We start from the raw sequence: 55,705 nt of genomic DNA on the forward strand, positions 1-55,705 counted from the left end.
CGGGTTTATTATCGCGGGCAGCATGCCCTTTATTGCCGGGCAGCTTCATGCGCTCACCGGCGCCTTCTCCAGCGTCTGGCTGCTGCAGGCGGCGGTGACGCTGCTGCTGATTGCGCTGAACCTGCGTTTCCATCCGCGCAGCTATCAGCCCGCCTTTCCGGAGGTGAATCGCTGATTTTGGTCGGACCAATCATGACGATATTTTTCTCTGGTTCACACAACCGGAAAATAGGCGCAACTTCTGTTGCCACAGATTAACAATACATTAACTATCTGTTGCCATAAGCCCCGCAAATGCAGTTTTGGTCTGACCAATCTGCCGGGGCCGGGGCATGCAGCGCCTGCGGCTGCGTTCCACGTCACCTCTCTTCCTCTGGAGATAATGGCATGCAGATCTGGCAACAAAACTACGATCCGCTGGGTAATATCTGGCTCTCAAGCCTGATCGCGCTAATCCCGATTCTCTTTTTCTTCTTTGCGCTGATTAAGCTCAAAATGAAAGGCTACCTGGCCGCCACCACGACCGTGGTGCTGGCGCTGCTGGTGGCCCTGTTTCTCTATCAGATGCCTGCGGCACAGGCGCTGGCCGCCGTGGTCTATGGTTTTCTCTATGGGCTGTGGCCGATTGCCTGGATTATTATCTCCGCAGTCTTCGTCTACAAAATCTCGGTGAAAACCGGCCAGTTCGATATTATCCGCGCCTCTATCCTGTCGATTACGCCCGATCAGCGTCTGCAGATGCTGATTGTTGGCTTCTCGTTTGGGGCCTTTCTGGAAGGGGCGGCAGGCTTTGGTGCGCCGGTGGCGATTACCGCCGCGCTGCTGGTCGGGCTCGGTTTTAACCCGCTCTACGCCGCCGGTCTCTGTCTGATTGTGAACACCGCGCCGGTCGCCTTTGGCGCGATGGGCATCCCGATTATTGTGGCGGGGCAGGTCACCGGGCTGGACAGTTTTGCTATCGGCCAGATGGCCGGACGGCAGCTGCCGCTGCTGACCCTGATTGTGCTGTTCTGGATTATGGCGATTATGGATGGCTGGCGCGGTGTGAAAGAGACGTGGCCTGCGGTGATGGTCGCCGGCGGCTCCTTCGCCATCGCCCAGTTCCTCAGCTCTAACTTCCTCGGCCCGGAACTGCCCGACATTATCTCGTCGCTCGCCTCGCTGATTTCGCTGACGCTGTTCCTGAGGGTCTGGAAGCCGGTGCGCATTTTCCGCTTCGCAGACGCAGAGGCGAAGCCGGATGCGGCTCTGCAGCCGGTGAAGAAGTACCGGCCGGGAGAGGTGATCCGCGCCTGGATGCCGTTCCTGTTTCTGACCGCCACCGTGACGCTCTGGAGCATTCCGCCCTTTAAGGCGCTGTTCGCCAAAGGCGGCGCGCTCTATGACTGGGTGCTGGCGGTGCCGGTGCCGATGCTGAATGAGCTGGTAGCGCGGATGCCGCCGGTCGTCGGCAGCGCCACCCCCTATCCGGCCATCTATAAACTGGATCTGGTTTCCGCCACCGGCACCGCCATCCTGATTGCGGCGGTTATGGCGATGATCTTCCTGCGCATGAAGCCCAGGGCGGCCCTGCAGACTTTCGGCGAGACGCTGAAAGAGCTGGCGCTGCCTGTTTACTCTATTGGCATGGTGCTGGCCTTTGCGTTTATCTCTAACTACTCCGGCCTGTCGGCCACGCTGGCACTGGCGCTGGCGCATACCGGCCACGCCTTTACCTTCTTCTCGCCGTTCCTGGGCTGGCTGGGCGTTTTCCTGACCGGATCGGACACCTCATCGAATGCGCTGTTCGCCGCGCTGCAGGCCACCACGGCGCAGCAGATCGGGGTGCACGATGTGCTGCTGGTGGCGGCCAACACCACCGGTGGCGTGACCGGGAAGATGATCTCGCCGCAGTCCATCGCCATCGCCTGTGCGGCGGTCGGGCTGGTGGGTAAGGAGTCGGACCTGTTCCGCTTCACCGTGAAACACAGCCTGATTTTCACCTGCATGGTCGGGGTGATTACCACGCTGCAGGCCTACGTTTTCCCGTGGATGATCCCATGACCGGCGCCGACACGCTCGTAAAGCGCCTGCGCGCTTACATTACCGAACATCAGCTTGAGCCGGGCATGCGCCTGCCCGCCGAGCGGCAGCTCTCTGCCGAGCTGGGGGTGGCGCGATCCTCGCTGCGGGAAGCGATACAGCAGCTGATCAGCAGCGGGATGCTGGTCAGCCGACGCGGTGGCGGCACCTGGATCCGTCAGCAGCTGACGCCCTGGTCGGAACAGCGCATCGTTGAGCCGATTCGTCAGCTGCTGCAGGACGATCCCGACTACCGCTATGACATTCTGGAGGCGCGCCACGCCATCGAGGCCAGCACCGCCTGGCACGCGGCACTGCGCGCCACTGAAGCGGATAAAGAGAAGCTGCAGTACGCGTTTGACGCCACCCTGAAGCTTAAAGAGAGTGACGATCCCGATCTCGCCGCCCAGGCGGATGTCCGCTTCCATCTGGCGATTGCCGAGGCGTCGCACAATGTGGTGCTGCTGCAGACGATGCGGGGCTTTTTTGAACTGCTGCAGTCGTCGGTGATGCAGAGCCGTCAGCGCATGTATACCCAGCCTGCGATTTTCGCCCGCCTCACGGAGCAGCATCAGGCGCTGCTCGATGCCATCCTCGCGGGCGATGCCGATGCGGCCCGCCAGGCGGCGATGCAGCATCTGGGGTTTGTGCACACCACCCTGAAAAGTCTGCATGAGGATGAAGCACGCCAGGCGCGCATCACCCGCCTGCCCGATAACGATACACGTAATCCAGAGGAATCTGACTGATGATTATCTCCGCTGCCAGTGACTATCGCGCTGCCGCGCAACGTATCCTGCCGCCGTTCCTGTTTCACTATCTGGATGGCGGTGCCTATGCCGAGCATACCCTGCGCCGCAACGTGGAGGATCTTTCGGATGTGGCGCTGCGCCAGCGTATTCTGAAAAACATGTCGGAGCTGAGCCTGGAAACCAGGCTCTTCAACGAAACGCTGTCGATGCCGGTTGCGCTGGCGCCGGTCGGCCTGTGCGGCATGTATGCCCGCCGCGGTGAAGTACAGGCGGCGCGTGCGGCCGATCGCAAAGGCATTCCTTTCACCCTGTCGACGGTTTCGGTCTGCCCGATTGAAGAGGTCGCGCCGCAGATCTCGCGGCCGATGTGGTTTCAGCTCTATGTGCTGCGTGACCGGGGTTTTATGCGCAATGCGCTGGAGCGCGCCAAAGCCGCCGGTTGCTCGACGCTGGTGTTTACCGTCGATATGCCGACGCCGGGCGCGCGTTACCGCGATGCCCACTCCGGGATGAGCGGTCAGCACGCGGCGCTGCGGCGTTACTGGCAGGCGGTGACGCATCCACAGTGGGCGCTGGATGTCGGGCTGCAGGGGCGTCCTCACGATCTGGGGAACATCTCCACTTATCTCGGCAAGCCCACCGGGCTGGAAGATTATATCGGCTGGCTGGCAAACAACTTCGATCCCTCTATCTCCTGGCGCGATCTGGAGTGGATACGCGAGTTCTGGGAGGGCCCGATGGTTATTAAAGGCATTCTCGACCCGGAAGATGCGCGGGATGCGGTGCGATTCGGTGCCGATGGCATTGTGGTTTCGAATCATGGCGGACGCCAGCTGGACGGTGTGCTCTCTTCGGCGCGTGCGCTGCCGGCGATTGCCGACGCGGTCAAAGGTGATATCACGATTCTGGCGGACAGCGGCATCCGCAACGGACTTGATGTGGTGCGGATGATCGCGCTGGGTGCGGACAGCGTGCTGCTGGGGCGGGCCTTTATCTATGCGCTGGCGACCCACGGTCAGCGCGGCGTGGAGAACCTGCTGAACCTGATTGAGAAGGAGATGCGTGTCGCCATGACGCTTACCGGTGCCAAATCGATCGGCGAAATCACCCGCGACTCGCTGGTGCAGGCGGAGGCTTTGCTGAGCCCGCAGCTCGCGCCTTCCCGTCCCCGCGCCGTGAGTTGAGCCTGCGAAAGCGAATGTATTGTCTATACTTACTACCTTAACCAACAGGAGGAATGACATGACCATTCATAAGAAAGGCTCGGCGCATTGGGAAGGCGACATCAAAGGTAAAGGCACGGTCAGCACCGAGAGCGGTGTGCTGAGCCAGCAACCCTATGGTTTCAACACCCGTTTCGAAGGTGGCAAAGGCACCAACCCGGAAGAGCTGATCGGTGCAGCGCATGCGGCCTGCTTCTCAATGGCCCTGTCGCTGATGCTGGGTAATGAAGGCCACACGCCGCAGAGCATCGACACCACGGCTGACGTGTCACTGGATAAGAAAGGCGACGGCTTTGCCATCACTAAAGTGGCGCTGACCAGTACTGTCTCTCTGCCCGGTATTGATGAGTCCGCCTTTGATGAGATCATCAATAAAGCCAAAGCGGGCTGCCCGGTTTCTCAGTTGCTGAACGCGGAAATTACGCTGGATTACACTCTGAACAATTGATGAGTGCCGCGGGTCGCCGCAGGGCGGCCCGGGCGTGATACTCTGCACCTTCGGTCCTGTCGGGACCGGAACCGATGCGCCCTCTGGCGCATTTTTCATTTTCTGACAGTCCGACAGCGAGGAAACCAGGGTGACGGGGAAGCGGGGGGCAGATGAGCACAATAAAAGCGTTTGGCCGGGCCTCTTTTGGGCGTTGCTGCGGCTATGCCGGGCAGCCACTCTCCGGGCCTGAACCATGAAAGGCATGGACCGTCATACGCTGGGGCTGCTACTGATGCTGATTATCGTGCTGGAGGCCGTCCACTTTCTGCTTACGGCCTCGTGGCTGCCGTGGGGATAGCCGGTTACGCCCAGGCATCTTCTCGCCGTCGGGTGCGTACGTCGCTGCGCGCAATCTTATAGGCTTTACGTGGATCGCCCACCACAAACTCAAAGGTTGGCGTATAGTAAAAGGGTAACCAGCCGCCATAGCTGCTCTCCCACTCCCATCGGACGGGGCAGGGCCACAGAATGCCATCATATAAAAGATAATAAACCCAGCGTCCACCAGGACGACGGGGGCGTGATGTTTTCATGGGATTCACAACGGTAGTGGTTCACAACAGCTTATATTTTGTACGCTAAAGCGCCAGCTTGCAACGTTGCCGCCAGCTTTATTGACGCTGGTCCTGAATCAGCGATGAACTTCACCACAGAGCAGGACCACATTGGGTCTGACTTTATGGATACGATTGGCCATCGTTTCGCAGTCAACTTTGGTCGGATAGATGCGCTCCGAGACCGGCAGCGCCTCACAGGCATCGTAACCGCACGCGCTCACTAACAACACAAATCCTATTAACATGGTTCCTCTCCTTAACACGGTCTGGTGGTCCGGACTGTGGCGCTTTTTATCCTTTTTTAACATCCAGTATAGACAAACGTGACGGGGCGGCATGAACAGTGTGGGCGGAAGCCCGCCTGGCCCGGAGACAGCGTGGATGTTCAGGCGCCGCAGAAAAGGGGACGCCAGAGGTTAACCGGCAAAATACCAGGCGGGCAGCAGCGCGATCAGGTTATTCAGCGTGTGCAGGAAAATAGGCAGCGCCAGACTGTTACTCCGCAGCCGGGCATAGCAGAGCAGCAGCGAAAAGAGCGTCAGGGCAAGCAGCGTCTGCCAGTGCACATACTGGGTATGCATCACCGCAAACAGCAGGGAGGTCAGCAGCATACAGGCGAAGCGGCTGCGGGGGGCCCACAGCAGGAAACCCTGCAACAGAAAACCGCGAAACAGGACCTCTTCAAACACCGGGGCCAGCAGCACGGCAGTCAGCAGCAGGATCAGTAGCGAATTACGACCCTGCTGGGCCTGCATCACCAGCCACCCTTCCGGCTGCATGAACTGCATCTGTGCCGCCATCAGAACAAACAGCGCACCCGTAAACAGCAACGTTTGCAGCGTGCAGAGCTCACCCAGCGGCAAATCGGAGCGGCGCTGGCAGTAGAAGCGATAGAGCGGATAGATGACCGCAAATTCAAACAGGCAGAGTACCGGCACCAGCAGGCCGTCATTACGCAGCACGCTGTAGTTGGGGAACAGCGTGATCAGCATGGTAACCAGGTAATAGACCACAAAGCTGCCGACGTAGAACAGCGTCAGGGTCACTCTGTCGGAATTGGTGTTCATAGGCGACTCAGCCAGCGAAGGTTAGCGCATAGTAGCAACGCCCCCGATCGCTGTCGAGTCAGCCGGTAACAATCTTAAAGCGCTAAATTTTAACCGCAGACTAAACACCCGACCAGGCCAGCCGATAACTGAGAAAACTTATTGGTTCAGCAGCCATGTTGTCCTGCAGGCCACCCGTTTCAAACCCTGAATGTGTAGTGAGCACTTTTGATGACTTTTAATCCTCCGGCGCCGCCGTCAGCGCCATTCAGCCATGCTACAGAAGATCGCACTGTCCGCTTTACGCGGCGCAGCCTGCGCACGCTTTCGCTGCTGCTGTTTGGCGTGCTGGTGCTCTCAATGCTGATGGTGCTGACAATTGCGCAGCGGCAGAACAGTGTCTCGGTGGAGCATGACCGGCTGCTGATGCAGCAGGCGTGGAAAACCCGGCAGGAGGCGATGGTCACCGACATCCGGGATTATGCGTTCTGGGGCGAAGCCTGGCGCAATCTGCATGTCAGGGTCAACAAAGTCTGGGCGTATGATGAAGAGAACTTTGGCCCCGGACTCTACGAAGAGTACCACTATGAGGGCGTGTTTGTGGTCGATGGCCAGGGCCGTACCACGTACACCGTGATCGATGGCAGGCTCACCGAGACGCCACTGGAGGCCTGGCTGGGTAAAGAGGCGCAGTCGCTGATTGCGGACAGCCGTCGGCTCAACAACAAGGCGATAACACGGGATGTGCTGGTCAACCACACGCCCGCCATCGTGGTAGCTGCCCCGATCAGCAGTGGCAAAATAGCCAATGTGCCGCCAGTGGCAGGACCGCCATCCGTGATGGTCTTTGTGAATCTGTTCACGCCGGAAAAACTTCAGGCGCTGGGGGCGACGCTGGATGTGCGCGACCTGCGTCTGCCGGCGGGTGAAGAGGATGCGATGCATGAACCCCGTATGGTGCTGACGCCGCCAGGCGGCGAGTCGATTGTGCTGCGCTGGACGTCAAAAATGCCGGGCCTGGGCCTGCTCTGTTTTCTGCTGCCGCTGCTGATACTGATGGCGATCATCATCGGCATTATTACCCGGCGCGTCAGCCGCCACGCGCTCTCCAACGCCATTCTCTCTGACCGGCGCTTTGCGCTGCTGGCGATCAGTCAGCAGGAGCTGGCCAACAGTGAAGCGCGCTTTCGCGACCTCGCTGAAGCGGCATCAGACTGGATCTGGGAAACTGATGAAGAGGGCCGGCTGGTCTATCTCTCGGCGCGCTTTCACACCGTGACCGGCCACGACATCACACACTGGCTGGGACGTCATATCGATCAGCTGCTGACACATCCCAGCCATTCGCTGGTCGCCTGGCTGCGGCGTCAGGAGCAGGACGGGCAGACGATGCCGCTGCGCTGCCAGTTTATGTCTGCGCAGGGGCATCGGCGCATCGGCCAGCTGGTCGCGAAAACGATCTGGCGTGACGCGCAACGCATCGGCTTTCGCGGCACGGTATCGGACATCACCCAGGGCATGGAAGCGGAGGCGCGCATTCAGTTTCTGTCGCGTCACGATGTCTTAACCGGCCTGTCGAACCGCATCCAGCTGCAGGAGTTTCTGGCGCTGCACCTTGAGCAGCCCGAAAACAGGGTGCCGCTGACGCTGATTACCCTGGATCTCGATCAGTTCAGGCCGATCAACGAAACCTGGGGCCACGCGACGGGCGATGAGGTACTGAGTCAGGTCGCGCAGCGCCTGAAGCGTTGTATCGGCCCGCAGGAGCTGGTTGCGCGGTTAAGTGGTGATGAGTTTGTGCTGGTGCTGCGTGACACGAACCGTGAGCGGGTTGACCAGCGGTGCGCGCATCTGGTGCACGAGATCCAGCAGCCGATCAGCACGGGCCAGCATGTTCACTATCTCACCATCAGCATGGGGATCGCCTGCGTTCCGCAGGATGCTACCCATGCCGAAGTGCTGCTGCGCATGGCGGATATCGCACTGAACGAGGCGCGCGAAGCGGGGCGCAATCAGTGGGTCTGGTATGCCAATGAGATGGCCAGCCAGCGGGAAGATAAGCGTGAGATGGCGCGCCGGATTGAAAAGGCGCTGAAGAACAACGAGTTTCGCCTGCACTATCAGCCCCGTTACCAGCTGCTTACCGGACAGCTGGCAGGGGCGGAGGCGCTGATTCGCTGGCAGATTGCCCCGGATCAGTGGATTACGCCCGACCACTTTATTCCGCTGGCGGAAGAGAACGGCCTGATCGCCAGCATCAGCGACTGGGTGCTGATGCGCGCCTGTAAAGACGCACTGGGCTGGGGTGGCGATCGCTACGTTTCCGTCAATATTTCACCGATGGAGTTCCGCACCAGCGATCTGGTGCAGCGGGTCGCGAATGCGCTGGCAAAAAGTGGTCTGCCGGCGACCTGTCTGGAGCTGGAGATCACCGAGAACGTCACCCTGGAGCATCCGCAACATGCGCTGGAGGTGATGCAGGGATTACGCTCACTGGGGGTGAGGCTGACGGTGGATGATTTTGGAACGGGCTATGCGGCGCTGGGCTATCTGAAGACGTTTCCCTTTAACGGTCTGAAGATCGATCGCTCCTGGATGAAAGATTTCCCGGAATCGCAGCAGGCGCAGTCGGTGGTGGCCGGGATTATTGCGCTGGCGCGCGCTTTTGCCCTGACAATTACCGCCGAGGGCATTGAGACAGAAGCGCAGCTGAATCAGCTAAAACAGCTCTCGTGCGAAGAGGGGCAAGGCTACTTCCTCGGTCGGCCGATGCCGCTGGCAGCATTCAGTACGCTTCTGGAAAGGACCGCGCAGAATCCGGCTGAAATCCATTAACGGACTTTGACCGCGACGGCGGTCATCAGCATTGCGCAGACAATAAAGATTACCAGTTCCATCATGACCTCCTTAAGACTAAGAACATTCCTATATAGCCTGGCGCCATCTCACCCCTTTTTTTAGGCACGGCGTGCGATTAATCTTAAAAAATCGCGCTGTGGGCCAGCCGGTTTCACGTGGGCTGTCATAACTTTACCTTCCCGGGCTTCAGACCGGCGGGCACGTTTTGCTACGCTTAGGGGAAAGTTTTACCCGTCCAACAGGAGAATGAACGTGAAATTTTATGGAAAAGGGCTGCTGGTAACTGGCCTGTTTGCACTCACCGCCTGTCAGTCTGCCTCTCAGCCCGACACCGCGCGCGTGGCTCAGGATCCCGAAACGGACCGCTGCGGCGCGTCTCAGTTTCAGAACTACGTTGGCAAACCCTTAACGGCGTTACAGGGGCAGCACTTCGATCAGCAGGTACGTCCTATTCCGTATAACGCGGCGGTCACGATGGACTTCAACCTCAGCCGGCTTAATTTTCTGGCCGACAAAAATGGCACGATCAGCTCGGTTTATTGTGGCTAACGGCAGCGATGTCATAGGGTTGTCATAATGACAGGCGAGGATAGCAGCGCGTCAGAGAGACGTCCTCGTCACACAATAAATAGTGCTCGTCTTGTTTATTCCCGCCCCGGCGGGAATTTTTTTAGCGCCTTCGGGCCGGAACAGGAGCAGAGAAAATGAAACGCATCGTGGCACTCATGCCCGCACTGTTACTCAGCAGCATGCTGGCGCAGGCATCCAGCGCGGAAGCCTGGAAAAAGAGTCATGAAACGATGGTGCAGGCGTGCATTAACGCCAGCCACCTGAGCAAAGTCCGGGTGCTGGGTGACCCCATTGAGTATGACGATACTACCGGCTACAGCGTCCTGCTGCTGGAGGGACGCTATCCGCAGCGCCACATGCAGAACCAGCGGGGGCGGGAGTTGTGCCTGTTTCAGCGCAGCAGCGGGCGGGCCAGCGTCAGCGAAGCGGATAAACTGCGCTGGGTGAAATAGCGGGCGCGTTATTCCTCAGGCTGCGTCCCGATAATCTGAGTCAGCAGGGCGCCGTAGCGTTGCAGCTGCATCTCGTCGCCCTCGACTTTCAGCTTATCAATCACCCGCGCAATAATAGCTTTATTGGTGGCGGGCTCTCCCGCTTCCATTAATTCACGCAGAATCACTGCCAGCAGGTCAGATTCAGGCGGCGTGCGCCAGTTCGGGCTGCTGAAATAGTCTCTGATTGCACGGCTGGCGCTGTCTGGTGCTGTACGCATTCCCCACCTCCGCTAAAACAGTGCCCGTTCTTATGGCGGGCATGCGCATGTCAGTCTATGAAGCTGATTCGCCTCAGCGTCGTCGGACGGTACCGTTTTTTTTGCGGAGGGCGTCGCGCCGATCAGAGAGATCGCCACACCGCCGTGACTGGCGGTTTTTTAAACATAGAAGCACCGCAGAATGTTGTCAGTAACAGAATGACCTATTTTTCCATATTGATGGGGGCGGGCAGAGAAACCGGGCGTCAGGCAGGCAGTGTCAGTCATCTGGCGGAAAAATGGGGTGGCGAATTGCGCGGCATCAACGGCGACCCGGCTTTTTGCCGCTGCTGTTTGTCTCCCTCTCTTTTGTGACCCGTACGACGCAGCCGGGCGAGCTGCGTTTTCTGCCGGGCTTCGCCGATGGCGCGATGATGCCTGCGGTGCGTCGACACAAACACTGGCCGGATCTTCGGTTATCACCCCCTCTTTTATGTTTCCTGGCTACTGCCGGGGGCGGCGGTGTTGGCGGCGGCAGGTTTTCGCCGGGTCTCCTGTCCACCGCCCTGGTGGTGCGGGTTAATGTGATGCGTCTGACGCGTTTTTACCGGCGTCCGGTGACCGCACGACCGGCAGGCGAATCCTCAGCTCAGCCTGCCAGCGCTGCTGGGTCAGCAAAAATTCAGGACTGACGCTGGGACTCCAGGAGTCATCGCCGCCGACGCCCATGTGGCAGGCATCCAGATGCAGCCAGCAGCCCGCTTCCGGGCGCAACAGGTGGCGATGCGAGGTTTCACGCAGCTGCTCCAGGCTGAAGCGACTCAGTGAGAACGCAAAATCGCCGCTGACCTGCCAGCTGCCGCTGTCCAGTTCACGGGTGCCGCCACGCAGCCCGTTCTCGCCCGGGAACACGTAGGGCGTGAAAAGCTGCTCCAGCGGTTGCTGCCAGCGGGAAAACTGCGCGGCCAGCTGACGATCGGGGTAGTTTTCATGCGGCCCCAGACCAAGCCAGCTTACCTGCTCCGGGATCTGCGCCAGCTGACAGCGCACGCCGATGCGCGCGGGCGGCGGCAGGCCGCGCGACTGTTCAACCGCAAGCTGCAGCTGTAACTCGCCCTGGTCGTTGATCAGGTAACGTTTACGGCTGATAAAGGCGAGCCGATCGCAGGCGTACCAGCCATGCTGCGTTTCGATCAGCACCGACTGCGGCAGCGCATGGGCGGTCAGGGCGATCAGGCGGCTGTGCATCCGGTCATAACCGGCGGCTTTCCAGCGTTCGACCCAGGCATGCGGATCGACCCGCTCCGCTTCACTGGTGCCAATATCGTTGTCCAGCGGCGCCCGAATAAAGCAGTCCTGAAGGGGAGAGAGCAGCGTCGGCTGCTCATCCACCATCCACTGCGTCAGTTCACCGCTCTGGCGTGAAAAGTGCCAGCGCTGCTGCGGGTGGCTGACCACGATCTCATCGGCCGCCTCATGCAGAACCGGCGCCTCACCCGCTTCCGGCAGCGGCAGTAGCGCCATCGTCGAGGGCAGCGCCCACTGATCCCAGGCGACACGCCAGTCGGCGGGGCTCCACGCTGTCGGCTGGACCTGATAAACCGCGACATTAAGCCAGCAGTCGCCCTGCAGCGCGGGCGGTTCTGGCAGCGTGATGCGCTGCTGGCCCTGCGCGGCAATATCCAGCGGCACCTCCCCCTGCGCCACCACGTTGCCCGCCTGTTCGATGCACCAGCGCAGGATCTCGTTGTCGCTGTGGCGGAACAGGAAATCGCTGCTGACCGTAAAGCTCAGCGGATTATCGGGATCGGCGGTAAACAGATAGAACTGCTGCGCACGCTGCGCTTCATAGAGTGCCGGATGCGGCGAGCGATCGGCAAACACCAGCCCGTTCATACAGAACTGACGATCGTTCGGCTTGTCGCCAAAGTCACCGCCGTAGGCCTGCCACGGATTGCCCCGATCGTCATAGCGGGTCAGGCTCTGATCGACCCAGTCCCAGACAAAGCCGCCCTGCAGGCGCGGAAACGACCGGAACGCCTGCCAGTACTTCGCGAACCCGCCAAAGCTGTTGCCCATGGCATGCGCATATTCACAGAGGATCAGCGGACGGGTTTCCCCCGGCAGGCCGATCCACTTCTTCAGCGACCATTTTGGCACGGCCGGGAACGGCTGATCCTCATCCACCCTGGCGTACATCGGACAGATAATATCGGTGGCGGCGGTATCGGCACCGCCGCCTTCATACTGAACCGGGCGGGTGGGATCGCTGCTTTTCACCCAGCGATACAGCGCATCGTGAGTCGCGCCATGCCCCGACTCATTGCCCAGCGACCAGATAATAATGCTGCAGTGGTTACGATCGCGCTGCACCATGCGCGTCACCCGTTCGCTATAGGCGGCGAACCAGCGTGGATCGTCGGAGAGCCGGTTCATCGGCTGCATCCCGTGCGTTTCGATATTCGCTTCATCCACCACATAGAGCCCATACTGATCGCAGAGCCGGTACCAGAGCGGATGGTTAGGGTAGTGCGAACAGCGCACCGCATTGAAATTGTGCTGTTTCATCAGGGCGATGTCGCGGCGCATGTCCGCTTCAGTCACCACCTGACCCCGCTCCGGGTGATGTTCGTGACGGTTAGTGCCGCGGATCAGCAGCGGTTTGCCATTCAGACAGAGCAGGCCGTTATCGATGGTGACCTGACGGAAGCCCACGTCATACGCTTCCACCTCCACTACCTGCTGATCCGCATCCAGCAGCGCCAGCGTGGCGCGATAGAGATGGGGTGTTTCGGCGCTCCAGAGCGCGGGCTGCGGCACCGGCAGGCTGAGCAGTGCGCGTTCGGGGTAGTGACCTCGCTCATCGATAATGGCGCTGCCCAGCGGCTGCTGACACTGTGCAATCTGCTGCTCACCGCGCCACAGCGTAAGGCGCAGCTGGCAGGCTGAGGTGGCCGCTGCGGGCAGGGCAACGCGAACCCGGGCGCGCAGGTCAGCATGGGAAAATTCCGGGCTGAGCCGGGTTTCCAGCTGAACATCCGCCAGATGCACCTGAGGTTTGTGCAGCAGCGTGACGTCGCGGAAAATACCGCTCATCCGCCACATATCCTGATCTTCCAGATAGCTGCCGTCGCTCCAGCGCAGCACCATCACCGCCAGCCGATTCTGGCCGGCCTGCAGCGCGTCGCTCAGGTCAAATTCCGCCGGCAGACGACTATCCTGCGAGTAACCGATCCAGTGGCCATTGCACCAGAGGTGAAAGGCGGAGTTGACCCCGTCAAAGATGATGCGGGTCTGTCCGGAAGCGAGCCACTCCGCGTCCGGCGTAAATGTGAGCGAGTAACATCCAGTGGGGTTGTCTGCCGGGACAAACGGCGGATTGACCGGAATCGGATACTGCACGTTGGTGTAGATGGGCGCATCAAAGCCGTGCATCTGCCAGTTGGCCGGGACAGGCAGGGTCGTAGCGTCCGGCAGATCCTGCAGCAGCCAGCTGGCGGGCACCGCCTCAGGTTGTGCAAAGTAACTGAATCCCCACTCTCCGTTGAGGCTGCGCAGTGAGGCGGAAGGGCGGTCATCGCGGGCGGCCATTTCATCGCGCCAGCTGGCGAACGGCGGATGTGCATCCAGCCGATGCAATGAGGTCACCACCGGGTTTTCCCAGTCGCGCCGGGAGAGAATATCGCTAAGAGCTGCCTGAGAGAGTGTCATGTGGGTATCCTGTAAATGTAATGCGCTCACAATGCGCAAAATTGCGCAGGCTGTAAAGAGTCCGCCGTCCCGATTCAGACAAATAATGTTGCCGCAAAACCTGGCGGAATGTTGTGATTGTGCCGCCTTACTGCGGGTAAACCGTTAAGTCTGGTCAGCAAAAATGAATAGCGGCCGGTTGCGGAGGAATCTCACTTGTCGCCATGCGGGGAGCTTCATACACTCAGCCCGATTTTTTTCACTCTGAGGTTATTATGATTCGAATCCTTAAGCTGGCGGCCATCCTGGCATTGGTCACAACGTTAAGCGGATGCCTCTTCCCGCCGCCGGGCGGCGGTGGCGGATGGGGCGGCCACGGTGGCGGGCCGGGCCGCGGATTTATCGATCCCCGTTAAGCGGAGTACGCGGCGGGCGAAACCGTTAACCGCCGCGCGGTCAGCCCGCAAAACGTTTCGCCCGCCAGAGTCAGCCGGTACCGGCGAAGAAAAGCGCCGGGATGCGGGCTAACTCACTGAAAAAAAGGCTGTTGCCCTCTGTTTTTTTAGCCAGCGTGGTGATAATTTCAGCGTTCCATCCTCGCTGAGGCAACAGTATGAAAAACCTGATTGCTGAGTTACTGGTTAAGCTGGCTGAAAAAGAGGCGACAGTGAAAGAGCAGGTGGCGCAGATCGAGGCGCTGGAAATTGTCGTCACCGCACTGATTCGCAAACTGGATCCGCAGCACCATCGCGAGATCATGACCACCATTGATAGCGCCATGGCCCATGTAGCCGATGACGATGATGATGCGCAACTGCTGCGCGACCACATCGACAGGCTGCTGCGGCATCCCCGCCACTGAGCCTTCCGCCCCCGCCGGGAATGGGATCTTCACATCACTTTGACCTGAAACATTTTCCGCTTTACTTATTCGCTGCCAGAATAACAGGGAACAATCCACACTGGAGATAACAGGATGAAAGTCGGTTTAATGGCAATGATGATGGCCGGTCTGCTGGTGAGTGGCGTGGCCGGTGCGGCAGAAAAAACCCCGCAGCAGGAGAAGATGACCGTCTGTAACCAGCATGCTAAATCGCAGGATCTCAAAGGGGATGCGCGCAAAACCTTTATGAGCGAATGCCTGAAGAAAGAGAGCAAGCTCTCACAGATGTCGCCGCAACAGATGAAGATGAAAAACTGTAACGGCGAGGCTGGCGAGAAAAAGTTAACGGGCGATGCGCGTAAAACCTTTATGAGCCAGTGCCTGAAAAAGAGCTGACCGCTTCTCCGGCCACTGCGGTGGCCGTTTCTTCCCGCCTCACTGTCCCGATTAAATTACCTGCTTAAACAACAGGTTAACTTTCTGATAAATATTCCTCCTCAGGCTTCCCGCTTCCTTTGCCACACTTACTGTTTGTGAGGATTTACGCAGAACGCTGTTCTGCTACGTCGCCCCCATCAGAAGCGCTAAAGGAGCCATGCCGTGAATTATCAATTTATCATCGACCTGAACGATCTGCCCCAGCGACAGCCGGTTAAAAAAACGCTTGGCGAAACAGACCTGTTATTGATCCGTGACGGGGAACATGTCCGCGCTTACCAGGCGAAATGCCCTCACGCGGGTGCGCCGCTGGAGCAGGGCGCGATCTGCGGCGACCGGCTGGTCTGTCCGTGGCACAAAGCCGCCTTTGATCTGGCCGATGGCAAAATGTGTGAACCGCTGGCGCTAGCCGATCTTAAACAGTACCCGCTGCGCATCGAAGAGGGGCGGGTGCTGGTGAACCCGAAAGCGATGTCGCCTGCCGCACCGATTGGCAGCGGGGCGGCCGCACCGGTTTATGTGGTACTCGGCGGAGGGGCGGCAGGGAGCGCCGCGCTGTGGCGTCTGCGTCACGACGGCTTTAAAGGCCGGCTCATCCTGGTGGAACGCGAAGCGGACGCACCCTACGATCGCACCGCACTGACCAAATTTGTCCCCTCCGGCAAAATGGCGATCGACGAGGTGCCGCAGCTGCTGAAAGCCGATGTCATGGACCATGTTGAGCGTATTCAGGCCCGGGTAAGCCGTCTCGATGCGCAGCAAAAACGGCTGATCTTCGATGATGGCGAAACGCTGAATTTTGACAGGCTGCTGATCGCCAGCGGCGCCGCGCCGGTGCTGCCTGAACTTCCGGGCCGTGACCTGGAGGGCGTCCACCTGCTGCGCAGTAAAGCGCAGACGGATGCGCTGCTGAAGGCGGTGGATGCCACTCATAAGATTGTGATTATCGGCAACAGTTTTATCGGCACTGAACTGGCCTCTGCGCTGCGTAACCGTGATATCGATGTCACCGTGGTTGCCCGTCAGGCGCTGCCTTTTGCGAAACGGTTCGGCGAGCAGATTGGCCGCTATTTTTATCAGCTGCATGCGCAAAACGGCGTGAAGTGGGTGCAGGGCGAGATCGAAGCCCTGGAGGGGGAGCAGCAGGTCAGCGGCGTCCGGCTCAAAGGCGGGCAGCAGGTCGCGGCCAGCGTAGTGCTGTTTGCCACCGGCGTCAAACCGGTCACCGACTTTATCCACGATCTGCCGCTGGCTGAAGATGGCAGCCTGCAGACGGATGAACAGTTGCGGGTCGCGGACGCAATCTGGGCGGCCGGTGATATCGCTACCTATCCGTCAGCCCAGGGGCCGCTGCGCATTGAGCACTATCGTGTCGCCCATCAGCAGGGACAGACCGCCGCCTGGAATATGCTGGATCGGGCCGTCGCCTATGATCGTGTGCCGTTCTTCTGGACAGCCCAGTACGGCACCCGTTACGAGTATCTGGGTCATGCCGAAGAGTGGGACAATTTTCAGCTGCTCGGTTCGCTGGAGGAGAAGAAGTTTATGGCGTTTTATGGACAGCAGGGGAACGTGGCCGCGATCTGCTCATGCGGCCTCTACACGCTGACCGCTGAACTGATTGAACGGATGCAGCAGCCGATGACGCTGGAGGAGGCGGTGGCGCTCTGCCAGCCACACCTCGGTTAATGCGGGCGCAGGGCGACGGCGTGAGCCGGTTCGTCCTGCGTTTTCATGCCACCGTCAGCTGCGGCTCAGCGCCTCTGACTTCGCCATGCAGTGCTGCATCGCCTCAATCACCGCCGACCGCATCCCTTTCTGCTCCAGCACCCTGACCGCTTCGATGGTGGTGCCGCCAGGTGAACAGACCATATCTTTGAGTTCGGCAGGATGTTTGCCGGTAGTCAGCACCATCTCCGCTGCGCCTTTCACCGCCTGCGCCGCAAACTGGTAAGCCTGGGCGCGTGGCATGCCGCCAGAAACGGCCGCATCCGCCATCGCTTCGATAAACATAAACACATAGGCCGGTGCAGAGCCGCTGACGCCGACGACAGAGTGAATCAGATATTCATCCACCACCGCCGCTTTGCCAAAGCTCTCAAAGATCGCCACGACCTCGTCGATTTCAGCCTGCTCAACCAGCACATTTGGCGTCACCGAGGTCATACCCTGGCTCACCAGCGAAGGGGTATTCGGCATCGCCCGGACAATTTTGCGATCGTAACCCAGCACCGATGAGAGCGAGTCGAGCGTGACACCCGCTGCAATCGACACCACCATCGCCTCTTTTTTCAGGCTGCCCGACAGCTCTTTCAGGACTTTCAGGATGACATTCGGCTTCACCGCGCCGAAGAGAATGTCCACCTCGCGCGCCAGCGCCTCTGCGCTCTCTGCTGCACGAATGCCATACTCCTCCGCCATCGCCCGATTCGTTTCGGCTTTGCGGTCGTAGACGAAAATATCTGATGGAGTGACTTTTCCACTCTTTACCAGTCCGCCGACGATGGCTTTCGCCATGTTTCCGCCGCCAATAAACCCGATTTTTTTTGTCAGCACCGCTCTCTCCTCAGGACAGTCGTCATTTTGTTATCAGGCAGCTTACTTCAGCCAGCCTGAATAACAAGTCATCGTCACTGCCGGACAGCGCAGCGCAAATAAAATTTGCCATTTAAACGGAACCCGGCAAGATCGAGCCTTCTCTGACTGTAAGGAATTAAGATGTCTATCTGGGTCGATGCGGATGCCTGTCCGAATGTGATTAAAGAGGTGCTTTATCGTGCGGCGGACCGCACCGCGACCACGGTCACCTTTGTGGCGAATCAGTTTCTGCGCGTACCGCCATCGCCTTATCTGCGCACGTTGCAGGTACCTGCCGGGTTTGATGTCGCGGACAACGAGATCGTCAGACGTGTGCAGCCTGGCGATCTGGTGATCACTGCGGATATTCCGCTGGCGGCGGAGGTGATTGAGAAGGGAGCGGCGGCGCTTAACCCGCGCGGCGAACGTTACTCACCGGCGACGATTCGTGAGCGCCTGACCATGCGCGATTTTATGGACACCCTGCGCTCAAGTGGCGTGCAGACCGGCGGCCCCGCGACCATGAGTCCGCGTGACCGCCAGCAGTTTGCCAATGAGCTGGATAGCTGGCTCACTCAGCAGAAGCGTGGCAATTAAACGAAGCTGTCGTCATCGTCGAAATCGCTGCCGCCAAAATCGTTAAGATCGCCATTGTTGGCATAATCCGTGTCCCAGCCGCTATTCTGATCCAGGAAGCTGCTGTCGTTGCCGCCGTTAAAGCTATCAGCCTGATCGTCGCCACCGTTAAAGGTGTTGAGGTTATCGTTGATCTCAGGCAGCGGCGGTTCGTTGATAATGTTAACGATCTCCTCCGGCTGCGAGTGATGGAACATGCTGGTCAGCATATCCGCCATCACCACGCCGCCTGCGACGCCCACGGCCGTCTGCAGTGCGCCGCCCAGGAAGCCGGTGCCGCGCGGTGCCGCGGCCTGCGCGGGTGCATACTGCTGCTGAGCCGGTTGCTGTGGCGCACTGTTCCACGGCGACTGCTGCTGCTGAACAGGCTGCTGCTGGCGCGAACCGCTGCCAAACAGCCCTGACAGAAAGCCGCCGCTGCTCTGCGCGGGCTGCTGCTGTTGCTGCTGTTGCAACTGAGTAACCTGGCTTTCCAGCGCCGATATCTTCTCATTCAGTTTTTTCAGCGCCGCTTCCTGAATCAGGATCGCCTGCGCCATATAGTAGGGGGCGCCAGGCTGGGTCTGAAGATGCTGGTTTATCAGTTGTTCGGCTGCGGCATCCCGAGCCACGGTCTGGCTTTCAGCCTGTTTCAGACGGCTGAACAGCCCTTCGATCAGTTGTTGTTCTTCGCGTTGCATGATGACTCTCCTGTGGCGATGGTTAACAGTATATGTGGGCGCCAGCGGGAAAAGTAAAATCGGGGCGGTAAGCAAATATTGCCAGCCGCGATTATCCCCGGTTTTGCGCAATATTTACCGCCCTGTCTGGCCGCTGATGCACAAAGTGTGCATGGGTTTGGCCTTGAAAAGATAGAGATTATCGCCGTTAAGGAGACGAAAATGCGTAAATCGTGCCTGACGGGTGGAGGCCATAATAATTTCCAGTTATCATGCGTCGCATTAATCAGCACACCATGCAGCCGCATCGCGCGGTCAGGCGGAGGAACGGCCCTGATGTCACTACCCATCTTTTTGATTGGCGCTCGCGGTTGCGGCAAAACCACGGTCGGCGAGGCGTTGTCGCAGGCGCTGGGCTATGCCTTTACGGATACCGATCACCATCTGCAGCTCACTACGCAGCGCAGCGTGGCCGAGATTGTGGCAGAGGAGGGCTGGGAGGGGTTCCGCGCCCGTGAAGCGCAGTCGCTGCGGGCCGTCACCGCACCCTGCACCGTCATCGCCACCGGCGGCGGAATGGTTCTGGCTGAAGAGAACTGCCGTTACATGCAGGAGCAGGGACAGGTCATCTGGCTCAGTGCATCGCCGGAGGTTCTGGCAGAGCGGCTGGAAAGTGAACCCGAAGCGGCTCAGCGTCCGACCCTGACCGGGCGGCCCATCGCAGACGAGATGAGTGATGTGCTGCGCGAGCGCGCGCATCTCTATCAGGCCGCAGCGCACCATCAGGTGGATGCCATGCAGTCACCTGAGCGGGTGGTGGAGGCGATCCTGCTTTCGCTCTCCCTGGCGCGCGCCAGCTGACCTCAGATTTTTCCCGCTTCCGGCCCGCTTCAGACTCCATTGTCTATACTGATCCCATGGCAGGCAGCAGCCTGTCCTGTGGAATGTTATTCAGACAAGAGGGACATCGTATGCCGACCAGACCACCCTATCCGCGTGAAGCGAAAATCGTGCCTGTTGAGAAGGGCCCTGAAGGAAAGAAAGTCACGTATTATGAACTGCGTGCCGATCATCCCAAACCCAATTCGTTAATCAGTGAGCATGAGACGGAAGAAGAAGCGCGTGATGCCAAAGCGCGCTACGAAGACGTCGAAAAAGAGTAAATGCTGATGCTGGCAGGGAAGCCGGCCTGTTTGCCTGCGGCGTTTTGCCCGCAGAGGCGGATCTCACAGCCACCTGACATTGCGTCTGTGTCCTTTCTCCGCTTATTCCCTCCTTTCCCCCTCGTATCAGGGCGATTTCCGGCTCCTTGCCCGGCCCGGCTGAAGAGATCACAAACGGCCATGATTTCGCGTGACAGATCAGCAGGTTCCCTTCTACACTGCCAGACACACACATGTGCTCTGGAGAACGGTTATGCTCAACATCAGTGAGTATTTTGACGGAAAAGTTAAGTCTATCGGTTTTGATAGTGCGAGCACGGGCCGTGCCAGCGTGGGCGTGATGGCAGAAGGGGAATATACCTTCGGAACCGGCCAGCCGGAAGAGATGACCGTGGTCAGCGGTTCGCTTAAGGTGCTGCTGCCAGGCGAAACCGAATGGAAATGGTTTGAAGCGGGTTCAGTGTTTAACGTGCCCGGCCACAGCGAATTTCATCTGCAGGTCGGCGAACCCAGCTCCTATCTTTGCCGTTACCTGAAAGGTTAAAAAAAGGGCCGCTCAGCGGCCCTTTTAGTTTGCGGCGAACCGCGCACCGGGTGATTCAGGCAGCAATAAACATGCGTTACGCCCCGGTAACAGGTCCAGACCAGGAACGTCCCGCCCCGGATGACATTTTACGTCCCGCCGATCTGAGCGTGTTTCAGCCCTGACCGGATCTTACCGCCAATGCGGGCAGACCGTGCCTGAATGATGCCGCCGGGTGACTTAACGCTGAGCTTCGCCGCCGAGTGCTTCCACCAGATTGCTGGTCAGGGCGGCCAGTTCGCTGGTCATCAGGATAAAGTCCGCATCGAAGCGCTGGGCAAAATCTTCGCGGTCGATGTCGTCATTCTGGTCGCGCAGCGTATCGCTGAACTTCAGGCGCTTCACTGAACCATCGTCGGCCAGCACGAACTGAATACGCTCCTGCCAGTCGAGGGCCAGTTTGGTTACGACTTTGCCCGCTTCGATATGGTTGGCGATCTCATCGCATACCAGATCCTGTTTTTTGCAGCGGATCACGCCGCCATCTTCCAGCAGGGCTTTCAGCTCCGCTTCGTCCATCAGCGCAAAACCGGCGGGCAGATCGCCCGAACGCACCCATTCGGTCAGGGTCAGCTCAATCGGGTTTTCCAGCGTCAGGGGCACCACCGGCAGGGAACCCAGACTTTTGCGCAGCAGCGCCAGCGTATCTTCCGCTTTTTTCGCGCTGGCACAGTCCACCATAATCAGGTTGTTGACCGTGTCGATCCACATAAAGGTCTGGCTGAAACGGCTGAAGGCGCGCGGCAGCAGGCTGTGCAGCACTTCATCTTTCAGCGAATCTTTTTCGGTCTTCTTCAGCTTACGGCTCTGCTCTGCTTCCAGCTTGTCGATTTTCGCTTCCAGCGCCTGTTTCACCACCGGCGAAGGCAGAATTTTCTCTTCTTTGCGGGCGCAGATTACGATCTGACCCTTATTTTCATGGGTCAGGGCGTCGCTGCGGTTGCCCATCGGCGGGACCCAGCCCGTCTTGCTCATATCCTGACTGCCACAGGGCGAAAACGTGAAAGCGTCGAGCTGTTTTTCCATCTCATCTGCGGACAACGGAATGTCACGATTCAGACGATAAACCATCATATTTTTAAACCACAACATCGGGATTCCTTACCGTAGCGCGATCGGGCGCACAAGTCTGCGAGAGTCAGCGCGCATGATAACGAAACATGGGCGTGGTTTCATTGCCTTTCCGGCAGAGCCCTTTTACTGTATTTCTCACCTGACTCATCAACGAGGAATTCACCTTGCGTATAGGCATCGATCTCGGCGGCACCAAGACAGAAGTCATCGCGTTGTCAGATAAGGGAGAGGCGCTGTTCCGACAGCGGGTGAATACCCCGCGTGATGATTATCAGGCAACCGTGCAGACGATTGTCGATCTGGTTTTCCTGGCCGAGCAGAAAACCGGCGAAACCGGCACGGTCGGCATCGGGATCCCTGGCTCACTTTCGCCCTACACAAAGCGGGTAAAAAATGCCAACTCGACCTGGCTGAACGGTCAGCCGCTGGACAAGGATCTGGCCAGGATGCTGAACCGGGAGGTGCGTATCGCCAACGACGCCAACTGCCTGGCGGTGTCGGAAGCGATCGACGGGGCCGGGGCCGGTCGATCGGTCGTCTTCGCCGTGATCATCGGCACCGGATCGGGCGCGGGCGTGGCGATCAACGGAGAATCACGCATCGGGGGCAACGGCAACGCCGGTGAGTGGGGCCACAATCCGCTGCCGTGGATGGATGAGGATGAACTGCGTTATCGTGAGGAGGTCCCCTGTTACTGCGGTCAGAAGGGCTGCATAGAGACCTTTGTGTCCGGCACCGGCTTTGGCATCGACTACCAGCGGCTGAGCGGGGTTCATCGCAAAGGGGCGGAGATCGTCTCGCTGCTGGCGCAGAAGGATCCGATCGCCGGGCTGGCGATGAGCCGCTATGAGATCCGGCTGGCGAAATCGCTGGCGCATGTGGTGAACCTGATCGATCCCGATATCATCGTGCTGGGCGGCGGCATGAGCAATGTGGATCGTCTCTACCAGACCGTGCCGCTGCTGATGAAGACGTGGGTGTTTGGCGGCGAGTGCGAAACGCCGGTTTGCAAGGCGCAGCATGGCGACTCCAGCGGCGTGCGCGGTGCCGCGTGGCTCTGGCCGCTGCACGGCTGATGCCGGGATCTTCGCTGGCGATTCAGCGCCCGATGTCAGGCGCTGAATCGTTCATCACTGTTGCGCGACTGAGCCGCCGCTATTCGCCCACCAGCATACTGTCCTGCGGAGCCTGCGCGCGCTGCGTTTTGGTCGCCAGAAAGTAGAGCCAGCCTGCCAGCATAATGGCAACAAACAGCGCGCCAATCACCGGGTTGAACCAGAGCATCGCCAGCAGGCAGACCACCGACAGCAGCAGGGCGATGCCAGGCACCACCGGATAGCCAGGCGCCCGGAAACTGCGCGCCATCTCCGGCGCGCTGCGCCGCAGTTTAAACAGGCTCAGCATGCTCATGATATACATCACAATTGCGCCAAACACCGCCAGCGTAATCATCGCCGCCGTCAGCGTCATTCCCTGCAGATTAATCACGCCGTCGCTGTAGATCGCTGCAATACCCACGACGCCGCCGAGAATAATGGCCCGATGCGGCGTATGGAAACGCGACAGTTTTGCCAGAGAGGGTGGCAGATAGCCCGCGCGAGCCAGGGCGAAAAACTGGCGGGAATAGCCGAGGATAATGCCGTGGAAGCTGGCAATCAGGCCAAACAGCCCGATCCAGACCAGCATATGCATCCAGGTCGAATGTTCGCCGACAATCATTTTCATCGCCTGCGGCAGCGGGTCATTGATATCGGAGAGTTTCCGCCAGTCGCCTGCGCCGCCCGCGAGCAGCATCACACCAATCGCCAGCACCACCAGCGTCAGAATGCCGCTGATGTAGGCGCGGGGAATGGTTCGCTTCGGATCTTTCGCCTCTTCAGCCGCCATCGCCGCGCCCTCGATGGCGAGGAAAAACCAGATGGCAAAAGGAATCGCGGCGAAAATGCCGGAGAAGGCGGGCAGACCGAAACTGTCGCTGCCCGCCCAGCCGTGTGCGGTAAAGTTAGCCAGGCTGAAGCCGGGTGAGACGACGCCCATAAATACCAGCAGCTCCAGCACCGCCAGTACGGTCACCACCAGCTCAAACATCGCCGCCAGCTTCACGCCGAGAATATTCAGCGTCATAAACAGCAGATAGGCGCCCACCGCCGCAGTTTTCGGGTTAAGAGCGGGATACTGCACGTTGAGATAGGCTCCGATCGCCATGGCAATTGCCGGGGGCGCAAAAACAAACTCAATCAGCGTCGCCAGACCGGCGATCAGCCCGCCGGTTTCGCCAAAGGCGCGGCGGCTGTAGGCAAAGGGGCCGCCCGCATGGGGGATCGCGGTGGTCAGTTCGGTGAAGCTGAAAATAAAGCAGGTATAGAGCGTGGCGATCAGCGCGGTGGTCACCAGAAATCCCAGCGTGCCCGCCACGGCCCAGCCATAGCTCCAGCCAAAGTATTCGCCTGAGATCACCAGGCCAACCGCAATTCCCCACAGATGCAGCGTGCCCAGCGTGGGCTTGAGTCTGTCTGTCATACCGTTATCCCCGTCGTTGTTGGTCTCACGCGGCGTTACACCGCCATGACGCTAAAGCAGTGATAATGCCGAAGCCCGGCGCGGCGCGACTTGACGCAGGCGCAGTGATTTCTGTCCTCCGCGGTCAACTCAGCGGCAGCAACCGGGCTGGCTGCACGCTGCGGTCAACTTTGTCTCTTCTGAGGTCAAGCAGCGCCGCAGCCGGCGACGCATGCTGAGTTCACGCAAGTGACCAGGAGCCGGAGTGATGAGCGCTAAACAATATGACAATCTGAATGATTCCCAACTGACCCTGATGGCCCGGCAGGCGCTGGCCTGTTATCCCGCCGCGCTGCAGGGCACGCTCAGCCTGCTGTGCCGATCTGAGAACGCCACCTTTCTGCTGCAGGCCGCTGGCCGCCGTTATGCGCTGAGGCTGCACCGTGGCGATTATCATCAGAAGGCAGACATCGCCAGCGAACTGCTGTGGCTCGATGCGCTGCGCGAAACCGGCATCATGGTGCCGGAAGCGGTGCCGGATAAGACGGGCGAAAAGGTCCTGACGCTGCGGCTGCCGGATGGCGGAGAGCGTTACGCCGTGCTGTTTCACTGGATCGAGGGGGAGATGCCCACGACCGAGGTCGATCCCCGCGCTTTTCAGCAGCTCGGCCAGATTACCGCGCGGCTGCATCAGCACAGCAAACAGTGGCAGCCGCCTGCGGGTTTCCGCCGTATTATCTGGGATCACGACACCATGACCAGCGCCCGCAGTCACTGGGGACGCTGGCAGGATGCGCCCAATCTCCCTGCCGCCGATCACGGCGTGGTAGAGCAGGCGATCGCGCAGGTGGGATCGGCACTGGCGCAGTTTGGCAAGGGATCGGATCGCTATGGCCTGATCCATGCCGATCTGCGGCTGACCAACCTGCTGCTGCACAAAGGGGAGACGCGGGTGATCGACTTCGACGACTGCGGGCTGGGCTGGTATCTGCACGATCTGGCGGCGGCGATCAGTTTTGTGGAGCACCATCCGCGCGCGCCAGAGTGGATCGAACACTGGATCCGCGGTTATGAGCAGGTGGCGCATATCAGTGATGCAGAGATAGCCGTGCTGCCCGCGCTGCTGATCCAGCGCCGTATCCAGCTCACCGCCTGGGTGGGATCGCATGCGGAAACGGAAATGGCGCGCAGCCTCGGGCCGGAATGGGCCAGCCACTCGGTGCGCCTCTGCCGCCGTTATCTGGCGGGCAGTGCGCTGCCGGTCGGCGCCTGATGCACCAGCGGCGGGCGTCCCTGCGCCGCCGCAGTGCCGGTTAACAGGTTTCTGCGCCTACCGGGCCGCCCGCAGGCCGCATTCAGGGTTGCGGGGACCTGGTATGGAACTTGCTCAGAGTTCGGTGAGGGTGATCCACCTGAATCTGACAGAGGCGACCATGAATCCGACACTGATAAAACCCGATGCGTTTGCTGCCTGCTCTGCCGCGACAGGGGCAGGCAATCACGGCGTGCTGGCTGCGGCAGCGACCGGATTAAGCGAGTTTATCTATACGCAGGGCGGCGATGCCGATCGCATCTTCGGCATCAGCGGCATCGATCCGGAACGGCTGGCCAGCCCGACGCTGAGCCTGGGGCTGGTGAACTACTGTCGGGTGCTGGAAGAGGCGGCGCGCCACTCCGGATCTGATAACTTCGGTTTGCACTACGGCAGGCAGTTTAAACCGCAGTCATTAGGCCTGATCGGCTACATTGGCCTCTGCTCCGACACCCTGGAGCAGGCGCTGCAAAACGTGGTAGCCGCGTTTCCCTGGCATCAGCACGATACGCTGACCCGTCTGGTGGATAAGGGCGAGTGCTGGCGGCTTGACTATCAGGTGCGGCACGGTGCCATCCTCTCTCGCCGCCAGGATGCCGAGCTGACGCTGGGCATGTTTATGAACCTGATCCGCCACGTCGCGGGCCGCCACTGGGCTCCGCGTGAGGTGCACTTTGAGCATCCGCGTCCCGGCCAGTGGCACGATCACTGCAAAGTGTTCGATGCGCCGGTCTGGTTCGATCAGCCATTTAACTCGCTGGTGATCCCGAAGCGCGATCTGCTGCGTGCGATGCCGGAAAGCGATCCGATCCTGTTGATGGTGATGCAGGATGCGATCCGGCGGCTCAACCGGGGCACGCCGCAGCAGAGCATGATCGAGCTGGCCCGTTCGCAGGTTAACTTATCGCTGATGCAGGGCGAACCGGTGCTGGAGGAGGTGGCCGATAAACTCGGCCTGTCGAGCTGGTCACTGCAGCGGCGGCTGCGTGAAGAGGGCTGCAGCTTCAGCGCGCTGGTGGATCAGGTGCGCTGCGAAATGGCCACACACTATCTGCAGCAGAAACAGCTGCCTATCTCGGAGATGGCCCTGTTGCTGGGCTACTCCGAAGTCAGTGCATTCTCACGCGCCTTTCGCCGCTGGTTTGGCATCAGTCCGCGTCAGTGGCGGCAGGAGGGGCTGGCCAGCTAACGCTAAGGTGCAAAGCCAAACCACGCTGGCTGATCCGGTTCCGGCGGAGGCGGCAGATCGCGGCTCTGTGCCACCAGTTGCCAGGCGCGCAGGCAGAGCGCCTCATTGCCTTCAGTCTGCGTTACCGCATACCGTCCACTCGGCTGCCACTCCATCCGCACCAGACATTGCTGACTCGCGTAACGCGACGCATCGCTGAACTGCTGGTTCAGGACTGGCTGCATTTGATTAGTCCAGTGACAGGCTTTGCTGTCAGGGTCCCGTGCGATATCACAGAGATTTGCCACGCTATTCTTTTTCTTTACAGGCGTTTGCTGGCAGGCGCTGAGTGAAATTGCAATAATTACCCCAGGCAATACTCCCTTCATTACATTAATTAAATTCATTTAAATGGCTAATTTCTCTGAAAGATCTGGCGGTCTGCTGCCGACAGTTTACAGCGCGGCCTGATGAATGCTATGGCATTCCTCTGACTGTCGGCAGAACCAGAATTTACCGCCCCTGAGCGGATGACCTCTTCTTTAACTCATGGATTAGAAATGAAGAGAAAATATGCCTTTGCGGCACGCTTTCTGGTAACCGCGTCGCTGACCAGCGATCGTCTGCTGGCGCACAACGAGCAGGGTGGTTTGCTGACCGGACCACGTTACAGACTCGCCAGCGTCCGCTGATCAGACTCTGACGGGCGCTCTGGCGCCCGTTACTCAGAACGCATTATTTCTGATGCGGAAGGAGCGGGTGATGCGGTCCCATATCTCTACCAGTTCTGCTTCACTGTAAGCCGGGGGAGGCAGGGCGTGATTGCTGAGCGTCAGGTCAAGATTGGGATGCCTGAAGTCTGCTGTTTTCTCATTGGCTATGGCAGTAAACAGTAACTGTGCTGTCGGATTATCCGGAGATTGTTCTGAAGGCGCAGTGGCAAGCCATTCGCTGGCCGCAAAGTCAGCAATCTGTTTCTTTTCCTTACGCAGCGTTCTGGCGTTAATTCCTGAAAGATAAGACTGGATTTCACCGCTTCGCTCCATCATGTCGGTACTCTCTTTTAAGGCATTATTGCTCCAGACGACGAAAGAAAAGATCGGATTATGGGGGTAAATAAAAGTGATATCTTCCTGTGGCGTCCCCTTACCGTCGCGGATAAATCCCTGTGAAATGCAGGTGCCGGGCTGAGCCGGTATTTCATCATCTTTACGCCCGCTCAGGCGCGACATTAAATCCTGCAGCTCAGCCAGCTTCCGGGATTTAGTGTTAAGAGAATCTGTATTTACACCAGCCCTGATTAAGCTTTCTTTACTTTCCTGATATTTAGGATCTGACAAATCGTTGATTTCTTGAGTGAGAATAAATGCTACCCCGTCAGCGTACAGGTGCCCCTCCAGAATGCGGCCAAAGCCAGCCTCACTCTCATTTGTATTGCGATCAAATATCACCGCGTTTTCACTCATCCGGTACACCTGTTTAAGAAAAGGCTGATCCACTTTTCTCACTGTGTGCCCGTTCTGCAGCTCCTGCTCCCGCAGCCGGATACGCTGTGCAAACGCCGGCGGGTAGAGCCGCCTGCTGCTGATGCTGACTTCATTGATCTGAGCGCGGTCCGTGAGGGTATTTTCAAACGAGGCCGAAACCTCAAATACATAGCGCCCCACACACTGGGCTCTGGTGGTGGCAAACAGGGTATCGACCCTACGTTTCTCCTTGTCCGTTAACGCCGGTGGCGTATGCACAAACGTCACGTAGTTGTGAATAGAGAACCCTGCCGCCAGCAGGACTATCGCCAGCGGGAAAAGCAGCTGAAGAGGGAGCTTTCTCATGGTGCGGGCACCTGCTGCGCGATTTTTATTATGGAGCGGACCGTGAATACCAGGGCGTCCGACAGGTCGCTGTAAACTGACCGGGAGCGATCCACGGGAGCCGTTGCACGGGCATCTTCTTCTTTGGGGTGACAGATGAGTTCGAAGTGAAACCGCCCGTGGTCATTCCAGGCCGGGCGATGATAAGAGCGGTTTTCTTTTTTCCTGTCTTCCATGCGTCGGCTTCCTGCTCCCTGCGTCGGAAACCGGATTATCTGCATAAACATCCGGCCCTGAATTGATCGGGAAGGAAAATGCGTTAATTAAAACGCGCTGAAGGCACAGAGTGATGAGGCGTGGGGCAGGTTCTGTCTGTTTAGCAGGATTAGTCCGCAGGCCTGCCTTAACATCGAATCATCTCTGTCGTCTGTCGTCTGACACAGTGCGGATTTCGAGTCCTGCCCGGGTTAGCTATTTTATCGCCTGAGAGGACCCGAAATTCCCTGTGATGTTTATGCCATGCGATCGATGAGCAGGGCAGGCATTTTAGTGATACGTGCCCGTTATCCCTGCGGCAGTTCCAGCTGGCTGTAACCTAATCCATTCATTTTTCGCACTTTAATCTGCACCGGAATGCGCTCTTTCATTGCCTCTACGTGGCTGATCACCCCAATCGTTTTACCGCTGGCGTTGAGCGCATCCAGCGCATCCAGCGCGGTGTCGAGCGTCCGGGCATCCAGCGTGCCAAACCCCTCATCCAGGAACAGCGATTCGATGCGTGTTTTATGGCTGACCAGATCGGACAGCGCCAGCGCCAGCGCCAGGCTGACCAGGAAGCTCTCACCACCCGACAGCGTGCGGGTATCACGCGCAGCGTCGGCCTGCCAGGTATCAACCACATCCAGCTCAAGCTGATCCTGGGCACGGCGCTGCAGCAGATAGCGGCCATGCAGCCGGTCAAGCTGGCGGTTCGCCAGCGCCACCAGGTGATCCAGCGTTAATCCCTGAGCGAAACGCCGGAACTTATCGCCGCTGGCGGAGCCGATCAGATCGTTGAGCAGGCTCCACTGCGCCAGCGCCACGCTATCCTGTTCGATCTGCGTCATCAGGCTCTGCTGCCGGGCGCGCAGGCTGGCATCGCTGTTGAGCTGCTGCTGAATCTGCCCCTGCTGACTGGCGTTGTCACGCAGTGCCAGCCGTAACTGTTCCAGCTGCTCTGCCAGCGCAGTGGCCGATTCCGGCATCGCGGCGGGCCTGGCCTGCTGATGGGCCGCCAGTCGCTGCGCCAGATCCGCCAGACGAGCCTGCTGCTGCTGACATTGCTGATCAAGCTGCTGTAGCTGCTGGCGCAGTTGCACGGCCGTCTGCTCATCCAGCAGCGCCGCGCGCAGGTGCTCTTCATCCGCAAAGCCGGCGTGCTCCAGGGCCTGGCGCAGGGCCGTTTCCGCCTCCGCCCGTTTGTGGCAGAGACTCTGACGCTGAGCTTCCAGCGCCGAGCACTCACCCTGCAGGCGACTGACCTCCGCCTGCACCTGCTGCAGGGCGGTCAGCTGCTGCGTCAGTTGTTCATCGCACTGCTGAACACGCGCCTGCATCTGCTGACGGGCGTGTGCAACATCGCGATCGCCAAACAGCGCCTGGCGCTGCTGCCGCATTTCGCTGAGCTGCGTCTGGCTCTGCTGCTGCTGTTGCAGACGGGCGGCGAGCTGCTGCTGTTCCTGCTCCGCCTGCTGCTGCAGGGCAGTGAGCTGAGTTTCCCCTTTAAGCAGCTGAGGCTGAAGGTTAGTGAGCAGTTGCTCACTTTTCTGCCACTGCTGCCAGCGCGTCTGCTGTGTCGCCAGCCAGGTTTCACGATCGGCGGCGGCAGGGAGAGTCAGATCGTGAGCGCTGAACTGCTGTGCCAGACGGCTCTGTAGCGTCTGCCACGCCTGCTGCTCCTGCTGCTGACGCAGTTGCAGCGCCTCCAGCGACTGCTGCAGGCTGGTGAGCGACTGCTGAGCGAGCTGTTCAGCCTGCTGATGCTGCTGCCAGGCCTGCGACTGCTGAAGGTAGTGATCTTTCGCGGCCTGACGCGCCTGTTCTGCGGCTTCCTGCGCCTGGCGCTGCTGCTCAAGCTGACTTTCACGTTCGCTTTGCTGCTGCTGCCACGCGGCTAACGCCTCGCTATCGGCAATCGGGAAGGTGAGTGCCAGCTTACTGCTCAGCGCCTGCCATTGCTTTTCAAGCTGATCGAGCTGCTGCTGCGTCTGCGCGATCTCCTCACGCAGGCTCTGTTGCTGCAGCGCGGATTGTTTCAGCTGCTCTCCTCTGGCTGTGCCCGCTTCACGCAGAGCCTCTGTCTGCTGCTGCAGCGCAGCCCGACGCTGCTGGTTAGCACTTACTTCCAGCGAACTGTAGGCCTCCACAGCGGGATGCGTACAGGAGCCGCAGAGCGGGCAGGGCTGATCGGCGGTGAGACGCGCGCGGTAATCGCTGAGATCGACGATCTGCTGCTCCAGCGCACAGATTTTTTCGACATCGTCCAGCTGCTGCTTTTCGCGTTTCCACGTCTCGCGCAGGGTCTGCAGTTCCGCCTCGCTCTGCTGATGCGCTTTTTCCAGCGCGCTCAGTCGCTGCTGGCGCTGACCGAGCTGCAGGTGCAGCGGCTGCCACTGCGTGGCGAGCAGCAGCAGTTGCTGCCGGGCCGGACGGCTCTGCTGCAACTGGCTCTGCGCCTCACGCAGCGCCGCTGGCGGATGCTGCTCCTGGAGCGAAGTCAGCACTTGCTCCGCCTGCGACAGCGCCGCGCGTGCCTGTTGTTCCGCCTGCTGACGCGGCAGCGCCTGTTGTGCCTGCTGCTGTAGCTGCGCCTGCTGCGCGGCGATCTGCTGTTGCTGCTGTTCAGCCTGCTGTGCCAGGCCAGCCAGCGTTGCCTCACGCTGAGCCAGCAGCGCAAAGTTCTCCTGCCAGACGGGCAGAGCGGCACCCCACTGTGCCACATCGGCCAGCTGCTGACGTAACTGATGCTGTTCTGCCATCGCCTGCTGCCAGGCGGCGACCTGACGCGTCTGCGCTGTCAGGGTGAGCTGCGTCTGGTCCAGATGCTGCTGCTGCCGGCTGTTCTCCTGCTGCTGTTCCTGGAGCGACTGCTGCAGCGTTGCGATTTGCTGATCCAGCGGCAGCACCTGGTCAGTCAGCAAACTCTCCTGCTGCTGCTGTTCCTGCAGCACCTGCTGGCGGGCGGTCTGGGTGACGGCGTAGTGCTGCTGATGCAGCTGTTGCTGCTGCTGTGCCTGCTCTGCGTCCGCCGTGCGTTGCTGACAGCGGCTCGCCATCTGCTGCTGATCGGTGCGCAGCGTGTCGCGCTGCTGCAGGATGCTGCGCAGTTTTTCTGCCGGTTCGCTGCGGGCCAGCCGCTGACGGTCATCCTCTGCCGCCAGTGAGGCTGCCTGTGCCTGCTGAACTGCGGCCTCCGCCTGTTCATGTTCCAGCTGAAGCTGCTGCGTCTGCTGCTGCCATTGCTGCTGCTGCTGAGCCTGCTGATAGTGTGTGCTGAGCCGCTGTTCCGCCTCGGTGAGATCGGCGAGCTGCTGCTGCAGCGCCGCACGCGCCGCGTCATCCAGCAGGGCCATCGCGCCCGCCTGACTGCGCAGCAGATCCAGCTGGGTCTTCGCCTCTTTGTGGCGCTCATAGATCGCGGTGGAGATCAGGCCGTAGATCTCCGTGCCGGTCAGCTCCTCCAGCAGTTCGGCGCGTTCGCTGGCCTTCGCGTTGAGAAAGGCGGCGAACTGCCCCTGAGAGAGCATCATTGAGCGGGTAAAACGCTCGAAATCGAGCCCGGAGAGGGTTTCGATCAGCTTTAGCTTGTCGCCGACCTTATCGGCGACAATGACGTTGTCGGCGCAGCGCGCCAGCTCCACGCGCGGCGCCTGCAGCTTGCCGTCGGCGGTACCGCGTGCGCGGTTCTGGCTCCAGAAGGCGCGCCAGGCTTCCCCTTTGATCTCAAACTCTACTTCGGCGAGACATTCCGCGCAGTCGCGGGTCATCAGCGCATTCTGGCTCTGGGATATCGCTCCCAGGCGCGGCGTCTGGTGATAGAGCGCCAGGCAGATGGCGTCGAGCAGGGTGGTTTTACCGGCCCCGGTGGCACCGGTAATGGCGAACAGGCCGTTGCTGGCAAAAGGTTCGGCACGGAAGTCGATGAACCATTCACCGCGCAGGGCATTGAGGTTTTTAAACCGGAGCGTGAGGATCTTCATTGCGTCTCTTCCATGGCGGCCAGCGTCTGGCGGAACAGGGTGGTCATCTCGTCAATCTGCGTCTCATCCAGCGCCTCATCCAGCGCCAGGCGGCGGGCGAAAACCTCCTCCACCTTCAGCTCATTCAGGGTTTCATTGTCGAGCCGCGCCAGGCTCTGCTGCCGCTGTTCACGGCTGCGGCGAAGCAGCAGGACCTCCACCGGCAGCGCGGCGGTCAGGCTCTCGACCTGCCGCTGCAGGTCACTGAGGTACTCCTGGGTGGTGACTTCGATGTCGAGCCAGGTGGGCTTCGCCTGCTGAACTGCGCTGAAGGCGTTGAGCTGCTCGGCGATCTGCGCCAGCGATCCTTTCAGCATCCGCATCGGCTGCGTCTGCGGCACCACCAGTGGCGTGACGGATTGCAGACCACTGGCCGCCAGCTCGAGCAGAAAAACGCTTTTTTCGCTGCCCAGCTCGTCAAAACTCAGTGGAATCGGCGAGCCGCTGTAGCGGATATGCTCGCTGCCCGCAACGCGCTGAGCGCGATGGATATGGCCCAGCGCGATATAGTCAGCCGCCGGGAAGGCGCTGGCGGGGAAGGCGTCCAGCGTGCCGATATAGATGTCGCGCACCGAATCGCTCTGGCTGACGCCGACGGTGGTGAGATGGCCGGTCGCGATGATCGGCAGCGCATGGCCCAGCGCCTGCGCGGCGGCGAAACGCTGCTGATAGTGATCGGCGATCGCCTCCAGCAGCGAGGTCTGCTTGTCACGTCCCGACTGGCCCGCCCGGCTGCGCAGGATATCGCGCGGACGCAGATAGGGAATGGCGCAGAGCAGTGCGCCCGGCTCGCCCTGGCGGGTCCTGAGCAGCAGCACGTCGTCATTCTCCTGCGGCGTGGCGATCACCCGGGTATTGAGACAGGCGAGCAGTTCACGCGACTCATTCAGCGTGGCAACGGAGTCGTGGTTGCCCGCCAGCACGACCAGCTGGCAGCCCGTCGGCTGCAGTGCGACTACAAAGCGGTTAAACATCTCGCGGGCATAGCTGGGCGGCGTCCCGGTGTCGAAGAGATCGCCCGCGATAATCAGCGCATCCACCTGATGCTGTTCTATCTGGAGCAGCAGCCAGTCGAGAAACGCCTGATGTTCCGCCGCCCGGCTTTTGTTGTAGAAGAACTGCCCCAGATGCCAGTCCGCAGTGTGAATAATGCGCATGATGAGTCCCTGCCGTTATGATTCGCCCGGCGATTATACGGGCTCTGCGGCCAAAGCAAAAAAATGTCGTGGCCCTGTCATAAATGATTACCCACGAGGTTACAGGCAGGTTATGTTTTTCATAAAAGTGTCACAAATCTGACGCATAATGGCGCCGCGAATCTCAGTGACAGCCGTCATAATCTGCAGGAGTAATAATGGCTAAGCGCATTCTGGTTGTGGAGGATGAAGCCCCCATCCGCGAAATGTTGTGTTTTGTTCTGGAGCAGAACGACTATCAGCCGATTGAGGCGGAAGATTATGACAGCGCCGTGGGCAAGCTGATTGAACCCTGGCCCGACCTGATTTTACTGGACTGGATGTTACCCGGCGGCAGCGGCATTCAGTTTATCAAACACCTGAAACGCGAAGCGATGACGCGCGATATTCCGGTGATGATGCTCACCGCGCGCGGTGAAGAGGAAGATCGGGTGCGCGGGCTGGAAGTCGGCGCCGATGATTACATCACCAAGCCCTTTTCGCCGAAAGAGCTGATGGCGCGGATCAAGGCGGTGATGCGGCGTATTTCGCCGATGGCCGTGGAAGAGGTGATTGAGATGCAGGGGCTGAGTCTGGATCCCTCCTCACATCGCGTGATGTCCGAAACCACGCCGCTGGAAATGGGCCCTACCGAATATAAACTGCTGCACTTCTTTATGACCCACCCGGAACGGGTTTACAGCCGCGAACAGCTGCTCAACCACGTCTGGGGCACCAATGTCTATGTGGAAGATCGTACGGTTGATGTCCACATTCGCCGTTTGCGTAAAGCGCTGGAACTCTCCGGCCACGATCGCATGGTACAAACCGTTCGTGGAACAGGGTATCGTTTCTCTGCCCGCTACTAAACGGAGCTTTTACCGTGCTGGAACGCCTCTCCTGGAAGAGATTACTTGCAGAACTGCTGCTGGCCTGCCTGCCGGGGCTGCTGCTGGGCCTGCTGACCGGCGGCCTGGCCTGGTGGCTGCTGCTGAGCGTACTGGCGGTGCTGTTGTGGCACTTTCACAATCTGATGCGGCTGTCGCACTGGCTGTGGCTTGACCGCACCATGACGCCGCCCGCCGGGCGTGCCAGCTGGGAACCGCTGTTTTATGGCCTCTATCAGATGCAGCTGCGAAACCGGCGGCGGCGGCGCGAACTGGGTAATCTGATCAAGCGTTTCCGCAGCGGGGCGGAGTCGCTGCCGGATGCGGTGATCCTGACGACGGAAGAGGGAACGATTTTCTGGTGCAACGGGCTGGCGCAGCAGCATCTTGGCCTGCGGTGGCCGGAAGATAATGGCCAGAATATCCTCAATCTCCTGCGTTATCCTGAGTTTTCCCGCTATCTCCGTCAGCGCGATTTTGACAAGCCGCTGACGCTGGTGCTCAACAACAAACTGCACATGGAGTTTCGCGTGATGCCCTACAGCGAAGGGCAGTGGCTGCTGGTGGCGCGTGATGTCACGCAGATGCACCAGCTGGAGGGCGCGCGCCGCAACTTCTTTGCCAACGTCAGCCATGAGCTGCGCACACCACTCACGGTGCTGCAGGGTTATCTGGAGATGATGAACGACGCGGTGATGAGTGAACCTTCGCGCAGTAAAGCGCTGCACACCATGTCAGAGCAGACGCGGCGGATGGACAGTCTGGTTAAGCAACTGCTGACGCTGTCGCGCATTGAGGCCGCGCCGGCCATCGATCTGAAAGAGAAGGTGGACGTACCGGTGATGCTGAAACTGCTGCAGCATGAGGCGGCGACGCTGAGCGGTGGCCGCCACGAGATCCATTTCCACACCGATCCCCATCTTAAGGTGTTCGGCAACGACGAGCAGTTGCGCAGCGCCATCTCCAATCTGGTTTACAACGCCGTCAATCACACGCCTGCGGGCACGCGGATCGATATCAGCTGGCTGCGCAGCAAACAGGGCGCGACCCTGCGGGTGTGCGATAACGGGCCGGGTATTGCGGCAGAGCATATTCCGCGGCTGACCGAGCGTTTCTATCGCGTCGATAAAGCGCGCTCCCGGGCCACCGGCGGCAGCGGGCTGGGGCTGGCGATTGTGAAACATGCGCTGAGCCACCACAACGCGCGGCTCGACATTACCAGCGTGCCATACAGCGAGACCTGTTTTACCTTTACGCTGCCGGCAAGGTTGATTGTCAGCGGCATGATGCAGGAGAATGCCGTTCATTAATCGCTGCCGGATCTCCCTGATGCGCCTCCTTCTTTTACTGATTGTGACTCTGCTGCCGGGCCTGGCGTTTGCCCAGCCCGGTGCGCTTTCCGGCAACCTCAGCAGCGTGGGCTCTGATACGCTCGGCTATCTGATGACGCTGTGGAGCGAAGATTTCAGCCGTCAGGTGCCGGGCGTTAACGTACAGGTGCAGGCCTCGGGTTCTTCTACTGCCCCGACCGCGCTGGCTGCGGGAGCGGCGCAGCTCGGTCCGATGAGCCGCCCGATGCAGGCCGATGAACGTCAGGCCTTTGAAACGCGTTACGGCTATCCTCCGCTGGCCGTACCGGTGGCGATGGATGCGCTGGTGGTGGTGGTCAATCAGCGCAACCCGCTGCAGCAGATCGCACCCCGCCAGCTCGACGCCATCTTTTCGGTGACCCGCCTGTGTGGCGCCCGCGATGTGCCGCTGCGCTGGGGCGATCTCGGCTTAACCGGGGCGCAGTGGCGCAGCCGTCCGATTCAGCGCTATGGCCGTAACTCCGCCTCCGGCACCTGGGGATTCTTCAAGCAGCAGGCGCTGTGCCGGGGCGATTTTCGCAGCGACGTCGCGGAGTTTCCCGGCTCGGCGGCGGTGGTGCAGGCCGTCGCCGGAAATTCACGCAGCATCGGCTACGCCAGTTTCGGCTTTCACCTCAGCGGGGTAAAAATGCTGGCAGTGACCAACGATCAGGGGCAGGCCATCGTCCCGGATGCGGACGCCATCCGCAGTGGCCGCTACCCCTGGGCGCGTCCGCTCTACCTTTACGTCAATAAAGCGCCCGGTAAACCGCTACCGCCACTGGTGGCCGCCTTCCTGCAGCAGGTACTCTCGGCGCAGGGACAGCGGCGCGTCAGCGAGGCTGGCTATCTGCCGCTGTCGGAAAGCCAGATCGCCCAGGCGCGGGCCTCCCTGCAATAGCCCAACATGAATTAATTTCATCATCGCTGAATTTTCTTCAGTTGCAGCCGCGCCGCGTGCGTGACACTCTGTGTTCAGACATTTAGCCATCCAGATGGCTATTTATATCAGAATGCAACTATTTCCTGCCGTCATTACCGGCAGGCGAGAAAGGAGTGATCATGCAAAGAGAAACCGCCCCGTTCCGTGCCGACACCGTCGGCAGTTTCCTGCGACCTGCCGCCATCAAACAGGCGCGCGAACAGTTTGCCGCCGGTGAGATCGCTGCCGCTGCGTTGCGTAAGGTCGAAGATGAGGCGATTCGTGATGTGGTCGCGAAACAGCGTGAAAATGGCCTGAAGGTGGTCACGGATGGGGAGTTTCGTCGCGGCTGGTGGCACTTCGATTTCTTCTATGGCCTGCAGGGCGTTGAGCGTTATGAGGCGGAGCAGGGCATTCAGTTTAATGGCGTGCAGACCAAAGCGCAGGGCGTGAAAGTGGTCGGCAAACTGGGCTTCCCGGCCGATCACCCGATGCTCGACCATTTCCGCTTCCTGCAGAGCATTGCCGGCGATGCGGTGCCGAAGATGACCATTCCCAGCCCCAGCGTGCTGCACTTCCGTGGCGGCCGCAAAGTCATTGACGCGGAGGTTTACCCGGATCTGGCCGATTACTTCAGCGATCTGGCGCAGACCTACAAGGCGGCTATCCGGGCGTTTTATGACGCGGGCTGCCGCTATCTGCAACTGGATGACACCGTCTGGGCCTATCTCTGTTCTGAGGATCAGAAGCGCGACATCCGGGCGCGCGGCGACGATCCGGAGCAGCTGGCGCAGATTTATGCTCAGGTACTGAATAGCGCACTGGACGATAAACCTGCCGATCTGACCGTGGGCCTGCATGTCTGTCGCGGCAATTTCCGCTCCACCTGGATTTCAGAGGGCGGTTACGGGCCGGTAGCGGAAATCCTGTTCGGCAGCGTAAATGTGGATGCGTTTTTCCTGGAGTATGACAACGCCCGCTCTGGTGGCTTCGAGCCACTGCGGTTTGTTAAGCCCGGCCATCAGCAGGTGGTGCTGGGGCTGATCACCACCAAACTGGGTGATCTGGAAGATCCGGCGCAGGTGAAAATCCGGCTGGAGGAGGCGGCGCAGTATGTCAGTCTGGATCAGATCTGCCTCAGCCCGCAGTGTGGTTTTGCCTCGACGGAAGAGGGTAACAGCCTGAGCGAAGCCGAGCAGTGGCAGAAGATCCGTTTAGTGGTCGATATCGCCAGAGAGGTCTGGTAGTGCTGTAACGTTGTGCAGACAGGCGCGTAAAACGCGCCTTTTGTGTATCTGAACGGTCGTTTATGCGGGGATTTCTCACGGCCTGACGACTTTTCAGGCACATCATCTTGTGTGCCTGCTGAAAAAATCAACGCTATCCTCTGCCTTTTGGAAAAAAGGCGGGATAACCTTCTGGTTTTCCGATCCCGTATTGCCTTTCGCCGCTATAAACGTTTTACTTAGCGCCGTTGTCGATCCACCCCTCTGTAAACAGAATAACAGCAGATTAAACCACCTGCGCGCCAGCCCGAAGCGGACACCGTGCTCTGACAGTGTACGTCGTCGCGGTTCAGACGCAGCGAGGGGGACAACACGAACTCAACTTCCACCGCAACATCAGTGACAGGCCGTATGACACATCGTTTAACTTCGAAGGACATTCTCGCGCTGGGCTTTATGACATTTGCCCTGTTCGTTGGCGCGGGTAACATCATTTTCCCGCCCATGGTTGGTATTCAGTCTGGTGAACACGTCTGGACTGCCGCAATAGGCTTTCTGATCACGGCTGTCGGCCTGCCCGTCATGACCGTGATCGCGCTGGCTCGTGTGGGCGGCGGCGTGGATGCGCTCAGCACCCCGATTGGCAAAGTGGCGGGCATCGTGCTGGCGACCGTCTGCTATCTGGCTGTTGGCCCGCTGTTTGCCACCCCGCGCACCGCAACGGTCTCGTTTGAGATGGGGATCGCCCCGCTGACCGGTGAAGGCTGGCTGCCGCTGTTTATCTACAGCCTGATCTACTTCGTGCTGGTCATTGGCGTGTCGCTCTATCCCGGCAAACTGCTGGATACCGTGGGCCACTTCCTGGCGCCACTGAAAATTATCGCCCTGACCGTGCTCGGTGTGGCCGCGCTGCTCTGGCCGGCAGGCGGAACCATTACGGCGACCGCCGACTATCAGCGTGCGGCCTTCTCCAGCGGTTTCGTTAATGGTTATCTGACCATGGATACCCTGGGCGCCCTGGTCTTCGGCATCGTGATTGTGAACGCGGCCCGCTCCCGTGGCGTGGAAAATGCGGCGCTGCTGACCCGCTATACCGTGCTGGCGGGCCTGATCGCCGGTCTGGGCCTGACGCTGGTCTACCTCTGCCTGTTCAAACTGGGCGCAGGCAGTGGCGCGCTGGTGGATCAAAACGCCAACGGCGCCGCGATCCTGCATGCCTATGTTCAGCACACCTTTGGCGATATGGGCAGCTTCTTCCTGGCCGCGCTGATCTTCGTCGCCTGTATGGTGACCGCCGTGGGCCTGACCTGTGCCTGTGCGGAATTTTTTGCGCAATACCTGCCATTGTCGTATAAAACGCTGGTATTTATTCTGGGTCTGTTCTCAATGGTGGTGTCGAACCTCGGCCTGAGCCACCTGATTCAGATCTCCATCCCGGTACTGACGGCGATCTATCCGCCCTGTATCGTGCTGGTCGTGCTGAGTTTCACCCTGAACTGGTGGAACAAAAGCAGCCGGATTATCGCACCGGCGATGCTGGTCAGCCTGCTGTTCGGCATTGTTGATGCGATTAAAACCACCGGGTTTAAAGATATGCTGCCCGCTTTCAGTCAGCATCTGCCGCTGGCCGACCAGGGTCTCGCCTGGCTGCCGCCGTCGCTGGTGATGCTGCTGATTGCCGCTGTTGTCGACCGGGTGAAGGGACCTGAACAGGTTGCCGTTCACTCGTAACAGAGAGCGCTGATTCTTCTTTAACCACGGGCTTGCCCGTGGTTTTTTCATTTCACAGGTACAGGTTGTTATGCAAGAAACCAACAAGCTCAAACGCGGACTGAGCACGCGCCATATCCGCTTTATGGCACTGGGATCGGCGATTGGCACCGGGCTGTTTTACGGTTCCGCTGATGCGATAAAAATGGCCGGACCGAGCGTGCTGCTCGCCTATATCATCGGCGGAGCCGTGGCTTACATCATCATGCGCGCACTGGGTGAGATGTCAGTGAACAACCCCCAAGCCAGCTCCTTTTCCCGCTACGCGCAGGACTATCTGGGGCCGATGGCGGGCTACATCACCGGCTGGACATACTGTTTCGAAATCCTGATTGTGGCGATCGCGGATGTCACCGCTTTCGGCATCTATATGGGCGTCTGGTTCCCTGAGGTGCCGCACTGGATTTGGGTGCTGAGCGTGGTGCTGATCATCGGCGCGGTCAACCTGATGAGCGTCAGGGTGTTCGGCGAGGTGGAGTTCTGGTTCTCCTTCTTCAAGGTCGCCACCATTATCGTGATGATTCTGGCCGGTTTTGGCATGATTATCTGGGGGATCGGCAATGGCGGTCAGCCGACCGGCATCCACAATCTCTGGAGTAACGGCGGCTTCTTCGCGCACGGCGTGGTGGGGATGCTGCTGTCGCTGCAGATGGTGATGTTTGCCTATGGCGGCATTGAGATTATCGGCATCACCGCCGGTGAAGCGAAGGATCCGGAGAAGTCCATTCCGCGTGCGATCAACTCCGTACCCTGGCGCATCCTGGTGTTCTACGTCGGCACGCTGTTTGTGATTATGTCGATCTATCCGTGGAATCAGGTTGGCACTGCGGGCAGCCCGTTTGTCCTGACCTTCCAGCATCTGGGGATCGCGGCGGCGGCTTCCATCCTCAACTTCGTGGTGCTGACGGCCTCGCTCTCGGCCATTAACAGCGATGTGTTTGGCGTGGGCCGTATGCTGCACGGTATGGCACAGCAGGGCCATGCGCCGAAGATCTTTATGAAAGTCTCTTCGCGCGGCATTCCGTGGGTGACGGTGGTGGTAATGATGTTCGCCATGCTGATCGCGGTCTACCTTAACTACCTGATGCCAGAGAAAGTGTTCCTGGTGATCGCCTCCCTGGCGACCTTTGCCACGGTGTGGGTCTGGATCATGATTCTGCTGTCGCAGATAGCGTTTCGTCGCAAAATCGGCAAAGAGGCGGCCAGCAAACTGCACTTTGCCCTGCCTGGCGGCAGCTGGACGGCTGGCGCTGGCGTCGCTTTCCTCTGCTTTATTATCGCGCTGATTGGCTACTTCCCCGATACCCGCGTTTCGCTCTATGTCGGTATGGTGTGGATCGTGCTGCTGCTGGCAGGCTACAAACTGGTGCGTAAGCCTCGTTGATCTTCTGTTCTGCTCTCCCGATGCCGGGGGAGCAGAACCGGTTATTTCCCGCTTCTGTTTTATCCTCCGTTATTTGTGTGATCCGCTGCACAGCCTTCCGTTTTTCAGCCGCTGCGACATTGCGCAGAAATAGTATGGCGTGGTGTTAAGCAGTTTATTTTTCCGACGACGTGTGGAACGGTTTAATTAATGACCTGATTAGCATCACAGATGCTTAAGCCGGATAGCCGGACAGGCGTCATCGCGCGGCAGGGCGCGGCGGGCGGGAGTTGAACAGCAGGCGTGGGGATGAAGAAAATAAAAAACGGCGAAACTAGTCGCCGAAAGAATCAAAGAATTACAGGAAAAAATAATTATAAAGGGATGATTGACGTAACTATCGTAAAACAAAAAAGAGGGGGCTGATAGCCAGCCAGTTTTAAATAAGAAAAGGTCGGAATGGCGCTAATTAACAGCGGTTAACATTATTCAGGCCGCCGGAAAGCGGCGGTCTGAATTTCATTAGCCACAGACTCAGGGCACTATAACCGAAACCGGCAGCGTAGCGCTGTTATCCAGGTTTTTACGCAGCCGATTCAGTGTGGATTGATAAGGGCAGAGCAGACCCACCTTTGTGACTCTGCAGTCGGGCTGATGCCACTCCTGACGTAACAGCGGATGTTTTTCATCAACCGGCTGCAGCTGGCGTATCCCATCCAGACTCTGTGCCTGAAAATAGAGGCGCAAAAACCGTTCGCCGCTGTGGATGTCGCGCCAGCGCTCCAGCACCAGACTGCTGCCGGGCGGGATGTTGCCGCGTGCATAACCGGGTAGCTGCCAGCTGAAACCCATCAGGGTGCGCACCATCGCAATATTGGTGTCGTGCGCGACCAGAATAAACCAGCGGGCAGGCGAACGCGCATCGTCGATCGTCTCCAGCAGGGCGTTGAGCAGGATTGAGCCGCGCCGCTGAGCCAGGTAGAGAAGATCGTTACTGAGATCGTAGTTGGCGGTCAGCAGGGGCAGCAGCGTGGTGATCTGCGCGGCGGAAGTGATATGCCCCCAGGCGAGCTGATCGAACGGCAGATTTTCGCTGTAACCCAGCCGCAGCGTCTCCACCATGCTCGCCATCGCGCTCAGCCCGTAGACGTAACTGCCGCCGCTGCGGGTCTGCCGGATCGACCAGGGCTGGTCGAAGAAGGTGCAGGCAACGGCGGGCGGACAGACGGCGGCTTTCAGCTGCTGAATCGCCGGTTGCAGCTGCTGTTGCAGCTGCGCCAGATCGCCCGCTTTCTGCTGTTTAGCGGCCAGCTCCTGAGCCGGGTCGCCCCGGGTGATCGCCAGTTTTTCGCTCTGAAACAGCGGGTCAGCGTCACCCGCCACGGAATGCACCGGCACGCCGCAGCCGGGAAAGGCCCCGTCAGTCAGCGCCGCGCCGGTGGCGCGGGTGCGCTGCAGCGGGCTGGCGCGCACGTAGACCTGGGTCGCATCAGGGCAGCCAGCCTTCAGCAAACCGAGCTGGCGATAGTGATCGCCCTCCCAGCGCCCTTTATTGACCACCGCGCTGTAGCCATGACCGGTCAGCTCGCCATCGGCCGTGCTCCACTGTGTCCAGGGCTGCTGACTGGCGGCCTCGATCTCTTTACGGTTGCCCGGCGTTGGCGGGCGGACACCATGACGGCTCAGTTCAACCACTTTCTCCAGCTGATACTCCGCGGCCTGTGTCGCCGGGCTTGCCAGCCAGAGAGACGTGAGGATCAGCGCGCAGCGGCACAGGATGGGCAGCCTCATCTATTCATCCAGCGCGCTGTTACCGGTCAGCGCTTTGATCTGTGGATAGAGCGTTGCATTAGCCAGCAGCACCGGATTGCCGTTTTTCAGCCCCTCGTTGCGCAGATAATCGTTGGTGACACCGCCCGCTTCGCGCATCAGAACAATGCCCGGCAGACTGTCCCAGGGATGCATATGCGCTTCGTAATAACCAATCAGGCGTCCCGCTGCCGCCCAGGCACTGGTCAGCGCGCCGGAACCAACACGGATAAACATGCCGCCCTGGGCGATTAGCCCGTTAATCAGATGCGAAACGCTTTCGCCCGGCGTCCGGCTGGAGTTGCTGATGCCGAGCAGACCCTCATTAAGCGCTGTTGCGCCATGAGCCTGTATCGGACGTTCATTGAGCCAGGCACCCTGACCGGCGCGGGCGTGAAACAGCTCCTGATGATTAGGATCGCAGATCACGCCGATAACGGGTTCACCCTCACACACCACCGCCAGCGAGACGCACCAGTTTGGCAGTCCGTTGACGAAGCAGGCGGTGCCATCAATCGGATCGACAACCCAGATAAAAGGGGCACCCTGAACCTCGCCGCCGCTCTCCTCACCATAGACGGCATCCTCCGGAAACCGTTCGGCGATTAAGGTCTTGATCAAGGCCTCCACATTGCGATCGGCCTCGCTGACCACGTCCTGCAAATCCCTTTTGTGTTCCACCACCAGTGTCTGACGCTGCTGATACCAGGATAAGGCCCGGCTGGCCGCCGCACGGGCGATGTCGCAGGCGTAACGGTAACGCGCGTCAATTTCAGAATGCGAAGCGGATGACATCTTTTCCTCTTATGCTTTTTTGCCCTATCGAACGGAAGGCGCGCCTGAACAGGCGGTCTGGCTGTGATGTTAACTTAACTACTGTTAAGAAAGGCTTCATTAAGCCGCAGATGGCGTGTAATGGCAAGATGGGGCGAAACCGGGCGACGGTTTTTCAGCGGGCAGGAATGGATTGCCGCCAGCCCGGTAGCAGAGGATCGGGTTTTACAGGGTTCTGTTGGTCGCCAGCGTCATTAAACGCGGATAAAAATCAAAAAACAGCGCTTCCAGCTGATCGTAATGCCGGGTGAAATCGTGGTAAGAGTCGCGCAGCGCCGCCAGGCGGGGACGACGGCTGGCCATACCGTGCAGCACCCGCTCCAGCCGTGCGGGCTGGGCATAGTGTTCAAACCAGTGCTCGCGCCACATTACCGCGTTAAGGTGCTGAAATTCAGGGGGGGTGTCGCGCAGCTGCGGCACGATCTCCTGCTCGGCGGCGGCAGAAAATTGCGCCAGCGTCTGGTCAGGCGTGAACTGCTGCCAGTGGCGGGCCAGAAAATGGTCCCAGATGACATCCAAAGTGATGGGGGCCACGCGATACGTTTCCGCCCGGAAAAGCTGGCGGGCGGTGCGCACCTCTGGCAGCGCATCGGTCATGACGTCGAGACGACGGTGCATGAGAATGCCGTCTGCGACAGGCGAAGACCAGTGCTGGTGCGGATTACCCCGCACAAAATCGGCCATTAAGTTACCGAGCAGGGAGCTGTTTGCCAGCTGAGCCAGATGGAGATGAGCGAGAAAGTTCATGACGCATTATAGGCTGAACTGCCTTTGCGCAGCCAGTTGTTCAGAATTGGTCGATTTTCCGCTAAACTGTGCCGCCTGTTTTTGCCTGAGAAAGAACATTTCAATGCGTGTCGCCGATTTTGCTTTTGAATTGCCCGAATCCCTGATTGCTCACTATCCCCAGGCGCAGCGCAGCGGCTGTCGACTGCTGACGCTTGAGGGTCCCAGCGGTAACCTGTCGCATGGTGTGTTCACCGATGTGCTGGATAAGCTCAATCCAGGCGACCTGCTGGTGTTCAACAATACCCGGGTGATCCCGGCACGCGTCTTTGGCCGTAAAGCCAGCGGCGGCAAAATCGAGATGCTGGTTGAGCGCATGCTGGACGACAAGCGCGTGCTGGCCCATGTGCGCGCCTCGAAAGCGCCAAAGCCGGGTGCTGAGCTGCTGCTGGGCAAAGATGAGAGCGTGAAAGCGACCATGGTGGCACGCCACGATGCGCTGTTTGAGATCGCGTTTGATGACGAGCGCGCCGTGCTCGACATCCTCAACAGCGTCGGCCATATGCCGCTGCCGCCCTATATCGATCGTCCGGATGAAGAAGCTGACCGCGAGCTTTATCAGACCGTCTACAGCGCCCGTCCGGGGGCTGTGGCGGCGCCCACTGCCGGGCTGCACTTTGACGAACCGCTGCTGCAGGCGCTGAAAGAGAAGGGCGTCGAAATGGCCTTTGTGACGCTGCACGTTGGCGCGGGCACCTTCCAGCCGGTGCGCGTCGAGACTATCGAAGAGCATCACATGCATGCCGAATATGCCGAAGTGCCGCAGGACGTGGTTGATGCGGTGCTGGCCTGCAAAGCGCGGGGCAACCGGGTGGTGGCTGTCGGCACCACCTCCGTGCGTTCCCTGGAGAGCGCCGCCAGAGCGAGTCAGGATGCCCTGATCGCGCCGTTCTTCGACGATACCCAGATTTTTATCTATCCGGGCTATGAGTATCAGGTGATCGATGCACTCATCACCAATTTCCACCTGCCCGAATCGACCCTGATTATGCTGGTGTCGGCCTTTGCCGGTTATCAGCACACCATGGCCGCGTACCGCGCAGCCGTGGCTGAGCAGTATCGCTTCTTCAGTTATGGAGACGCGATGTTTATCAGCAAAAATCCGCAGGCGCCGCTGGAAAAAGTGGGCGACTGATTTATTAACCGATGGCCGGACTCGCCCGTTACGCGACGAAGGCTATCTGCATCGGACTGTTTCTCCGATGGAGGCTTTGTGAAATTTGAACTTGATACCACTGACGGGCGCGCGCGCCGTGGCCGTCTGATTTTCGATCGTGGCGTGGTGGAAACCCCGGCGTTTATGCCCGTGGGCACCTACGGCACCGTGAAAGGCATGACGCCGGAAGAGGTGCAGGAGACGGGCGCACAGATCATTCTGGGCAACACCTTCCACCTCTGGCTGCGTCCGGGCCAGGAGATCATGAAACTGCACGGCGACCTGCATGACTTTATGCAGTGGAAAGGGCCGATCCTGACCGATTCCGGCGGTTTCCAGGTCTTCAGCCTGGGCGATATCCGTAAGATCACCGAAGCGGGCGTTCACTTCCGTAATCCGATCAACGGCGATCCGATCTTCCTCGATCCGGAAAAATCGATGGAGATCCAGTATGACCTCGGTTCCGACATCGTGATGATCTTCGACGAATGTACGCCTTATCCGGCGGACTGGGACTACGCCAAACGCTCGATGGAGATGTCGCTGCGCTGGGCGAAACGCAGCCGCGACCGTTTCGACAGCCTGGGCAACAAAAATGCCCTGTTTGGCATTATCCAGGGCTCGGTTTACGAAGATTTACGAGATGTCTCGGTGAAAGGTCTGGTAGAGATTGGCTTTGATGGGTACGCTGTGGGCGGCCTGGCGGTGGGTGAGCCTAAGCAGGACATGCACCGTATTCTTGAGCACGTCTGTCCGCAGCTGCCGCAGGATAAACCGCGTTATCTGATGGGTGTCGGTAAGCCGGAGGATCTGGTTGAAGGCGTCCGTCGCGGTGTCGATATGTTTGACTGCGTGATGCCCACCCGCAATGCCCGAAACGGCCATCTGTTTGTGACGGAAGGCGTGGTGAAAATCCGCAACGCCCGCTACAAAGATGACACTGCGCCGCTGGATGCCGAGTGTGATTGTTACACCTGTCGCAATTACAGTCGTGCCTACTTGTATCATCTCGACCGTTGTAACGAAATACTGGGCGCGCGCCTGAATACTATCCACAATTTGCGCTACTACCAGCGTCTGATGGCAGGTTTACGCCAGGCCATTGAAGAGGGTAAATTAGAGCGCTTTGTAACTGAGTTTTACCAACGGACGGGCAAAGAAGTTCCGCCATTAACGTCTGACAATTCATCAATGAGGGAAATTTAATGAGCTTATTCATTTCTGACGCCGTGGCCGCAGCAGGCGCACCGTCTCAGGGAAGTCCGTATTCTCTGGTGATCATGCTGGTGGTATTTGGTCTGATTTTCTATTTCATGATCCTGCGTCCACAGCAGAAACGTGCGAAAGAGCACAAGAAGCTGATGGACTCTATTTCCAAGGGTGATGAAGTGCTGACCAGCGGTGGCCTGGTAGGTCGCGTAACAAAAGTCTCTGACACGGGCTACGTAGCGATTGCGCTGAATGACACCAACGAAGTAGTCATTAAACGTGATTTCGTCGCCGCCGTGCTGCCTAAAGGCACTATCAAGGCGCTGTAATTCTTTCTTCCCTAAGGGAACTGCCGTGTTAAATCGTTATCCTTTGTGGAAGTACGTGATGCTGGTCGTCGTGATTCTCGTCGGCCTGCTCTATGCGCTTCCCAACCTGTATGGTGAGGATCCGGCCGTTCAAATCACTGGTGCGCGCGGAAGCGCCGCCAGTGAGCAGACGTTGGATCAAATTCAGTCCGCATTAAAACAAGATAATATCCAGAGCAAATCCGTTGCGCTGGAAAACGGGGCGATCACCGCACGCTTCGCCAATACGGATGTGCAGTTGCGCGCCCGTGAAGCGATCATGAAAGCGCTGGGTGAAAACTACGTTGTCGCGCTGAACCTCGCACCCGCGACGCCGCGCTGGCTGACTCTGCTGTCAGCAGAACCGATGAAACTCGGTCTCGATCTGCGGGGCGGTGTGCACTTCCTGATGGAAGTGGACATGGATACGGCGCTCAGTAAGCTGCAGGAGCAGAATGCTGACACGCTGCGTAGCGACCTGCGCGCCAAAAACATCCCTTACACCAACGTCAATAAAATCGCGAACTACGGCGTGGAAATTCGTTTCCGTGACGCTGCCAGCCGCGATGCGGCGATCGCCTGGCTGAGCTCACGTCACCAGGATCTGGTGATCAACAGCAGCGGCAGCGATGCCCTGCGTGCCACCATGAGCGATGCCCGCCTGAGCGAAGCGCGTGAATATGCGGTTCAGCAGAACATTACCATTCTGCGTAACCGTGTGAACCAGCTGGGTGTGGCGGAACCGCTGGTGCAGCGTCAGGGCTCTGACCGCATCGTCGTTGAGCTGCCGGGGATTCAGGATACGGCGCGCGCCAAAGAGATTCTGGGCGCAACCGCAACGCTGGAATTCCGTCTGGTTAACACCAGCGTGGATCCGGGTGCGGCGGCCAGTGGCCGTGTACCGGGTGACTCGGAAGTGAAGCAGATGCGTGATGGTCAGCCGGTCGTGCTCTACAAGCGGGTGATCCTGACCGGTGATCACATCACCGATTCAACCTCCAGCATGGATGAGTACAACCAGCCACAGGTGAACATCTCACTGGATGGCGCGGGCGGTAACATCATGTCGAACTTCACCAAGGACAACATCGGCAAGCCGATGGCGACTCTGTTTGTGGAGTATAAAGACAGCGGTAAAAAAGATGCCAACGGCCGTTCCGTGCTGGTGAAACAGGAGGAGGTGATTAACGTCGCCAATATCCAGTCTCGCCTGGGTAACAGCTTCCGCATCACCGGTATCAGCAATCCGAACGAAGCACGCCAGCTCTCGCTGCTGCTGCGCGCCGGTGCGCTGATTGCGCCTATCCAGATTGTGGAAGAGCGCACTATCGGACCGACCATGGGTCAGCAGAACATTACCCAGGGTCTGGAAGCCTGCCTGTGGGGTCTGCTCGCATCGATCCTGTTTATGGTGGTGTTCTATAAGAAGTTTGGTCTGATTGCGACCAGCGCACTGCTGGTCAACCTGGTGCTGATTGTCGGCATTATGTCTCTGCTGCCAGGCGCGACCCTGACCATGCCAGGTATTGCCGGTATCGTGTTAACGCTGGCGGTAGCGGTGGATGCTAACGTACTGATTAACGAACGTATTAAAGAAGAGCTGCGTAACGGGCGCTCGGTTCAGCAGGCAATTCATGAGGGCTACAAAGGCGCCTTCTCCAGTATTGTCGATGCGAACGTCACAACCCTGATCAAAGTTATCATTCTTTACGCGGTCGGCACCGGTTCGATCAAAGGTTTTGCGATTACCACCGCAATTGGTATCGCGACCTCAATGTTCACCGCGATTATCGGTACCCGTGCCATTGTTAACCTGGTTTACGGTGGCAAACGCATCAACAAGCTGTCTATCTGAGGAGTGCGTTGTGGCACAGGAATATAACATTGAGCAGTTAAATCACGGGCGTAAAGTCGTCGACTTTATGCGCTGGGATAAGCTGGCCTTCATCATTTCGGGACTGCTGATCCTCGCGGCGATTGCGATCGTAAGCGTGCGTGGCTTCAACTGGGGTCTCGATTTCACCGGCGGTACGGTGATTGAGATCGCGCTGGAGAAACCCGCCGACCTCGACACGCTGCGCAGTGAGCTGGTGAAAGCGGGCTTTGACGAGCCGCTGGTGCAGAACTTTGGCAGCAGCCGCGATGTGATGGTGCGTATGGCGCCGGTGACCGGCGGAGCCGGTACCGAGTTAGGCAATAAAGTGGTGTCGGTGATCAACCAGACCACCCAGCAGAACGCGACCGTGAAGCGCATTGAGTTCGTCGGCCCGAGCGTGGGCAGCGACCTGGCGCAGGCGGGGGCGATGGCGCTGCTGTCTGCACTGATTGCGATTCTGATCTATATCGGTTTTCGCTTTGAGTGGCGTCTGGCGCTGGGTACGGTACTGGCGCTGGCGCATGACGTGATCATCACCTGCGGCCTGCTGGCGCTGTTCCGCATTGAAATCGACCTGACTATCGTTGCCTCGCTGATGTCAGTGATCGGCTACTCGCTTAACGATAAAATCGTGGTGTCAGACCGTATTCGTGAAAACTTCCGCAGGATCCGTCGCGGCAGCTCTTACGACATTACGAACGTGTCGCTGACCCAGACCTTAAGCCGTACGCTGATCACCTCGCTGACGACGCTGGCGATGATCCTCATCCTCTTCATCTTTGGCGGTGCGTTGCTGAAAGGCTTCTCGCTGACCATGCTGATTGGTGTGGCGATTGGTACGATTTCATCCATTTATGTCTCTTCGGCGCTGGCGCTGAAGCTGGGCATGAAGCGTGAACATATGCTGGTTCAGAAGGTGGAGAAAGAGGGCGCCGATCAGCCTTCAATCCTGCCGTAAAGACCGTCGCGCAATGAAAACGGGCAGCCCTGTGGCTGTCCGTTTTTTTTGCATCGCGCCCCTAAGGGGTAGCGGATGCCGCAGGACGGGTCGGGGCGGGGGCATCACCGGTCACGTTGTGCACCCGGACATAACCTAACTGTTCGGGTGTCAGACCGCTGAGCCGCAACGGAATGGACGCCGTATGCTGTGGCAGCAGCGAGGCTGGCAGCGCAACGGTCTGGCTCAGGCTGTCACTGTTCAGCGGTTTACCGGTTGCCGGGTCGAGTTCACCCCAGATGACGGTTGCATGCAGGGCGGGCAGAGGCCGATCGTCCATTGAGCGAACGGTCAGAGTCGCCCGCGAGCCGCTGGCTTCGGCGGTGACCGGCGACAGCGTCAGCCGCAGCGTGCCGAGCCGGGTCTTCAGCGCCACCGGCGTGTTCGCCTGCGGCACCAGCCACGCACCCTGTTCAGAGTGGGCGTTAAGCTGCCCCTGGATCTCCAGCGCACTGGCCTGCGTAGTCAGATGCTGCATCTGCTGATTCAGCTGAGTGACTTCCTGATGCAGCTCTCTGACCTGCGGATTACCGGCCGTTGTGCTACAGCCGCTCAGCGTAATCAGCGAAAGTGCCACCGGCGCCCAAACCAACCTGTTCATAAGTTATCCTTGTCCGTTATTTGGGAATACGTAAAACCTGACCAGGATAGATTTTATCAGGATGAGAGAGCATCGGCTTATTCGCCTCAAAAATCCTGTTGTATTCATTGGCGTTGCCATAAACCTCTTTAGAGATTGCGCTCAGCGTATCGCCTTTTTTCACGGTGTAGAGCGCTGACTCGGCCGCGCTGTCGGTAACGGTGACCTTGTCTTCCACTTTGGTAATGCCTGCGACGTTGCCCGCTGCGATCAGGATCTTCTCTTTCAGCTCCTGCGAAAGGCCATCGCCGGTGACGGTAACGGTGTCGCCGTTGACCTTCACATCCACTTTGTCGCTGTCGGGTAAGCCCAGCTTGTTGATGTGATCCTGCAGCTTTTTATTCTGGTCGTCGCCGCCATGCACCGCATCCCATAATTTTTCGCCAGCTTCTTTCACAAAGTTAAACAGCCCCATATTACCTCCGGTGTGTGAGTGGAAAATTTTTACTGTCGTCTGTAAAGCGTAGTCCGTTTTGCGGCAGACGAAATTCAGCGTCATTTATCCTGCGATGAGAATCCCAGGAAAGGCACGGAAGAGATTTTGTTGATCCGCAGTTCGCGTTACACTGTCTGGCCTATCACTCTCGCGTCAGGAAACGTCATGCATTGCCCATTCTGCTCCGCTGTGGACACCAAAGTGATTGATTCTCGTCTGGTTAGTGAAGGATCGTCGGTGCGACGCCGTCGCCAGTGTCTGATGTGTCATGAACGCTTCACGACCTTTGAAGTGGCGGAACTGGTGATGCCCCGCGTGGTGAAAAGCAATGACGTGCGCGAACCCTTCAATGAAGACAAAATGGCCAGCGGGATGATGAAGGCGCTGGAGAAGCGTCCGGTCAGCGCCGACGCGGTCGAGAGCGCCGTGAACCATATTAAAACCCAGCTGCGCGCCACCGGCGAACGTGAGATCCCGAGCAAACTGATTGGCAATCTGGTGATGGATGAGCTGAAAAAGCTCGATAAAGTCGCCTATATTCGCTTCGCTTCGGTTTACCGCAGCTTTGAAGACATTCGTGATTTTGGCGAAGAGATCGCCCGGCTACAGGATTAAACCATGGACGAACGCTACATGGCGCGCGCGCTGGAACTGGCGCGACGCGGCCGCTTTACCACCATGCCGAACCCCAACGTCGGCTGCGTTATCGTGCGCGATGGCGAAGTAGTGGGGGAGGGCTGGCATCAGCGTGCGGGTGAACCCCATGCGGAAGTCCATGCGCTGCGTATGGCTGGCGAAAAAGCGCGGGGCGCAACCGCCTATGTCACGCTCGAACCCTGCAGTCATCATGGCCGCACGCCGCCCTGCTGTGACGCACTGATCGCCGCCGGTGTGCAGCGTGTTGTGGCCGCGATGCAGGATCCCAATCCCCAGGTTGCCGGCCGTGGACTCCACCGCCTGCATCAGGCGGGCATCGACGTCAGCCACGGGCTGATGATGGCCGAAGCAGAGGCACTGAATCGCGGCTTCCTCAAGCGGATGCGCACCGGCTTTCCGTGGGTGCAGCTCAAGCTGGGCGCGTCACTGGATGGCCGGACGGCGATGGCCAGCGGCGAAAGCCAGTGGATAACCTCGGCGGCGGCCCGTCGCGATGTGCAGCAGCTGCGCGCGCAGAGCGCCGCGATCCTCAGCAGCAGCGCCACGGTACTGGCAGACGATCCTGCCCTGACGGTGCGCTGGTCTGAACTCAATGAGGAGAGCCAGGCCCTGCTGGATGAACAGGCAGTGCGCCAGCCGGTGCGGGTCATCATCGACAGCCAGAATCGCGTGACGCCGCAGCATCGGATTATTTCGCAGCCGGGTGAAACCTGGCTGATGCGCCATCAGCCGGATCAGCAGCACTGGCCGGACGGGGTGACGCAAATCGCGGTGCCGCTGCGCGAGCAGCAGCTGGACCTGGTGGCGACGATGATGCTGCTGGGACAGCGTCAGATTAACAGCGTCTGGGTTGAAGCTGGCGCCGCGCTGGCCGGTGCCCTGTTGCAGGCGGGCGTTGTCGATGAGCTGATCCTCTATGTCGCGCCTAAACTGTTAGGTCACGAAGGGCGCGGCCTGTGCCAGCTGCCAGGGCTCAGCCAGCTGGCTGACGCTCCGGCGTTCCGTTTCAGCGATGTCCGGCAGGTTGGTGACGATTTACGCCTGACGCTGACACCGCAATAGCATGGTCGGAAAAGCGAGAGCACGCCGCCCAAGAGTATGATAGAATCCGCCCCCCTGCGCGGGGCTAACCAAACCCCTTAAAGGATAAGTATGAAAGTTATCGAAGCTGCTGTTGCAACGCCTGAGGCCCGTGTTGCCATCGTTATTGCGCGTTTTAACAACTTCATTAATGACAGCCTGCTGGATGGCGCAGTTGATGCCCTGAAACGCATTGGCCAGGTCAAAGATGACAATATTACCGTCGTCTGGGTGCCAGGTGCCTATGAACTGCCTCTGGCCGCCCGCACGCTGGCTAACGCTGGCAAACACGATGCGATTATCGCACTCGGTACCGTGATTCGTGGCGGCACCGCTCACTTCGAATATGTGGCGGGTGAAGCCAGCTCCGGTATCGCCAGCGTCGCCATGAACAGCGATATTCCTGTCGCGTTTGGCGTGCTGACCACTGAAAGCATCGAGCAGGCCATCGAACGTGCCGGTACCAAAGCGGGTAACAAAGGTGCCGAAGCGGCGCTGACCGCGCTCGAAATGATCAACGTATTGAAAGCCATTAAAGCCTGATTTTTGTAAGGGGAATTTTGTGAAACCTGCTGCTCGTCGTCGCGCCCGTGAGTGCGCTGTTCAGGCGCTTTACTCCTGGCAGTTGTCGAACAACGACATTGCCGATGTGGAATACCAGTTTCTGGCGGAACAGGACGTCAAAGATGTCGACATTACCTACTTCCGCGAACTGCTGTCCGGTGTGGCGACCAACAGTGCGTATCTGGATGGACTGATGAAGCCCTGGCTGTCGCGTCAGCTCGAAGAGCTGGGTCAGGTAGAGAAAGCGATTCTGCGCATCTCGCTCTATGAGCTCAGCAAACGTGATGATGTGCCCTATAAAGTGGCCATCAATGAAGGCATTGAGCTGGCGAAAGTCTTCGGTGCCGAAGACAGTCATAAATTTGTCAACGGCGTGCTGGATAAAGCCGGTCCACAAATTCGACCCCATCGCAAATAATCAAAAAGGCCGGCTTGCCGGCCTTTTTTCATGAAGGGTTAAGCGGAACGTAATTATGTCTTGTGGTGAATTTGAACTCATCGCACGCTACTTCAACCGCAGAACGCGCAGCCGCCGTGATGTCGAGCTCGGCATCGGTGACGATTGTGCGTTACTTAGCGTGCCGGAAAAACAGACGCTGGCGATCAGCACGGATACGCTGGTCGCGGGTGTCCACTTCTTACGGGATATCCATCCTGCCGATCTCGGTTACAAAGCCCTGGCGGTCAACCTCAGCGATCTCGCGGCGATGGGTGCCGATCCCGCGTGGCTGACGCTGGCCCTGACGCTGCCGCAGGTCGATGAGAGCTGGCTGTCCGCCTTCAGCGAAAGCCTGTTCGAACTGCTGGAATATTACGATATGCAGCTGGTCGGCGGCGACACCACGCGCGGGTCGCTGAGTCTGACGCTGGCGATCCACGGCATGGTGCCGCAGGGTCGTGCCCTGAAGCGTTCCGGTGCAAAACCCGGCGACTGGATCTATGTGACCGGCACGCTGGGCGACAGTGCGGCCGGGCTGGCGCTGCTGCAGCACCACTGTCGCATCAGCGATCCGGTAGTGCATGAAGCGCTGATTAAACGCCATCTGCGCCCGATGCCACGCATTCTGCAGGGACAGGCTCTGCGTTCACTCGCCTCTTCAGCGGTGGATATCTCCGACGGTCTGATCTCCGATCTCGGCCATGTGCTGAAAGCCAGCGGCTGTGGCGCCCGCCTGAATCTGGAGGCGCTGCCGCTCTCGGCGGCGCTGCGCGATCACTTCGAGCCGGAGCAGGTGCTGCGCTGGGCGCTGAGTGGCGGCGAAGATTACGAACTCTGCTTCACCGTGCCGGAAGTCAATCATGGCGCGCTCGATGTGGCGCTGGGTCACCTGGGCGTGCCTTACACCTGTATCGGGCAGATAGCGCCGGAGTCGGATGGCCTGACGCTGCTGGACAACGGCAAGCCCGCGACATTCCGCCATAAAGGGTTCGATCACTTTGAGACTAAATAACGACGTGGCGAAAAGCCGCCTGCGGATGCGTAATCCCTGGCATCTGCTGGCAACCGGTTTTGGCAGCGGGTTAAGCCCGGTGGTGCCCGGTACCATGGGGTCGCTGGCGGCGATTCCCTTCTGGTGGCTGATGACGTTTCTGCCGCAGGATC

General features: G+C 59.2%; 57 protein-coding genes (2 of these 57 only partly in view). 38 read left to right on the forward strand and 19 right to left on the reverse strand.

From position 1 onward, the window contains the following. The 5 genes from AB1748_RS05820 to AB1748_RS05840 all read left to right on the forward strand — a co-directional run. On the forward strand, positions 1-175 hold the 3' portion of the coding sequence (locus tag AB1748_RS05820; protein WP_367396114.1) for a cyanate transporter. The gene continues 995 nt to the left of window position 1, outside the view; only the last 175 of its 1,170 coding nucleotides appear in the window; its start codon lies off the left edge, out of view; the stop codon is at positions 173-175. 212 nt (positions 176-387) lie between these two features. Further along, positions 388-2,043: an L-lactate permease gene (gene lldP / locus AB1748_RS05825; protein WP_367396115.1), complete on the forward strand. Its 1,656-nt coding sequence runs from the start codon at positions 388-390 to the stop codon at positions 2,041-2,043. Continuing rightward, positions 2,040-2,810 (forward strand): transcriptional regulator LldR, encoded by a 771-nt coding sequence (gene lldR / locus AB1748_RS05830; RefSeq protein WP_367396116.1) that lies wholly within the window; start codon positions 2,040-2,042, stop codon positions 2,808-2,810. The genes lldP and lldR overlap by 4 nt, the downstream gene beginning before the upstream one ends. Further along, the gene (gene lldD, locus AB1748_RS05835; RefSeq protein WP_111140903.1) at positions 2,810-3,997 is read left to right on the forward strand and encodes an FMN-dependent L-lactate dehydrogenase LldD; all 1,188 of its coding nucleotides are present in this window, start codon (positions 2,810-2,812) and stop codon (positions 3,995-3,997) included. The genes lldR and lldD overlap by 1 nt, the downstream gene beginning before the upstream one ends. Positions 3,998-4,055: 58 nt before the next feature. Beyond that, positions 4,056-4,484: an OsmC family protein gene (locus AB1748_RS05840; protein ID WP_111140902.1), complete on the forward strand. Its 429-nt coding sequence runs from the start codon at positions 4,056-4,058 to the stop codon at positions 4,482-4,484. A 344-nt stretch (positions 4,485-4,828) separates the two neighbouring features. On the opposite strand, the gene AB1748_RS05845 is transcribed toward AB1748_RS05840, so the two are convergent. The 3 genes from AB1748_RS05845 to AB1748_RS05855 all read right to left on the reverse strand — a co-directional run bounded on the left by AB1748_RS05845 (position 4,829) and on the right by AB1748_RS05855 (position 6,150). Continuing rightward, positions 4,829-5,059: a hypothetical protein gene (locus AB1748_RS05845; protein WP_111140901.1), complete on the reverse strand. Its 231-nt coding sequence runs from the start codon at positions 5,057-5,059 to the stop codon at positions 4,829-4,831. 98 nt (positions 5,060-5,157) lie between these two features. After that, positions 5,158-5,328, reverse strand: coding sequence for a hypothetical protein (locus AB1748_RS05850; RefSeq protein WP_003850083.1), 171 nt, complete (start codon positions 5,326-5,328; stop codon positions 5,158-5,160). 171 nt (positions 5,329-5,499) lie between these two features. Next, on the reverse strand, positions 5,500-6,150 hold the full coding sequence (locus AB1748_RS05855; RefSeq protein WP_111140900.1) for a CPBP family intramembrane glutamic endopeptidase: 651 nt from the start codon (positions 6,148-6,150) through the stop codon (positions 5,500-5,502). Between the two features lie 210 nt (positions 6,151-6,360). Between AB1748_RS05855 and AB1748_RS05860 the strand changes: the two genes are divergently transcribed. The 3 genes from AB1748_RS05860 (at position 6,361) to AB1748_RS05870 (ending at position 10,010) form a co-directional block, all read left to right on the forward strand. Beyond that, a complete protein-coding gene (locus AB1748_RS05860; protein ID WP_367396117.1) occupies positions 6,361-8,964 on the forward strand; it encodes an EAL domain-containing protein in 2,604 nt (867 codons plus the stop codon). A 276-nt stretch (positions 8,965-9,240) separates the two neighbouring features. After that, entirely contained in the window at positions 9,241-9,537 is a 297-nt protein-coding gene (locus AB1748_RS05865; protein ID WP_111140910.1) for an I78 family peptidase inhibitor, read from the forward strand. Between the two features lie 155 nt (positions 9,538-9,692). Next, entirely contained in the window at positions 9,693-10,010 is a 318-nt protein-coding gene (locus tag AB1748_RS05870) for a hypothetical protein (RefSeq protein WP_367396118.1), read from the forward strand. Positions 10,011-10,018: 8 nt separating this feature from the next. On the opposite strand, the gene AB1748_RS05875 is transcribed toward AB1748_RS05870, so the two are convergent. Beyond that, on the reverse strand, positions 10,019-10,270 hold the full coding sequence (locus AB1748_RS05875; protein ID WP_367396119.1) for a biofilm development regulator YmgB/AriR family protein: 252 nt from the start codon (positions 10,268-10,270) through the stop codon (positions 10,019-10,021). A 57-nt stretch (positions 10,271-10,327) separates the two neighbouring features. Between AB1748_RS05875 and AB1748_RS05880 the strand changes: the two genes are divergently transcribed. Further along, positions 10,328-10,624, forward strand: coding sequence for a hypothetical protein (locus AB1748_RS05880; RefSeq protein WP_146240865.1), 297 nt, complete (start codon positions 10,328-10,330; stop codon positions 10,622-10,624). 204 nt (positions 10,625-10,828) lie between these two features. Here AB1748_RS05880 and AB1748_RS05885 read toward each other — a convergent pair whose 3' ends face one another. Continuing rightward, on the reverse strand, positions 10,829-13,960 hold the full coding sequence (locus tag AB1748_RS05885) for a beta-galactosidase (RefSeq protein WP_367396120.1): 3,132 nt from the start codon (positions 13,958-13,960) through the stop codon (positions 10,829-10,831). Positions 13,961-14,214: 254 nt separating this feature from the next. Between AB1748_RS05885 and AB1748_RS05890 the strand changes: the two genes are divergently transcribed. The 4 genes from AB1748_RS05890 to AB1748_RS05905 all read left to right on the forward strand — a co-directional run bounded on the left by AB1748_RS05890 (position 14,215) and on the right by AB1748_RS05905 (position 16,949). Next, positions 14,215-14,355, forward strand: coding sequence for a hypothetical protein (locus AB1748_RS05890; protein WP_199560026.1), 141 nt, complete (start codon positions 14,215-14,217; stop codon positions 14,353-14,355). 197 nt (positions 14,356-14,552) lie between these two features. Further along, positions 14,553-14,801, forward strand: coding sequence for an anti-adapter protein IraP (gene iraP / locus AB1748_RS05895; protein WP_293770914.1), 249 nt, complete (start codon positions 14,553-14,555; stop codon positions 14,799-14,801). Positions 14,802-14,915: 114 nt separating this feature from the next. After that, entirely contained in the window at positions 14,916-15,218 is a 303-nt protein-coding gene (locus AB1748_RS05900) for a PsiF family protein (RefSeq protein ID WP_111140893.1), read from the forward strand. 204 nt (positions 15,219-15,422) lie between these two features. Beyond that, on the forward strand, positions 15,423-16,949 hold the full coding sequence (locus tag AB1748_RS05905) for an FAD-dependent oxidoreductase (protein WP_367396121.1): 1,527 nt from the start codon (positions 15,423-15,425) through the stop codon (positions 16,947-16,949). Between the two features lie 54 nt (positions 16,950-17,003). Here the strand turns inward: AB1748_RS05905 and proC are convergent, their stop codons facing one another. Beyond that, complete coding sequence (gene proC / locus AB1748_RS05910) at positions 17,004-17,816, reverse strand: pyrroline-5-carboxylate reductase (protein WP_111140891.1); 813 nt, start codon at positions 17,814-17,816, stop codon at positions 17,004-17,006. A 162-nt stretch (positions 17,817-17,978) separates the two neighbouring features. On the opposite strand from proC, the gene AB1748_RS05915 reads away from it, so the two are divergent. After that, complete coding sequence (locus AB1748_RS05915) at positions 17,979-18,434, forward strand: YaiI/YqxD family protein (protein ID WP_111140890.1); 456 nt, start codon at positions 17,979-17,981, stop codon at positions 18,432-18,434. On the opposite strand, the gene AB1748_RS05920 is transcribed toward AB1748_RS05915, so the two are convergent. Next, complete coding sequence (locus tag AB1748_RS05920; protein WP_111140889.1) at positions 18,431-19,153, reverse strand: DUF2076 domain-containing protein; 723 nt, start codon at positions 19,151-19,153, stop codon at positions 18,431-18,433. The two genes, AB1748_RS05915 and AB1748_RS05920, sit on opposite strands and share 4 nt — an antisense overlap. 315 nt (positions 19,154-19,468) lie before the next feature. On the opposite strand from AB1748_RS05920, the gene aroL reads away from it, so the two are divergent. The 3 genes from aroL (at position 19,469) to ppnP (ending at position 20,839) form a co-directional block, all read left to right on the forward strand. Further along, complete coding sequence (aroL, locus tag AB1748_RS05925; protein WP_111140888.1) at positions 19,469-19,993, forward strand: shikimate kinase AroL; 525 nt, start codon at positions 19,469-19,471, stop codon at positions 19,991-19,993. A 110-nt stretch (positions 19,994-20,103) separates the two neighbouring features. Further along, positions 20,104-20,295 (forward strand): YaiA family protein, encoded by a 192-nt coding sequence (locus AB1748_RS05930; protein ID WP_111140887.1) that lies wholly within the window; start codon positions 20,104-20,106, stop codon positions 20,293-20,295. Positions 20,296-20,548: 253 nt separating this feature from the next. Continuing rightward, positions 20,549-20,839: a pyrimidine/purine nucleoside phosphorylase gene (ppnP, locus tag AB1748_RS05935; RefSeq protein WP_111140886.1), complete on the forward strand. Its 291-nt coding sequence runs from the start codon at positions 20,549-20,551 to the stop codon at positions 20,837-20,839. Positions 20,840-21,058: 219 nt separating this feature from the next. Here ppnP and rdgC read toward each other — a convergent pair whose 3' ends face one another. Beyond that, positions 21,059-21,970 (reverse strand): recombination-associated protein RdgC, encoded by a 912-nt coding sequence (gene rdgC, locus AB1748_RS05940; RefSeq protein WP_111140885.1) that lies wholly within the window; start codon positions 21,968-21,970, stop codon positions 21,059-21,061. 146 nt (positions 21,971-22,116) lie between these two features. On the opposite strand from rdgC, the gene mak reads away from it, so the two are divergent. Beyond that, complete coding sequence (gene mak / locus AB1748_RS05945; RefSeq protein WP_293770906.1) at positions 22,117-23,028, forward strand: fructokinase; 912 nt, start codon at positions 22,117-22,119, stop codon at positions 23,026-23,028. Between the two features lie 79 nt (positions 23,029-23,107). On the opposite strand, the gene eat is transcribed toward mak, so the two are convergent. Further along, positions 23,108-24,472, reverse strand: a complete 1,365-nt coding sequence (gene eat / locus AB1748_RS05950; protein WP_293770905.1) for an ethanolamine permease — start codon at positions 24,470-24,472, stop codon at positions 23,108-23,110. Positions 24,473-24,719: 247 nt separating this feature from the next. On the opposite strand from eat, the gene AB1748_RS05955 reads away from it, so the two are divergent. Continuing rightward, positions 24,720-25,724 carry a phosphotransferase enzyme family protein gene (locus AB1748_RS05955; RefSeq protein ID WP_367396122.1) on the forward strand — a complete coding sequence of 335 codons (1,005 nt, stop codon included), beginning with the start codon at positions 24,720-24,722 and terminating at the stop codon, positions 25,722-25,724. Positions 25,725-25,884: 160 nt separating this feature from the next. After that, a complete protein-coding gene (locus AB1748_RS05960; protein ID WP_367396323.1) occupies positions 25,885-26,952 on the forward strand; it encodes an AraC family transcriptional regulator in 1,068 nt (355 codons plus the stop codon). Positions 26,953-26,954: 2 nt separating this feature from the next. Here the strand turns inward: AB1748_RS05960 and AB1748_RS05965 are convergent, their stop codons facing one another. Next, positions 26,955-27,338 carry a cell envelope integrity TolA C-terminal domain-containing protein gene (locus AB1748_RS05965; protein WP_367396123.1) on the reverse strand — a complete coding sequence of 128 codons (384 nt, stop codon included), beginning with the start codon at positions 27,336-27,338 and terminating at the stop codon, positions 26,955-26,957. 153 nt (positions 27,339-27,491) lie between these two features. Between AB1748_RS05965 and AB1748_RS05970 the strand changes: the two genes are divergently transcribed. After that, a complete protein-coding gene (locus AB1748_RS05970; protein WP_367396124.1) occupies positions 27,492-27,623 on the forward strand; it encodes a hypothetical protein in 132 nt (43 codons plus the stop codon). A gap of 33 nt (positions 27,624-27,656) precedes the next feature. On the opposite strand, the gene AB1748_RS05975 is transcribed toward AB1748_RS05970, so the two are convergent. From AB1748_RS05975 to sbcD, 4 genes are all read right to left on the reverse strand, one after another. Beyond that, positions 27,657-28,763 carry a T6SS immunity protein Tli4 family protein gene (locus tag AB1748_RS05975; protein WP_367396125.1) on the reverse strand — a complete coding sequence of 369 codons (1,107 nt, stop codon included), beginning with the start codon at positions 28,761-28,763 and terminating at the stop codon, positions 27,657-27,659. Next, entirely contained in the window at positions 28,760-28,978 is a 219-nt protein-coding gene (locus tag AB1748_RS05980; protein ID WP_367396126.1) for a hypothetical protein, read from the reverse strand. Before AB1748_RS05980 ends, AB1748_RS05975 begins: the two co-directional genes overlap by 4 nt. Before the next feature lie 327 nt (positions 28,979-29,305). Continuing rightward, entirely contained in the window at positions 29,306-32,980 is a 3,675-nt protein-coding gene (locus AB1748_RS05985) for an AAA family ATPase (protein WP_367396127.1), read from the reverse strand. Further along, positions 32,977-34,176, reverse strand: coding sequence for an exonuclease subunit SbcD (gene sbcD, locus AB1748_RS05990; protein WP_367396128.1), 1,200 nt, complete (start codon positions 34,174-34,176; stop codon positions 32,977-32,979). Before sbcD ends, AB1748_RS05985 begins: the two co-directional genes overlap by 4 nt. A 197-nt stretch (positions 34,177-34,373) precedes the next feature. On the opposite strand from sbcD, the gene phoB reads away from it, so the two are divergent. The 6 genes from phoB to proY all read left to right on the forward strand — a co-directional run bounded on the left by phoB (position 34,374) and on the right by proY (position 41,732). Continuing rightward, positions 34,374-35,063 (forward strand): phosphate response regulator transcription factor PhoB, encoded by a 690-nt coding sequence (gene phoB, locus AB1748_RS05995; protein ID WP_111140019.1) that lies wholly within the window; start codon positions 34,374-34,376, stop codon positions 35,061-35,063. Between the two features lie 14 nt (positions 35,064-35,077). Beyond that, positions 35,078-36,391, forward strand: coding sequence for a phosphate regulon sensor histidine kinase PhoR (phoR, locus tag AB1748_RS06000; protein ID WP_111140018.1), 1,314 nt, complete (start codon positions 35,078-35,080; stop codon positions 36,389-36,391). A gap of 19 nt (positions 36,392-36,410) precedes the next feature. Next, positions 36,411-37,331: a PstS family phosphate ABC transporter substrate-binding protein gene (locus tag AB1748_RS06005; protein ID WP_111140028.1), complete on the forward strand. Its 921-nt coding sequence runs from the start codon at positions 36,411-36,413 to the stop codon at positions 37,329-37,331. Between the two features lie 161 nt (positions 37,332-37,492). Continuing rightward, on the forward strand, positions 37,493-38,599 hold the full coding sequence (locus tag AB1748_RS06010; protein WP_367396129.1) for a cobalamin-independent methionine synthase II family protein: 1,107 nt from the start codon (positions 37,493-37,495) through the stop codon (positions 38,597-38,599). 390 nt (positions 38,600-38,989) lie between these two features. Then, positions 38,990-40,309 (forward strand): branched-chain amino acid transporter carrier protein BrnQ, encoded by a 1,320-nt coding sequence (gene brnQ / locus AB1748_RS06015; RefSeq protein ID WP_111140016.1) that lies wholly within the window; start codon positions 38,990-38,992, stop codon positions 40,307-40,309. A gap of 70 nt (positions 40,310-40,379) precedes the next feature. Continuing rightward, complete coding sequence (proY, locus tag AB1748_RS06020) at positions 40,380-41,732, forward strand: proline-specific permease ProY (protein WP_111140015.1); 1,353 nt, start codon at positions 40,380-40,382, stop codon at positions 41,730-41,732. Between the two features lie 513 nt (positions 41,733-42,245). Here the strand turns inward: proY and AB1748_RS06025 are convergent. The 3 genes from AB1748_RS06025 to AB1748_RS06035 all read right to left on the reverse strand — a co-directional run bounded on the left by AB1748_RS06025 (position 42,246) and on the right by AB1748_RS06035 (position 45,101). Continuing rightward, the gene (locus AB1748_RS06025; protein ID WP_111140014.1) at positions 42,246-43,502 is read right to left on the reverse strand and encodes a histidine-type phosphatase; all 1,257 of its coding nucleotides are present in this window, start codon (positions 43,500-43,502) and stop codon (positions 42,246-42,248) included. Continuing rightward, positions 43,503-44,315, reverse strand: a complete 813-nt coding sequence (locus AB1748_RS06030) for an inositol monophosphatase (protein ID WP_111140013.1) — start codon at positions 44,313-44,315, stop codon at positions 43,503-43,505. It lies immediately after the preceding gene. Between the two features lie 204 nt (positions 44,316-44,519). Beyond that, entirely contained in the window at positions 44,520-45,101 is a 582-nt protein-coding gene (locus AB1748_RS06035) for an ACP phosphodiesterase (RefSeq protein WP_367396130.1), read from the reverse strand. Positions 45,102-45,204: 103 nt separating this feature from the next. Here AB1748_RS06035 and queA point away from each other — a divergent pair, with 103 nt between their 5' ends. The 5 genes from queA (at position 45,205) to secF (ending at position 50,686) form a co-directional block, all read left to right on the forward strand. Next, positions 45,205-46,275: a tRNA preQ1(34) S-adenosylmethionine ribosyltransferase-isomerase QueA gene (queA, locus tag AB1748_RS06040; protein WP_367396131.1), complete on the forward strand. Its 1,071-nt coding sequence runs from the start codon at positions 45,205-45,207 to the stop codon at positions 46,273-46,275. Positions 46,276-46,353: 78 nt separating this feature from the next. Beyond that, entirely contained in the window at positions 46,354-47,502 is a 1,149-nt protein-coding gene (tgt, locus tag AB1748_RS06045) for a tRNA guanosine(34) transglycosylase Tgt (protein ID WP_111140010.1), read from the forward strand. Beyond that, positions 47,502-47,834, forward strand: coding sequence for a preprotein translocase subunit YajC (gene yajC / locus AB1748_RS06050; protein ID WP_009091760.1), 333 nt, complete (start codon positions 47,502-47,504; stop codon positions 47,832-47,834). Before tgt ends, yajC begins: the two co-directional genes overlap by 1 nt. A gap of 25 nt (positions 47,835-47,859) precedes the next feature. Beyond that, entirely contained in the window at positions 47,860-49,707 is a 1,848-nt protein-coding gene (gene secD / locus AB1748_RS06055; RefSeq protein ID WP_111140009.1) for a protein translocase subunit SecD, read from the forward strand. Positions 49,708-49,717: 10 nt separating this feature from the next. Then, positions 49,718-50,686: a protein translocase subunit SecF gene (secF, locus tag AB1748_RS06060; protein ID WP_111140008.1), complete on the forward strand. Its 969-nt coding sequence runs from the start codon at positions 49,718-49,720 to the stop codon at positions 50,684-50,686. Positions 50,687-50,747: 61 nt separating this feature from the next. Here secF and AB1748_RS06065 read toward each other — a convergent pair whose 3' ends face one another. Further along, positions 50,748-51,326, reverse strand: coding sequence for a DUF3251 domain-containing protein (locus AB1748_RS06065; protein ID WP_293770874.1), 579 nt, complete (start codon positions 51,324-51,326; stop codon positions 50,748-50,750). Positions 51,327-51,342: 16 nt separating this feature from the next. Beyond that, positions 51,343-51,780: a peptidoglycan-binding protein LysM gene (gene lysM / locus AB1748_RS06070; RefSeq protein ID WP_111140027.1), complete on the reverse strand. Its 438-nt coding sequence runs from the start codon at positions 51,778-51,780 to the stop codon at positions 51,343-51,345. 186 nt (positions 51,781-51,966) lie between these two features. Between lysM and nrdR the strand changes: the two genes are divergently transcribed. The 6 genes from nrdR to pgpA form a co-directional block, all read left to right on the forward strand. Next, the gene (gene nrdR, locus AB1748_RS06075) at positions 51,967-52,416 is read left to right on the forward strand and encodes a transcriptional regulator NrdR (protein ID WP_009091750.1); all 450 of its coding nucleotides are present in this window, start codon (positions 51,967-51,969) and stop codon (positions 52,414-52,416) included. Positions 52,417-52,419: 3 nt separating this feature from the next. Further along, complete coding sequence (ribD, locus tag AB1748_RS06080) at positions 52,420-53,520, forward strand: bifunctional diaminohydroxyphosphoribosylaminopyrimidine deaminase/5-amino-6-(5-phosphoribosylamino)uracil reductase RibD (RefSeq protein WP_111140006.1); 1,101 nt, start codon at positions 52,420-52,422, stop codon at positions 53,518-53,520. A 90-nt stretch (positions 53,521-53,610) separates the two neighbouring features. Then, on the forward strand, positions 53,611-54,081 hold the full coding sequence (gene ribE, locus AB1748_RS06085; RefSeq protein WP_111140005.1) for a 6,7-dimethyl-8-ribityllumazine synthase: 471 nt from the start codon (positions 53,611-53,613) through the stop codon (positions 54,079-54,081). Between the two features lie 19 nt (positions 54,082-54,100). Continuing rightward, positions 54,101-54,520, forward strand: coding sequence for a transcription antitermination factor NusB (nusB, locus tag AB1748_RS06090; RefSeq protein WP_111140004.1), 420 nt, complete (start codon positions 54,101-54,103; stop codon positions 54,518-54,520). Positions 54,521-54,575: 55 nt separating this feature from the next. Further along, positions 54,576-55,553 carry a thiamine-phosphate kinase gene (gene thiL / locus AB1748_RS06095; protein ID WP_367396132.1) on the forward strand — a complete coding sequence of 326 codons (978 nt, stop codon included), beginning with the start codon at positions 54,576-54,578 and terminating at the stop codon, positions 55,551-55,553. Then, positions 55,540-55,705, forward strand: partial view of a phosphatidylglycerophosphatase A gene (pgpA, locus tag AB1748_RS06100; RefSeq protein ID WP_255562716.1) — the 5' end (the start) only. It continues 332 nt past the right edge of the window; the window shows 166 of its 498 coding nt (coding positions 1-166); it begins with the start codon at positions 55,540-55,542; its stop codon lies off the right edge, out of view. The genes thiL and pgpA overlap by 14 nt, the downstream gene beginning before the upstream one ends.

This window comes from Pantoea sp. Ep11b, assembly GCF_040783975.1.
Taxonomy (GTDB): Bacteria; Pseudomonadota; Gammaproteobacteria; order Enterobacterales; family Enterobacteriaceae; genus Pantoea.

What these genes read in the sequence shown, in the direction of transcription:
- AB1748_RS05875 (WP_367396119.1), bottom strand. Translation starts at nt 10,270, where the DNA reads ATGCGTACAGCACCAGACAGCGCCAGCCGTGCAATCAGAGACTATTTC.
- AB1748_RS06035 (WP_367396130.1), bottom strand. Translation starts at nt 45,101, where the DNA reads ATGAACTTTCTCGCTCATCTCCATCTGGCTCAGCTGGCAAACAGCTCC.
- AB1748_RS05920 (WP_111140889.1), bottom strand. Translation starts at nt 19,153, where the DNA reads ATGCAACGCGAAGAACAACAACTGATCGAAGGGCTGTTCAGCCGTCTG.
- yajC (WP_009091760.1), top strand. Translation starts at nt 47,502, where the DNA reads ATGAGCTTATTCATTTCTGACGCCGTGGCCGCAGCAGGCGCACCGTCT.
- thiL (WP_367396132.1), top strand. Translation starts at nt 54,576, where the DNA reads ATGTCTTGTGGTGAATTTGAACTCATCGCACGCTACTTCAACCGCAGA.
- AB1748_RS05840 (WP_111140902.1), top strand. Translation starts at nt 4,056, where the DNA reads ATGACCATTCATAAGAAAGGCTCGGCGCATTGGGAAGGCGACATCAAA.
- ribE (WP_111140005.1), top strand. Translation starts at nt 53,611, where the DNA reads ATGAAAGTTATCGAAGCTGCTGTTGCAACGCCTGAGGCCCGTGTTGCC.
- AB1748_RS05900 (WP_111140893.1), top strand. Translation starts at nt 14,916, where the DNA reads ATGAAAGTCGGTTTAATGGCAATGATGATGGCCGGTCTGCTGGTGAGT.
- lldD (WP_111140903.1), top strand. Translation starts at nt 2,810, where the DNA reads ATGATTATCTCCGCTGCCAGTGACTATCGCGCTGCCGCGCAACGTATC.
- rdgC (WP_111140885.1), bottom strand. Translation starts at nt 21,970, where the DNA reads ATGTTGTGGTTTAAAAATATGATGGTTTATCGTCTGAATCGTGACATT.
- sbcD (WP_367396128.1), bottom strand. Translation starts at nt 34,176, where the DNA reads ATGCGCATTATTCACACTGCGGACTGGCATCTGGGGCAGTTCTTCTAC.
- AB1748_RS05890 (WP_199560026.1), top strand. Translation starts at nt 14,215, where the DNA reads ATGATTCGAATCCTTAAGCTGGCGGCCATCCTGGCATTGGTCACAACG.
- AB1748_RS05885 (WP_367396120.1), bottom strand. Translation starts at nt 13,960, where the DNA reads ATGACACTCTCTCAGGCAGCTCTTAGCGATATTCTCTCCCGGCGCGAC.
- queA (WP_367396131.1), top strand. Translation starts at nt 45,205, where the DNA reads ATGCGTGTCGCCGATTTTGCTTTTGAATTGCCCGAATCCCTGATTGCT.
- AB1748_RS06065 (WP_293770874.1), bottom strand. Translation starts at nt 51,326, where the DNA reads ATGAACAGGTTGGTTTGGGCGCCGGTGGCACTTTCGCTGATTACGCTG.
- AB1748_RS05855 (WP_111140900.1), bottom strand. Translation starts at nt 6,150, where the DNA reads ATGAACACCAATTCCGACAGAGTGACCCTGACGCTGTTCTACGTCGGC.
- AB1748_RS06030 (WP_111140013.1), bottom strand. Translation starts at nt 44,315, where the DNA reads ATGTCATCCGCTTCGCATTCTGAAATTGACGCGCGTTACCGTTACGCC.
- lldR (WP_367396116.1), top strand. Translation starts at nt 2,040, where the DNA reads ATGACCGGCGCCGACACGCTCGTAAAGCGCCTGCGCGCTTACATTACC.
- AB1748_RS05960 (WP_367396323.1), top strand. Translation starts at nt 25,885, where the DNA reads ATGAATCCGACACTGATAAAACCCGATGCGTTTGCTGCCTGCTCTGCC.
- AB1748_RS05955 (WP_367396122.1), top strand. Translation starts at nt 24,720, where the DNA reads ATGAGCGCTAAACAATATGACAATCTGAATGATTCCCAACTGACCCTG.
- lysM (WP_111140027.1), bottom strand. Translation starts at nt 51,780, where the DNA reads ATGGGGCTGTTTAACTTTGTGAAAGAAGCTGGCGAAAAATTATGGGAT.
- lldP (WP_367396115.1), top strand. Translation starts at nt 388, where the DNA reads ATGCAGATCTGGCAACAAAACTACGATCCGCTGGGTAATATCTGGCTC.
- proY (WP_111140015.1), top strand. Translation starts at nt 40,380, where the DNA reads ATGCAAGAAACCAACAAGCTCAAACGCGGACTGAGCACGCGCCATATC.
- AB1748_RS05850 (WP_003850083.1), bottom strand. Translation starts at nt 5,328, where the DNA reads ATGTTAATAGGATTTGTGTTGTTAGTGAGCGCGTGCGGTTACGATGCC.
- phoB (WP_111140019.1), top strand. Translation starts at nt 34,374, where the DNA reads ATGGCTAAGCGCATTCTGGTTGTGGAGGATGAAGCCCCCATCCGCGAA.
- AB1748_RS05880 (WP_146240865.1), top strand. Translation starts at nt 10,328, where the DNA reads ATGAAGCTGATTCGCCTCAGCGTCGTCGGACGGTACCGTTTTTTTTGC.
- AB1748_RS05860 (WP_367396117.1), top strand. Translation starts at nt 6,361, where the DNA reads ATGACTTTTAATCCTCCGGCGCCGCCGTCAGCGCCATTCAGCCATGCT.
- AB1748_RS05980 (WP_367396126.1), bottom strand. Translation starts at nt 28,978, where the DNA reads ATGGAAGACAGGAAAAAAGAAAACCGCTCTTATCATCGCCCGGCCTGG.
- aroL (WP_111140888.1), top strand. Translation starts at nt 19,469, where the DNA reads ATGTCACTACCCATCTTTTTGATTGGCGCTCGCGGTTGCGGCAAAACC.
- iraP (WP_293770914.1), top strand. Translation starts at nt 14,553, where the DNA reads ATGAAAAACCTGATTGCTGAGTTACTGGTTAAGCTGGCTGAAAAAGAG.
- AB1748_RS05985 (WP_367396127.1), bottom strand. Translation starts at nt 32,980, where the DNA reads ATGAAGATCCTCACGCTCCGGTTTAAAAACCTCAATGCCCTGCGCGGT.
- eat (WP_293770905.1), bottom strand. Translation starts at nt 24,472, where the DNA reads ATGACAGACAGACTCAAGCCCACGCTGGGCACGCTGCATCTGTGGGGA.
- brnQ (WP_111140016.1), top strand. Translation starts at nt 38,990, where the DNA reads ATGACACATCGTTTAACTTCGAAGGACATTCTCGCGCTGGGCTTTATG.
- AB1748_RS05870 (WP_367396118.1), top strand. Translation starts at nt 9,693, where the DNA reads ATGAAACGCATCGTGGCACTCATGCCCGCACTGTTACTCAGCAGCATG.
- AB1748_RS05970 (WP_367396124.1), top strand. Translation starts at nt 27,492, where the DNA reads ATGAAGAGAAAATATGCCTTTGCGGCACGCTTTCTGGTAACCGCGTCG.
- AB1748_RS05845 (WP_111140901.1), bottom strand. Translation starts at nt 5,059, where the DNA reads ATGAAAACATCACGCCCCCGTCGTCCTGGTGGACGCTGGGTTTATTAT.
- AB1748_RS06010 (WP_367396129.1), top strand. Translation starts at nt 37,493, where the DNA reads ATGCAAAGAGAAACCGCCCCGTTCCGTGCCGACACCGTCGGCAGTTTC.
- AB1748_RS06005 (WP_111140028.1), top strand. Translation starts at nt 36,411, where the DNA reads ATGCGCCTCCTTCTTTTACTGATTGTGACTCTGCTGCCGGGCCTGGCG.
- ppnP (WP_111140886.1), top strand. Translation starts at nt 20,549, where the DNA reads ATGCTCAACATCAGTGAGTATTTTGACGGAAAAGTTAAGTCTATCGGT.
- ribD (WP_111140006.1), top strand. Translation starts at nt 52,420, where the DNA reads ATGGACGAACGCTACATGGCGCGCGCGCTGGAACTGGCGCGACGCGGC.
- AB1748_RS05915 (WP_111140890.1), top strand. Translation starts at nt 17,979, where the DNA reads ATGTCTATCTGGGTCGATGCGGATGCCTGTCCGAATGTGATTAAAGAG.
- AB1748_RS05930 (WP_111140887.1), top strand. Translation starts at nt 20,104, where the DNA reads ATGCCGACCAGACCACCCTATCCGCGTGAAGCGAAAATCGTGCCTGTT.
- nrdR (WP_009091750.1), top strand. Translation starts at nt 51,967, where the DNA reads ATGCATTGCCCATTCTGCTCCGCTGTGGACACCAAAGTGATTGATTCT.
- AB1748_RS05965 (WP_367396123.1), bottom strand. Translation starts at nt 27,338, where the DNA reads ATGAATTTAATTAATGTAATGAAGGGAGTATTGCCTGGGGTAATTATT.
- AB1748_RS06025 (WP_111140014.1), bottom strand. Translation starts at nt 43,502, where the DNA reads ATGAGGCTGCCCATCCTGTGCCGCTGCGCGCTGATCCTCACGTCTCTC.
- AB1748_RS05975 (WP_367396125.1), bottom strand. Translation starts at nt 28,763, where the DNA reads ATGAGAAAGCTCCCTCTTCAGCTGCTTTTCCCGCTGGCGATAGTCCTG.